We start from the raw sequence: 55,472 nt of genomic DNA, 5'->3' as shown, positions 1-55,472 counted from the left end.
GTGGCTGGCGCTGCCGTCGACGATCCCCAGCAGTTGCTCGCAGACGCTGGCGGTCAGTTGGTTGAAATCACGGTCCCAGGAGCCCCAGTCCATTAGCATGGCTTGTCGGGTGCGCAGGGAGGTGGTCAGTGGGCCGGGGGTCAGCAGGATCGGGGCGTTGCTCATTGCGTGGTTCCTCACAAGCTGCAGGTGGTCAGCCGAAAAAGCTGGCGCTGAAACTACGGGGGCTAGGTTGCAATTGACCAAGCTATCAATCAAATTGTTTGTTGTTATGCCAGCCATAAGTCAGGCCGATAAATATGAACCTGTTCCAGCTTCGCGCTTTCGACGCCGTCGCCCGTGAGGGCAGTTTCACCCGTGCCGCTGCGCGCTTGTTCATCAGCCAGCCGGCGGTGACTGGGCACGTCAAGGCGCTGGAAGAGCACTACCAGATCACCCTGTTACGGCGCACGGCGCGGCGGGTCGAGCTGACCGAGGAGGGTACCCGCCTGGCTGCCATCACCCGGGCGATGTTCGGCCTGGCCGAAGAGGCGCAGGCGATGCTCGAGGCCAATCGCCAACTGCTCACTGGCCGCCTGGAGGTGGCCGCAGATGGGCCGCACCGGGTCATGCCGATGCTGGCGCTATTGCGTGAACGCTACCCGGGCATCACCGTCAACCTGCGCCTGGGCAATGCTCAGGAGACCTTGGCCGCCTTGTTGTCAGAGCATGCCGACGTGGCCGTATTGACCGAAATCGAACCGCGCAAGGGCCTTTACTTGCAAAACCTCTGCGAGTCGCATTTATGCGCACTGCTGCCGGCAGGCCATGCCTGGGCCAGCGGGCAGGGTGACTTGCCACTGGCTGCTTTGCATGAGCAGATCATGGTGCTGCGCGAACCCAGTTCGACCACCCGGCGTACCTTCGACAAGGCGTGTGACCAGGCGTCGGTCAGGCCCAGGGTGTTGCTGGAGCTGGACAGCCGTGAGGCAGTCACCGAGGCAGTGGCGTCGGAGCTTGGGATTGGTGTCGTTTCCTCGACCGAGGTGGCCAATGACCCACGTGTGGTGGCGCGGCCGCTGGCCGGGCACGGTTTGCGCAACCAGCACCTGGTGGGGTGCCTGGAGCGGCGCCGCGAGCTGCGGCTGATCCAGGCGTTCCTGGCCCTGGCTGCCAGCCTGTAATCCAAGGCTGGTGTTTTTTCCATGCGGGCCTAACATGGGCGGCACGCAACAGCCAGGAGGGCCGATGAGCGAGAAAGACACCATCTCCATGCAACTGGTGCGCGAAGCCCTGTTGCAGACCTGCCCGGCGGGTGAGCCGGATGCCGGCCTGCTGGCGCAGGCCGGCATCGACATCGGTCAACTCGACCAGGCTGATGCGCGCGTCAGCGCCGAGGCCTACTCCCGGCTCTGGCGCTTGCTGGCGCAACGCTGCAACGATGAATTCTTCGCCATGGACCCGCGTGGGCTGCGTACCGGAAGCCTGGCATTCCTGTGCCGGGCGAGCATGGCCCAGCCCACCCTGCAGGCTGGCGTGGAAACGGCGTTGGTGTTTCTTTCGCTGATGCTGCAGGACCTGCAACCGGTACTGGTGCGCCAGAAAAGCCTGGCCGAAATCGTCATCGTTGAACCCAATGCTCAGCCTCGGCGTGCGTTCACCTATTTCACCTTCTGGATGATCGTCCACGGCGTCGCCTGCTGGTTGGCAGGGCGGCGTATTCCGATCCTTGCGATTGACTTGCGGTGCGCCGAGCCGCCTTTCTGTGATGACTACCGGGTGATGTTCTCGGAAAACCTGCAGTTCGAACGCCCCTTGACCCGCATGATCATTGCCGGGGACTGCCTTGACATGCCGATGCGCCGCAGCGAGGACGAGCTTCAGCGTTTTTTGGCAGAGGCACCTGGCAACATCCTGGTGAAGTATCGCGACCCTAACAGCCTGGCCCGCCGTATCCGCCAGACGCTGAGCCAGCAAACCCCCAGCCAGTGGCCTGCCGCCGAGCAACTGGCGGCAACGTTGTGCATGTCGGCGTCAACCTTGCGGCGCCGTTTGAGCGAGGAGGGCCAAAACTACCAGGCGCTCAAAGACAGCATTCGCCGCGAGTTGGCGATTGCCTGGCTGGCGCAGCCGCAGCTTGGGCTTGGCGAAATCGCCGAGAGGCTGGGCTTTGCCGACAGCAGTTCGTTCTACAAGGCGTTTCGCAAATGGTTCGGGTGCAATCCGGGGCATTACCGCAGTGTCTTCCTGCAGGTGTAAACCGGCCCTGCACCAGCAATGCTCCGGCGGGCGCTTGGCGCATCGCGAAGGCTGAGAAGCCACGCGGCCAAAACGCTCATTCAGATTGACAGCTTTGGCCATTGCCCAGGTAGGCAGGCGGCGCGAACATCGTCAGACCGATGGTGCACTCCAACAATAAGAACCCAGGAGTCTGACGATGCGCGAGTATGGCGACGCCGTCCTTTCATTCAATCATGCCGAGGCCGCAATGGGCCTGCACGGCAGTCTTGCAGCCCTCAATGCCTGCGTCGAATGCTGTGACCGCCATGTGGCCCAAGGTGGTATCGCCCTGGTCTACGAGGACCGCGAGGGCAATGGCAGGCTCTACACATTCGGGCAGATGCAAGCCATGGCGTCCCGCTTTGCCAATGTCCTGAGGGCCCAAGGCGTGCAGGCCGGTGACCGGGTAGCAGGGCTGATGCCACGCACCCCCGAGTTGCTGGTGACCATCCTCGCCACCTGGCGCCTGGGCGCTGTTTACCAGCCGTTGTTCACTGCCTTTGGCCCCAAAGCTATCGAGCACCGCCTGGAGCAGTCGCATGCCAAGGTGGTGGTCACCGACCGTGGCAACCGCGCCAAGCTGGACGATCTGGCCGTGTGCCCCGTGCCGATCATCGTCGGCGCTGAGGAGGGTGAACTGGACTTCCAGCGCCTGCTCGATGCCGCCCCTGCCGATTGCGAGCCAGTCATGCGCTCGGGCGACGATCCCTTCCTGCTGATGTTCACCTCGGGCACCACTGGCCCTGCCAAACCCCTGGAAGTGCCGCTACGCGCGATCGTCGCGTTCCAGGGCTACATGCGCGATGCCATTGGCCTGCAGCCACAAGACAACTTTTGGAACCTGGCCGACCCAGGGTGGGCCTATGGCCTTTACTACGCGGTCACCGGGCCGTTGTCGCTGGGCCACGCCACCACCTTCTACGATGGCCCGTTCAGTGTCGAAAGCTGCGCGCGGGTGATCGACAAGCTGGGCATCACCAACCTGGCAGGTTCGCCCACCGCATATCGCTTGCTGATCGCCGCTGGCAAGGCGTTCTCAACGCCGGTCCAGGGCCGCCTGCGGGTCGTCAGCAGTGCCGGTGAACCGCTCAACCCCGAGGTGATCCGCTGGTTCGCCGATGAGTTGGGCGTGACCATCCATGACCACTACGGGCAGACCGAGCTGGGCATGGTGCTGTGCAACCACCACGGCCTTGAGCATCCCGTGCGGGCAGGGTCTGCCGGCTTCGCCATCCCAGGTCACCGCATCGTGGTGCTGGACGAGCAGGGCGCCGAATTGCCCGCCGGGCAGCCTGGCATTCTGGCAGTGGATCGGGAGCAGTCGCCGCTTTGCTGGTTCGGTGGCTATCACGGCCTGCCCACCAAGGCCTTCGTCGGCAAGTATTACCTGAGCGGCGATACCGTCGAGTTGAACACCGACGGCAGCATCAGCTTCGTCGGCCGCAGCGACGACGTGATCACCACCTCTGGCTACCGCGTCGGGCCGTTCGATGTGGAGAGCGCACTGATCGAGCACCCGGCGGTGATCGAAGCCGCAGTGATCGGCAAACCGGACCCGGAGCGCACCGAACTGATCAAGGCCTTTGTGGTGCTGGCCAGCGGTGTGCACGGTAGTGTCGAGCTGGAAGAGACCCTGCGCCAGCACGTTCGCCAGCGGTTGTATGCCCACGCCTATCCCAGGGAAATCGAATTCGTCAGCGAGCTGCCCAAGACCCCGAGCGGCAAGCTGCAACGCTTCATCCTGCGCAATCAGGAAGTTGCCAAACAACAAGCGCAACAGGCCACCCCTGCCCGCGCCTGAAAGGAACCCGATCATGCACATCGCCAACAAACACTTTATCGTCAGCGGCGCAGCTTCCGGGCTGGGGGCTGCCACCGCGCAGATGCTGGTCGAGGCCGGCGCCAAGGTCATGCTGGTTGACCTCAATGCCCAGGCCGTCGAGGCCAAGGCCCGCGAGCTGGGTGACAACGCCCGCTTTGCGGTCGCCGACATCAGCGACGAGCAAGCGGCCCAGGCCGCCGTCGATGCCGCTGTAACGGCTTTTGGCAGCCTGCACGGGCTGGTCAATTGTGCGGGCATCGTCGGTGCCGAAAAAGTGCTGGGCAAACAAGGGCCACACGGCCTGGCCAGTTTCGCCAAGGTCATCAACGTCAATCTGGTCGGTAGCTTCAACCTGCTGCGCCTGGCCGCTGCTGCCATGGCCGAAGGCGTTGCCGACGAAAGCGGCGAGCGCGGGGTGATCATCAATACCGCCTCGATCGCCGCCTATGACGGTCAGATAGGCCAGGCTGCCTACGCCGCCTCCAAGGGCGCCATCGCCAGCCTGACATTGCCGGTTGCCCGCGAGCTGGCGCGTTACGGCATTCGTGTGATGACCATCGCCCCGGGTATTTTCGAAACCCCGATGATGGCCGGCATGACCCAGGAAGTGCGCGACTCCCTGGCCGCCGGGGTGCCGTTCCCGCCGCGCCTGGGGCGGCCAGGCGAATACGCGGCGCTGGCCCGCCACATCATCGAGAACAGCATGCTCAACGGCGAGGTGATCCGCCTCGACGGTGCACTGCGCATGGCTGCCAAGTAAGGAGAAACCCTAATGACCCTCGCCAATGATCCGATTGTCATCGTCAGCGCCGTGCGCACGCCCATGGGCGGCCTGCAAGGCGACCTGAAAAGCCTTACCGCGCCGCAATTGGGCGCTGCTGCGATTCGCGCTGCAGTCGAGCGTGCCGGGCTGGATGCCGCCAGTGTCGAGCAGGTGCTGTTCGGCTGTGTGTTGCCGGCAGGCCTGGGCCAGGCCCCCGCGCGCCAGGCTGCGCTGGGCGCCGGCCTGGGCAAGCACACCACGTGCACGACCCTCAACAAGATGTGCGGCTCTGGCATGCAGGCCGCGATCATGGCGCATGACCTGCTGCTGGCCGGTACCGCCGATGTGGTCGTGGCGGGCGGGATGGAGAGCATGTCCAACGCGCCCTACCTGCTGGACAAAGCCCGTGGCGGCTACCGCATGGGCCACGGCAGGATCATCGACCACATGTTCATGGACGGCTTGGAAGATGCCTACGACAAGGGCCGCCTGATGGGCACCTTTGCCGAGGATTGCGCCCAGGCCGGCGGGTTCAGCCGCCAAGCCCAGGACCAGTTCGCCATCGCCTCGTTGACCCGCGCCCAAGAGGCGATCAGCAAAGGCCGCTTCAGCGCCGAGATCGTTCCGGTACAGGTCAGCGAAGGCAAGGAACAGCGCCTGGTCAAGGACGACGAGCAGCCTCCCAAGGCGCGCCTGGACAAGATCCCGCAACTCAAGCCGGCGTTCCGAGAGGGCGGCACCGTCACTGCCGCCAACGCCAGTTCGATCTCCGACGGCGCTGCGGCACTGGTGCTCATGCGCCGCTCCCAGGCGCAGCAACGCGGCCTGACGCCCTTGGCTGTGATCCATGGGCACGCTGCCTTCGCCGACGCGCCGGCACTGTTCCCCACGGCGCCTATCGGCGCTATCGACAAACTGATGAAGCGCACTGGCTGGAATCTGGCCGAGGTCGACCTGTTCGAGATCAACGAAGCCTTTGCCGTGGTCACCTTGGCCGCCATGAAGCAACTCGACCTGCCTCACGAGAAGGTCAACATTCATGGCGGTGCCTGCGCCCTGGGGCACCCGATCGGCGCGTCGGGCGCGCGGATCCTGGTAACCCTGCTGTCGGCCCTTCGCCAGAACAACCTACGCCGCGGCGTTGCGGCCATCTGCATCGGCGGTGGCGAGGCCACGGCCATGGCTGTCGAATGTCTGTATTGAGGTGAACCATGCTGGTAACTGACGAGCAACAACAGATCGTCGATGCGGTCCGGGCTTTTGCCCAGGAACGCCTCAAGCCTTTTGCCGAACAATGGGACAAGGAACACCGCTTCCCCTGGGAAGCGATCCAGGAGATGGCCGAACTCGGCCTGTTCGGCATGCTGGTACCCGAGCAGTATGGTGGCAGTGACACCGGCTACGTGGCCTATGCCATGGCCCTGGAAGAAATCGCTGCTGGCGATGGCGCCTGCTCGACCATCATGAGTGTGCACAATTCGGTAGGGTGCGTGCCCATCCTCAAGTTCGGCAGCGAGCTGCAAAAGCAGCAGTACCTTGCACCGCTGGCCAGCGGGTCGATGATCGGTGCCTTCGCCCTCACCGAGCCCCAGGCCGGTTCCGATGCCAGCAGCCTGAAAACCCGTGCGCGGCTGGATGGCGACCACTATGTGCTCAACGGCAGCAAACAGTTCATTACCTCCGGGCAGAACGCCGGTGTGGTGATCGTTTTCGCTGTCACCGACCCAGAGGCAGGCAAGCGTGGTATCAGCGCCTTCATCGTGCCCACCGACTTGCCGGGTTACCAGGTGGCGCGGGTCGAAGACAAGCTCGGCCAGCACGCATCCGACACCTGCCAGATCGTTTTCGACAATGTGCGCGTTCCAGTTGCCAATCGTCTGGGCGAGGAGGGGCAGGGTTACAAGATCGCCCTGGCCAACCTTGAGGGCGGGCGTATCGGCATTGCCTCGCAGTCGGTGGGCATGGCCCGTGCTGCGTTCGAAGTGGCCCGTGATTACGCCAAGGAACGTTGCAGTTTCGGTAAACCCTTGATCGAGCACCAGGCGGTAGCCTTCCGCTTGGCGGACATGGCCACCAGAATCGCCGTGGCACGGCAGATGGTGCTGCACGCCGCAGCACTGCGCGATGCCGGGCGCCCTGCGCTGGTGGAAGCGTCGATGGCCAAGCTGTTCGCCTCGGAAATGGCCGAAAAGGTCTGTTCGGATGCCTTGCAGACATTAGGCGGTTATGGCTATCTGAGTGACTTCCCGCTGGAGCGGATCTACCGCGACGTGCGGGTTTGCCAGATCTACGAAGGCACCAGCGACATTCAGCGCATGGTCATTGCGCGCAATCTTTGAAGGAGCAGTCTGCATGGCATTCGAAACCATCCTGTTGGATATCCACGGCAAGGTCGGCCTGATTACCCTTAATCGGCCCCAGGCGCTCAATGCGCTCAACGCGCAGATCGTCAGTGAGATCAACCAGGCCCTGGACCAGCTCGAGCGTGACCCGAATATCGGCTGCGTGGTGCTGACCGGTTCTGCCAAAGCCTTTGCCGCCGGTGCCGATATCAAGGAAATGGCCGAGCTCAAATACCCGCAGATCTACGTCGATGACCTGTTCAGTGATGCCGATCGTATTGCCAATCGCCGCAAGCCGATCATCGCTGCGGTATCGGGTTTTGCGTTGGGCGGTGGTTGTGAGCTGGCGATGATGTGCGACTTCATTCTGGCGGCCGACAACGCAAAGTTCGGGCAGCCGGAAATCAATCTGGGCGTACTGCCGGGCATGGGTGGTACCCAGCGCCTTACCCGGGCCGTAGGCAAGGCCAAGGCCATGGAGCTGTGCCTGACGGGGCGGCTGATGGGGGCTGAGGAGGCGGAGCGTGCAGGCTTGGTTGCGCGCGTGGTGCCACAGGCCGAACTGGTCGAGGAGGCATTGAAGGTGGCTGCCACCATTGCTGGCAAGTCGATCCCGGTGAGCATGATGGTCAAGGAAAGCGTCAACCGGGCCTTTGAAGTCACTCTCAGTGAAGGCGTGCGCTTCGAACGTCGGGTGTTTCATGCGGCGTTTGCAACTCAAGACCAGAAGGAAGGTATGTCTGCCTTCATTGCCAAGCGTGATGCGCAGTTCAAGGACTGCTGACCAGTGCCGGCAGGTGCAGCGAAACTGCCCCTGCCGGAGATCACGGCTAATGGTTGAAGAAGTACTGCTTGGCCGCAGCCAGGTCGATCGGGCTGCGGTACACCTCGACCGCAGGCCCGGACGCGTCCTTTATGAGGCGGCCCTGTGCATAGCGCTGTTCTGCCGCTTTCAGATGCCCGGCGGTGTAGGCGGTTCGCTCCGCATCAATGTCCGGATAATGGAAATGTGCGAACCAGAGGTCAGTGCCATCATGGCTGATGGCGTATTCTTGCAGGTAATCAGCAGGCCGCCCTGCAACCTTTGCCAGTTGCCGCCTAGGTCCAGTGCTACGGATTAGTACCTGATGATGTTCGAGCAAAAAGCTTAGCTCACCCATCCGTGGCTTTTGCAAAAGCGCTACACGTGTTCGCTGCTCGACCGCCTGCTTCGTCAGCGTAGCCGACACGTCTTCGATGTCTTTTATGATCAGTGCGGCATCTTCACCGTGAGTGCTTTCGTCAGTCTGGTTGTCGCGGGTCAAGCGCAGCTCGATCGCCGCGCGTTGACGGTCAAGTTCATCGCGATGCTGCAGTAGTATCTCCTCGATCTCCACTGGCAGGCAGGTGTCGGCCCTGATGCCTTGCATGACGGCCAGGCTCTTTCTGGCGCTGGCCAGGCGCTTGTTGCTTTCCTTGAACAGTGTTTTGAGCTTCCTGGGGGGCTGAGGCCCCGGCCTGTGCTGCTCTGCAGGAGTAGGCAGCCATTGCTCATTCTCTCGCTTGTAACTGCGTACAACCGCGCCGTCATCGCTGCCAGGAATATCGATGATGGTGTTGTCGTCGGTACGCGGTTGGCCCAGCAGCAACCCATCATCGCGGGTTTCGATAAGGCCGGGCAAATGCTGGCTGAGCTGCCTTACGGAGCTACTTTGGGGCAGCTCGGGGTATTCTGCGAGCTCGCTGACCGTGTTTGTGGTCAACTCCCTGATATCACTACGTAAAGTAATCAAGGCCGGGGGGATCGCAGGCTCGTCGAACTGACTTTGCAGGTTCAGCCCCTGGCGTTTGGCACTTTGCAGATGCTGTACGATATTTTCCAGCAAGCGACGCTTGGCTTCGTCACTGGCGTTGATCCGTTTGTTCAACTGCAACTGCTGGCCGATGGCCAACTCCAGGTTGCCCCATGTACGGTTGAGCCAGTATTGGCCCGCATCGTCCAGTGGCTCCAGCGCCAAGCGGTTGATACAGTTTTCGATGCGCATCAGGCGCCAGTGCAAGGGCGACGATCTGCCTTGCGGGGTTTGCTTCAACTGCTGCAGTTTTTCCACCATCTTCATTGCACTGGGTAGCGAAGGGCTGGCCAGCTGCCGTAGCTGTTCCAGGGTCAGATTGAACGCGGTGGCGTTGTCGAACAGGCTATCGATCAGTGGTGCCAAGTTACCCAGCCGCGTTGCAAGAATGGCCTGGTCCTGCGGTGTCTCCTTGCTTTTGTGCTCGATCATGTCCAACAGATGAGCTCGCTCGGGGTTGTATAGGCGCATTAGCACATCACTGACTTGCAGTTGGCAATTGAGGTGATGATAGAGCGTGCCGGCGCGCTTGGACTTGTAGTCGGCCACAGGCGCCAGTTCATTCAGTTGCTCAAAGCGCTGAATATGTTCATTTACCAACGTTTCAAAGGCCTGCAATTTGGCGAGGCAGTTTTGTAGCACCCTCCGTTCATCTGAACGCTTTGCCAGATCGCGCAATTTGTCCAGATAAGGCAATTGGTCTGCGATGCTCTTAGAGTCGTTCGCCACGCGTTCGATCATCTCCTGAGTCTTCTGTTTACGCGCTTCCCGAAGCTGGGCGATCCGCTTGGAAGGCGGCATGCCGCCACGCAGACGCAGGCGCAGGTCCAGTTGCCAGCGCCCCGCCTCGTCGCGTCTTAGCAATGGTCCTGGTTTCTCATCCTTCTCGCCGCCAACAATACGCAACTGGTCAAGCGTCGTGTCCAACTGAACCTTGAACACCGCGGCCTCGATCTGCACCAGGAGGTGACCGCCATGCACGTACAAGCCACGCATCGGTCCACTCGGAGTCGGCGAGCCGAGCGCCGTTGGTGATACATCTGAACGCAGGGCGGCAAGCGCTCGGGCCTGGTTGTTGTCAAGCCTGAGCGTGGGCTGAGCCCAACTGAAGTCGAGTTGTGCCGGAGTCGGGCGGGTAAGCACCACAGGAGCCGATACTGATACATCAGGTTGGCCAGGCGCATGAAGTGCGTCCAGCGGGTGATCCAGTTCCTGCCGCTTCATGGTATGGGTGAAGATCAGAAAAGCAACATTGACCAACAGTTGGATCCAGTCGCCCGTGTGGTTATCTGCCCCGGCTTGATCACTGGCAACAAACAGGCGAGCGAATGCAGTTTCCATCTGAGCCAGCCAGGCTGCTTCGGCCAGCGGCCCTTCGACAAACGGTAATACGGTGTTGAGCAGCAACCAGCCCAGTTCCTCCCAGCGCTGCCAGCGGGATTGCGCGCTGCTTGCCGATTGCGCCTTGAAGTTGCTCAGGGTCTCCAGCACGCAGGCCTGGTAAATGACACGCGCAGGATTGGCTATGGCGGCTTCGCGCGACAAGGTAACGGGTGCTGGCTTGCCCCACGGTACCGCCCAGTCATCGTCCAGAGGGTGGAACAGGTGTGGTTCCCTGAAGCCACCGTGGGCATAGATGCGCTGGTCCAGCTCAGGCAGGCGATGAAGCACATCATCCTGCAGCTCGCCGGCCTCCCCGATAGCCACCAGTAATGCGGTGCGGTCGGCGTATTCCACTACTGGCTCGCTGTGCAGGGGGCGGTACAGCAGGCAACGTGTGCATTTCAGGGAGTCATCCTCGATGAGCCAGGTGTTGAGCGGATGATCGGCGGCCGCGTCCATCGTTCGCAGCAGACCCAAGGGCCGCAATACCCACGTGCTGTGCTCGTTGGGCAGGGGCGCGAAGACCTGCTCCGTTGCCAGCACTGCCGTCGGCGTGGGCCGACCATGCTCAAGGTAACTGCTCATGATCTTTGTTGGCAGTTGTGTGCTCAGCTGTTTTGCGAACAGTCTTTCGCGGCTGGCGCGCGTCTTCACGTCATCGAGCAGCAGCGCGCGTAACCGCGCAGGGTAGGTGGCACCAATGTCCGCCTCGGTTATCAGGGCGCGCAGTGCCAGCGTGTCGAGCCAGCCAGGTATGGCTTGACCGTCTGTGGTTTCCAATGTGACTTCGCCAGGTCGGAGCAGCCCTAGATTGGCGATGGCCAGCTGTGCCAGGGTAAAGCTGACAGGTTTGATGGCCCCACCGTTGGATATTTCGCCAGGAAGCGGGATCCCGGTCGAGGTAACCTGATGATTGATCACGCGCACAGCTGCTGGAACCAAGGTGGACTCCGGGTGATCACGGCGGATCAGTTCGGCCAGGCGCTCGCAGGCAAACGCCTGTGCGTTTGGCACGCCGCTCAACCAAGTCCTGCCCTCGGCCTGGAAGGTGTTACGAGCGACATCCCTAAGCATCGAGCTATAAACGATCAAGGCCAGGGGCGCTGCATTCTGTATCCAGCGTGGCAACTGGTTGGCTAGCGCTTCCTGGCGGGCCTGGTCTTTGATGCTGCATATATGCGCCATGGAGGTGAGGCGATCCAGGGCGTCGGCAAGCTGCTGCGCGCTGCTTTGGTCATTGAAGGCAGAGGCGGCCAGGTCCATGCCTTCCAGTTGTTGCTGCAGCAGGTTTGCGGCTTGGGCGTGGAACAACTGCCCCTCGGGAGTGCCCAGGTGCACGGTTGGCGGCGACTTGGCCAAGACTGTTGGCCAGTGCCGAGCGATGCCCTCCAGCAACTGTGCGCGCGAAGAAAACGACAGTAGCCGCCCCACTGGGGTAAACAACAGGGTAAAGGGCTGTTGGCCAGGTGCCTCGGCACGTTCGATCAGCAGAGCGCTGGCGAGGAAGGGGTCTTGCTGCCAGTCGGCGGAAAAGTTGCATGCCAGTGTCTTGATGGAAATGCCTTGGCTGCTGGAAAGGGTGAGCAGGTCGGCAGGCCCGGCCGCTCCTTTGGACAAGGACTTGAGTGCTGGTTCTGCAGCGACCAGCCGGTCCTCGGCGCTGGCTTGTTCGGCGGCACTGCGCAGCAGCCCCTGCAGGTGCCGGGCGAGCCACAACCAAGGGGTTTCCCCTTGGTTGTCTGCGTCGCACCAGTAGTCAATGATCGCGCTGCGGTAGGTATCCAGTAGGATGGGCCCGCAGTCGTTCAAGAGCTTTTCGAGCGCATGTAGGTCAACCGGAACGGGGTGAGACGGGTCGACCATATGGTTGCGACAGAGTACGTCCTGCTTTGCAGTCAGGTTGAGTGTTTCGCGCCGGCAATAGCGCTCTACCAGCACCTGGTACAAAGGGCGTATGTAGGCTGTATCCTCCACCTGCCCGAAACTGGCCAATTGCAGGGACAATGGGTCGAGGCGGGTATCCAGGCCATAGTCATGCCAGTGCTCGACCAACAGTCGTGCAGCCACTTCGAACAGAGTGGGGCGGCTTGCGAACCTGTCGGCAACGGCGCAAGGCAATGTGGGGCTGCGTGGGAGTCTGATAGAGGGCGTCATGGCTGGGATCTTTGTGTGAGAAGGGCGCCATGAAACCGTCTGAGGGATGGGTCGGGGCTATACAGATGTACTGCCAGCAGTACCGCGAATCGGCAAACCGCCCCCGTCAGGCGCAAACCACGTCATTTCGCTCAATTACCCCGTCATTGGTGTTGCCCCTTGCGACGAGGGGCCTTAGACTGCCGCCCCCTGCAAAAGAGTGCCGATTGGCGCTTGAAGAATTCTGGTGCCGATGCCCAGGTGTCGGCGACACACGAATCGCCCAAATGCACATTTTTTCATAGAGAAATCGATGACCAAGGAACAGTTGCTGGCCATGTCGGCCGATGACTACATGAACGCTGAACAACTGGCCTTCTTCACTGGCCTGTTGCAGGCGATGAAAGTAGAAACCCATGAACGCATCGAGCTGAGCCGTGCCACTATCGAAAGCCTGGATACCCCGTCGGATCCTGCCGACGTGGCCTCGGTCGAAGAAGAACGTCACTGGCTGGTAAATGCCATCGAGCGTGACCAGCGCCTGCTACCGCAGTTGGAAATGGCCTTGGGCCGTATCGCTGACGAAAGCTTCGGCTGGTGTGACGACAGTGGTGAGCCGATCGGCCTGCAGCGCCTGCTGATCAGCCCGACCACCAAGTACTGCATCGAAGCCCAGGAGCGCCACGAGCAGCTCGATCGCCACCAGCGCCAGATCTGACCGAGCGTTGTGTGCCAGGCCCCACGGAGCGATCCTTGGGGCTTTTTGCGCTTGCTACCTTGTACCGGCCACTTTGTTGCTGCTGGCGCAATACTGCTGTACCAATGTTGGCTTTCTCCGGCGTGTTGGCGGGCGTATCATGGCTCTATCGTTAGGTTGCTAAGTAAATTCCGGAGGGAATGATGAATAGCCGAGTCGATGTGGCCGTGATGATTGGCTCAGGTGTGCCCGCTACCCTGCAGGCGCTGGGCCGCCGAGTATGTTGGGTGGTGCTGGTGAATGGCGAGCGTCGCGGCACTGCGTATGCAACACGTGGTGAGGCGCTGGAGTGTCAGGCGGCCTGGCTTAAACAGCTGGAGAAAGGCCGCGCTGCCTGACTGTGGTTCAGTTTTCGAGGCTACGGGCCAGTTCGCAGGCTTCATGGTGACGACGTCGAAACCCCTTTACTCTGCCGGTAGCGCTTTCAGTGACGTGGAAGAACTCGATGCCGGCAGGTATGACGACGTAACGCGGTATGGAGCGAGAATAAATGCGCTTTGCCTCTCGACGTGTTTCTGTGTTTTCGTGCATATTTCTTTCCCAGTAATGCGCTGATGGATTGCAGAGCCCGTTCTGCCGAAGGGCCTGGCGTTATCTATCGCATCTTTTCTGACGGAATAGTTGTAGGGCATTACGCTTCCCGGTTGGGGAATGTGCCTAAACCCGCCATTTGGGCAAAGTCTGGCAAGCAGGAGTAAAGTTTCCTCCATGCTGTATAGCCAGAAGGCACAGACGTTATGCACATCGCTTCATTACTCTTTTCGCCTATCGAAATGAAAGGGCCGTGCCTCACCGGTGGTGAGTGGGGGCGGATGTTACCGGTTTGAGGATTACTTCATTGGCAGTCAGTACTCTGGATACCCACGCTTTGTTCGCCCTTGGCGATTTGCGCGGTAAGTTGGCCAAGCTGTTTCAGGGCCGCTTCGTTTATGTCACCGAGCAGAACCCTGAAGGCCTCTATATGGCCGAAATCGACACCGAGAGTGCGTTGGTGGTCGATGACAAGCAGCGTTTGGAATTGAAGGTGGGTGACCACTTTCGTGCTGCCGTATTGCCCAGTCGTGAAGGCGGCAAGTTGGAAATGCGCTTTCGTGAGATCAAACTGAACGTCTACGGCGTGGGGGACTATGCCTTTGTCTCGGTGCCGGAGGGTGAAGGTATCGTGTTCCGTGAAGGCCAAGGCGTAATGCTGGTGTTCGCGGCTCAACAGCAAGTCCAAGAGGGCCTTGGCAAGCTGCTCAAGGCCGTGACCGGTAAGGTCGCAAAATGGCGCAAGGGCGAGTTGACCACGTTCAAGGCGAGTGAATGAACGAGGGGCAGGAGGCGGATGGCAGCCGTGCCGCGTTCCATCGACAACATAAGGCCATGGCCGTGGCTCAGGCAGAACGTTTGCTGGCGCGGCGCGATGAGATGCAGGCCGCCTGGTTGACTTGGGTGGCGGCCCAGCTCTATCAATCAGGCCCGCCTCCCTACGTCGCCATGGTGCGCCGGGAGTTGCAGCGGATCACCCAGGAATGAGCGTGCCGCACATCAATTGCCCCCCGCTTGGCCGCTACTGACTTCTTCGGGTACTGCTTCCCCGGACATGCGTTTGCGAAACAGTGCCGCCCTGGCCAATAGTAGCGTAGTGACCGGTAATGTGATCGACAGTAGAACTGGGATCAACCAAGCGTGCAGTACAGGGCCTTGCTTGAGCCATGAGAAGTAGATGATCGAAGCCAAGGCAACGCACCAGGCCCCGATGGTCGAGGCCAGTGCTGGTGGGTGCATGCGCTGGAAATAATCCTTGAGGCGCAGCAGGCCAATGGCCCCGATCAACGCGAACAGGCTGCCGAGCAGCAGCAGGGCAGCGGTAACTAGCTCGAGCCAGAGCGGTAGTTCAAGAACTTCGGTCATTCTATTACCTCACCACGCAGCAAGAACTTGGCCAGGGCAAACGAGCCGACAAAGCCGAAAAGCGCAATCAGCAGAGCACCTTCAAAGTAGGTATCGCTGGCATAGCGGATTCCCAATACCAGCATCATGAGCATGGCCAGGATGTACAGGTAGTCCAGTGCCAGTACCCGGTCCTGGGCGGAGGGGCCGCGAAACAACCGGATCAGCGTCAGGCCCATGGCCAAGGCGAAGATGAACAAGCTGGCGAGCACTGCATAGGCTAGCAGGCCTGTCATTGGAAAATCTCCATCAGCGGTCGTTCATAGGTGTGTTTGAAGTGCTCGATAAAAGCGTTCTCATCCTTGAGGTCGAACACGTGCAGCAACAGGACGCTGCGGTCCAGGGCCAGTTCTGACCAGACGGTACCGGGCACTACGGTAGTGATCATCGATAGTGCCGCCAGGCCGTGGGCGTCGCGCAGGTCCAGCGGGATATGGACAAAGGCAGAGCGAGGCGGATGTTGCCCGGCGCGCAGCACGCGCAGGGCTACTTGCAGGTTGGACTGGATGACATCGATACCCACCCGGCCAATCAGGCTCGCTATCACCAGCGGCCTGCGCACATGGGCGTGCTGGGGGCGCAACGGTGCCATCAGCAGTGGCGCCAGAAAGCCAAGCGCGGCTGCGAGCAGCAGATTACCCGGGCTGACCGAGAGGTTCAGCAGCAACCACAGTATGAACAGTGCTACAGACAACAGCGGTGCGGGGAAAAGTCGGCTCATGGCTGCACCTGTGCGTCGAGCGTGGTCGGGCCAGGGATAGGCTGTACAGCCATTACGGCCCTGATGTAGGTGTCAGGGGTCTGCAGGCTGGCTGCAGTGTCCTGGGTGTAACGTAGCAGCGGCTCGGCTCTGAAGCTGAGCATGATGCACAGGCCCAGCAAAATGACGATCGGCAGGCATTCGTAGTGTCGCAGCGCGGGGGAGGGCCGCTCTTCAGGCTTCCAGAAGCGCTGGATGCCCACGCGGCCGAAAGCGATCAACGAGGCCATGCCGGACAGGATGAGCAGGGCTACCAGCGCCCAGCCGGCTGCTGACAGTGGTTGCTCGGCCGGCACGCCCAACCCCAGTGGGTTGAACAGCGCGCTGATCAAGCTGAGTTTGCCGACGAAGCCGGAGAGCGGTGGCATGCCGATGATCAGCAACGCACAGGCAATGAAGCTCAGGCCCAGGAACGCCATGGTCCAGGGAATGATCTGGCCTATGACTGCCTTCTGCTCATCGTCGAGGTTTATGCCTTTAGGTGGGTGCAACGACTCGAGTGGCGAGGGCATGCTGCCTTCTTCGTCCTCCAGTGGTGGCTCATTGGCCGAGCGAGAGCGCTCCACCAGCTCGGCGAGCAGGAACAATGCACACAGTGCCAGGGTTGAATTGACCAGATAGAACAACGCTGCTCCGGTCAGGGCTGGCTGAGCAAAGCCGATCGCGCCAAGCAGGGTGCCTGCCGAAACCAGTATGCTCAGTGCTGCCATGCGCTCCAGGCGTTGTGCGGCAAGTATCGACACGGCTGCGATGGCAAGCGTGACCAAGCCCCCATAGATCAGCCATTGCCCGCCGAAATGCGCCGATGCACCGGCTTGACCCGAGAACAACAGGGACCAGAGCCGTAACACAGCGTACAGGCCAACCTTGGTCATGATGGCGAACAATGCGGCTACGGGTGCGCTGGCCGAGGCATAGGCCGGAACCAGCCAGAAATTCAGCGGCCAGATGCCGGCCTTTGCCAGGAAGGCTATGGCCAGGATTGCCGCGCCCGCGTGCAGCAAACCACGGTCGGCTTCGGGCACCAACGGTACTTTCAGCGCGAGGTCGGCCATGTTGAGGGTGCCGGTTACGCCGTAAAGCATCGCGGCGCCAATCAGAAACAGCGAAGAAGCGAACAGGTTGATGGCAATGTAGTGCAGGCCGGCCCGCACCCGCGCTCGCCCCGATCCGTGCAGCAGCAGGCCATAAGAGGCCGCTAGCAGCACTTCGAAAAAGACGAACAGGTTGAACAGATCGGCTGTCAGGAAGGCACCATACAGGCCCATCAGCTGGATCTGGAACAGTGCGTGGAAGCTGGCGCCGGCGCTGTCCCAGCGGGCGCGAGCGAACAGCAGGGCGCTGATGCCGATGACCCCGGTCAAAGTCAGCAGCAGCGCCGACAGGTGATCAACCACCAGCACGATGCCGAAAGGCGCGGGCCAGTTGCCCGGCAGGTACACACCGATCGATTCCGCCTGGCCCTGGACGCGCACCCACAGCAGCAGGCTGACGGCGATGACCAGGCCGCTGAAGGTGGACAGCAGGTTGAGGCGCGCCTTGAGCAGGCGGTGCTTCTCGCCCAGTATCAGCATCACTGCTGCGGTCAGCAACGGCAGCAGGATGGGGGCGATGATCAGTCGGCTCATCTCACTCATTCATCACGCTCCCGGCCATCCACGTGGTCGGTGCCGGTCAGGCCGCGAGATGCCAGCAGCACCACCAGAAACAGGGCGGTCATGGCAAAGCTGATGACGATGGCCGTCAGAACCAGCGCCTGGGGCAGTGGGTCGGTGTAGTGCAGCAGGTCCTGTGTCACGCCTTCCTTGATGATCGGCTCCTTGCCGATGAACAGGCTGCCCATACTGAAGATGAACAGGTTGACGCCATACGACAGCAGGCACAGGCCCATGATCACCTGATAGGTCCGTGGGCGCAGGATAAGCCACACGCCCGATGCTGCCAGTACGCCGATGGCGACTGCGATGACTTCTTCCATCAGGCGGCTCCTGCTTGGCTGGGTTTGGACGGATTACCCGGGCGGTAGGCTCGCACCGACTGGTGTGCCAGGGCTGTGAGGATCAGCAGGGTCGAGCCGACCACAACGGTGTACACGCCCACGTCGAAGAACAGCGCGCTGGCCACATGCACATCGCCCAGCACTGGCAGGTGCAGGTGGGCGGTATGCGTGGTCAGGAACGGGTAGCCCAGCAGCATGGCGCCGACCCCTGTCAGTGTTGCGCACAATAGCCCGGTGCCCATCCAGCGCAGTGGGCGCAGGCTCATCTGGGCTTCGACCCATTGGGTCCCTGCGACCATGTACTGGAGGATGAATGCCACCGACATCACCAGGCCAGCGACAAAGCCACCGCCAGGCTGGTTGTGGCCCCGCATGAACAGGTACATCGAGATCAGCAGGGCGATCGGCAGCAGCAGTCGTACCAGCACCGCAGGCACCATCATGAAGCCCAAAGCTGTGTCGGTGGCATGGCGCGGGTTGATCAGGTCGGTGACCACGTCGGGTGCAAGCTGGCGCTGCTGAGCTGGCAGTTGCATGCTCTCCTTGGGTGGGCGGAAGCGGCGCAGCAGGGCGAATACGGTCAGGGCGACGGCCACCAGCACGGTGATCTCGCCCAGGGTGTCGAAGCCGCGGAAGTCAACCAGCATCACGTTGACCACGTTGGTACCGCCACCTTGTGGCAAGGCTCGGCTCAGGTAGAACGAGGAAATGTCGTTCGGCGTTGGTCGTGTCAGCATGGCGTAGGACAGCAGCGCCATGCCGCCGCCGACCAGGATTGCCAGCAGCAGGTCGCGCACGCGCCGCATGCGGGCACGGTCGAGGCTGCCGGGCAGCGGTGAGACGCCCTCGATACGCCGCGGCAGCCAGCGCAGGCCGAGCAGGATCAGTACCGTCGTGACAACCTCGACGACCAGTTGGGTCAGCGCCAGGTCAGGTGCGGAGAACCATACGAAGGTGATGCAGGTCATGAGGCCGCAGACGCCAACCATGATCAAGGCGGCCAAACGGTGATACTTGGCTTGGTAGGCGGCGCCAATGGCGCAGGCGATAGCGATCAGCCAAAGGGCGACGAACACACCTGAGCCCGGGATTTTAGGGCGCTCGCCCCAACTCAGGCCGCTGTACAGCATTGGTGTGAGCCCCGCGAGGAAGGCGGCAAGCACCAGCATGAACAGTTGCGCCTGCAGGCGGCGAGTGGTCAGCAGCCCCTCGATGCGCCGTGCCAGTAACATCAGGTGCACCTGGCCGTGCTCGAACAGGCGCTTGCCATTGAAATGCTCAAGCAGGGGTGGATACGGGAAGCGCCCTCGGCGCAACTGGTTGCGCAGCAGCAGGTAGAGCACGATGCCGCCGCTCATGGCCACCAGGCTCATGATCAGCGGGGCATTCCAGCCGTGCCAGATGGCCAGGCTGTACTCCGGCAGAGTACCACCCACCACTGGAAGGGCTGCAGCGGCCAGTAACGGGCCGACCGACTGGGCAGGGAAAATACCCACCACCAGGCAGGTAAGCACCAGCAGTTCGACTGGCGCGCGCATCCAGCGTGGTGGTTCGTGAGGTGTGTGAGGCAGGTCTTGGGCGGCAGGGCCAAAGAACACGTCAACGGTGAAGCGCAAAGCGTAGGCAACGCTGAAAGTGCCGGCCAAGGTGGCTATTACCGGCAGCGCGGCCTCGACCCAAGCGGTGGAGCTGATGAACACGGTTTCGGCGAAGAACATTTCCTTGGACAGGAAACCGTTCATCAATGGCACGCCGGCCATCGAGGCGCTCGCCACCATCGCCAGGGTCGCGGTGTAGGGCACCAGACGGATCAGCCCGCTGAGGCGGCGGATGTCACGGGTGCCGCTTTCGTGGTCAATGATGCCGGCGGCCATGAACAGCGAGGCCTTGAAAGTGGCATGGTTGAGTATGTGAAACACGGCGGCCACTGCGGCGAGTGGGCTATTCAAACCCAATAGAAGCGTGATCAGGCCCAGGTGGCTGATGGTCGAGTAAGCCAGCAGGCCCTTGAGATCATTCTGGAACATCGCTGCGAAGGCCCCCAGCAGCAGGGTTATGGCCCCCGCGCCACCGACGATCCAGAACCACTCCTCGCTGCCCGAAAGCACCGGCCACAACCGGGCCAGTAAAAACACCCCGGCCTTCACCATGGTTGCCGAGTGCAGATAAGCTGAAACCGGGGTCGGTGCTGCCATGGCATGAGGTAGCCAGAACTGGAAGGGGAACTGCGCGCTCTTGCTCAATGCTCCGACCAGGATCAGGGGCAGCAGCACTGGATACAGCGCGTGCTGGCGAATGGTCTCGCCGGCAGCCAGCACTTTGTCCAGGTCATAGCTGCCCACTACATGGCCAAGCAACAGGGCGCCGACCAACAGGCACAGGCCGCCGGCGCCGGTAACCATCAACGCCATGTAGGCGCCGCGTCGGGCGTCGGCGCGGTGGTGCCAGTAGCCGATCAGCAGGAACGAGAACAGGCTGGTCAGCTCCCAGAAAAACACCAGCTGGATCAGGTTGCCCGAGATCACCAGGCCGAGCATGGCGCCCATGAACGCCAGAAAGAAGGCAAAGAAGCGTGGTACCGGGTCCTGTGGCGACATGTAGTAGCGCGCGTACAGCGACACCAGGGTGCCTATGCCCAGTACCAGCAGCGAGAACAGCCAGGCGAAGCCGTCCATGCGCAGGACCAGGTTCAGGCCCAGGCTGGGCAGCCAGAGAAACTCCTCGCGGATGACACCGCCGTGGGCAACCTGGGGGTACAGCAGTGCTACCTGGACGGTGCCGACCAGGGCCACGAGCCCAGCCAGGATGGACTCGGCGTTACGTGCGTTGTGCGGCAGCACAGCTGCCAGGCAACTGCCCAAGAACGGCAGAAGCAGTAGCACTATCAAGGACATAGCGTTCTATTCTGGAAAGGTTTGCCAAGGATCATACGTGCCGTGCAGTTGATCACCAACACGCAAGCTGTCGCAGAATCATACAAACAGGGTGTGACAAGCTGTTTTTTTATAACAGTTTTTTACAGAGCATAGCTGCCGTTCACTACTTTACAGCCCGCCTTCGCGTTCGCCCTCTACCTCAAGCTCTTCGCTTTCATTGCGCAGGCGTCGAACTTTAAGTTCGCTGACCACCACGGCGATGACGATCATCAGGCCGCCTATGAGTGCCACACCGGGCAGACGCTCGCCTGCGATATGGCCGACGATGCCAGCCCACACCGGCTCGCCGGCGTAGATGAGTGTGGCGCGGGTTGGCGATACCGATTTCTGCGCCCAGTTCATCGCCACCTGGATCACTGCGCTCATGGCACCCAAGCCCAGTGCACTTAGCAACAATAGCCAGGAGAAGTCGGGGATGCGCTCCTGAGTCGGTACGATCATCAGGAACGACAGCAGCGAGGCGGTGGCCAGTTGCACTACGGTGACGCGGCGCACATCGACCTGCCCGGCATACCGGCTGATCAGAATGATCTCGGCCGCAATGGCCACGGCGCTTACCAGGGTCACGATTTCGCCTTCGCTGAAACGCAGGGTACCGCCCTCGGGGCCAGCGAGCAGCATCAGGCCGAGGAACGCCAGGCAGATTCCCAGGCTTGGCATCAGCCCTGGCCGACGGCCAAGCACCAGCCACTGCAACAGCGGTACGAAGGGCACATACAGTGCAGTAATAAAGGCCGACTGGCTGCTGCTGATGGTTTGCAGGCCCATGGTTTGCAAACCATAACCGAGCATGATGGTCGCACCAATCAGCGCGCCGGCCTTCAATTCGGTGAATGTCAGCCCGGGCAGCGCGCGTATCGAGACCAGGCCGACGAACAAGGCGGCTGCAGCAAACCTCAGGCCGACGAAGAACATCGGGCCACTCACGGTCATGACGTTGTGCACCAGCAGGAATGTGCCGCCCCACAGCATGGTGATGAACACCAGTAGCACCTCGGCCTTGCTCAGGCGCAAGGATACGGTGGTCTGCTGGCGGTTGATCGGTTGGCTCATGGTCTTGCTTACTCGGAAGTGGCAGCGCACAATCGCCGCAAAGTGGGCAGTATACTGCGCAACCTTTAAAAGTGAGCAATATAGTGCACAAAGATTCCGCGCACCGTGCTTCGGTGCTCCAGCATGTGAGCCTCAACGTTCGTGGTCTGCGCAATGCGGTGGGGATGAGCCAGAGTGCCTTGGCCGAGCGCTCAGGTGTCAGCCGGCGCATGCTGGTGGCGATCGAGGCTGGTGAGAAGAACGTCAGCCTGACTACGCTCGACCTGATAGCTGAAGCGTTGGGGGTTGCCTTCAGCCGGCTGATCCAGGCGCCCGACCAGCGCGATACCAGCCGCATCGACGAACTGGCCTGGGCCGGTGAGCATCCCCAGAGCAAGGCGGTGCTGCTGGCCAGCAGCACCGCTCGGCGAGAGGTGGAGATCTGGGAGTGGACCCTGGCGCCGGGAGAGTGCTACACCAGTGAAGCCGATGCCGAGGGCTGGAGCGAGCAGATCTATGTGGCTGAAGGGCAACTGACGCTGATCATCGAGCAGATCGAGCACTGTCTGCACGTCGGTCAGTTCCATGTATTTCCCAGTAACTGCCGCTATGCCTACCGCAACGATGGTGCCGTGCCGACGCGCTTCGTACGCAACGTGGTAATTTGAACGGTCAGTTTTTCAGAAGCTCATCGGTCTTCACCACTTTGGCGTACGCAAACGCGAGTGCAGCCATCACCGAATCGTGCACCTGGGCTGCCGGTATTTGCTTGCCATTGAACTCAAGAGGCAGGGTGGCGCAGGCATCGTGCGCCACCGTGACATCGTAGCCAAAGTCAGCTGCTGCTCGCGTGGCGGCATCGACGCACATGTGGCTCATGCTGCCGACTATGGTGAGTGTTTTTACACCTTGGTCATCGAGCGTGCGCTTGAGATCGGTATCAAGAAATGCATTCACCTTGTGCTTGAGCACGACGGGCTCGTCTTCCAGCGGCTGGACTTTTGCGTGAATCGCAGCGCCTTGGGTGTCGGGAGCGAAGAACGGCGCGTCTTCGCTTTCGAACTCATGCCGCACATGCACCACAAGGTCGCCTCGCTGGCGTGCCGCGGCCAGCAGCTTTGCCGCATTGTCGGCCGCCGGGTTGGCGCCTTCCAGGGGCCACTTGCCTCCGGGGAAATAGTCGTTCTGGATGTCGATGATGATCAGCGCCTGCTTGCTCATGTTGCCTCCTGGGTCAGTAGCATCGGGTGCCATTAGTTATAGGCGGTGCGCGGGATGAATGCGTAGTTCAGGGCAGATGCGGCCCGGGCCCCTCGCCGGCGAGGTGATCCTGGCGGTTGCGAAGCGGGCAGTCCTTCAGCGACATGCAACCGCAGCCGATGCAGCCGTCAAGTTGATCGCGCAACAGGATCATTTCGCCAATGCGCCGATCGAGGTCTTCGCGCCAGCCTTCGGACAATCGTCGCCAGTCCTCGGCGGTAGGAATGTGATCATTTGGTAGCGTCGCCAGGGCCCTGGCGATGTTGGCCAGCGGGATGCCCAAGCGCTGAGCCATCTTGATCACCGCCACGCGGCGCAGCATCGCCCGCGGGTAACGGCGCTGGTTGCCGGCGTTGCGGGAACTCTGGATCAGGCCTTTGGTTTCATAAAAGTGCAGAGCGGTTACCGCCACACCGCTGCGCGCGGCCAGTTGGCCGACACTGAGCAGCTTTTCGTGGGTGGTCGGCGTATGTCTGGGCATGCGAAAAAGCTCTTGACCTTGAGTTAACTGGAGGTTTTACCCTGCCGATCATCGCGCTGCAAGCGTCCGGAGCAAGGAGACTGCCCATGTTGGCCATGCCGCAACCGCTGTGGTTCACCCAGATGATCGAATATGAAGTGCCTGCCACCCGCCAGGAGGCACTTGCCCACGCATTGGTAATTCGCGCTGAGGAGCTGGCCTCGCGTTTTGAGGGACTGCAAGAAGTCAGCATCCAGGCCAGCGATGACGGTAGCCGCGTATTGCAGTGTCTACAGTGGCAATCACGACAGGCTTGGGTAGCGGCAACTGCGTCTTTTGTCGAAGAGCCCTTCCTCGAAATCGTGCGTCGACATCAGGCGCGCAGCGTCAACTTTGCCGCTTATCAGGCGTTACGAAGCCTGGCGCGGGGTGTCGACGGTGGCCTGCACTGCCAGGTCGGCGCGCCTCAGGCATACCAAGGGGCATAGTGGGGATAGCGGTCCAGGCGCGCGCCTATCACCATCTCGCTGATCCACGATGCGAGGATCGAACTGTAGGCTTTCTGGCTTTGCTCGCTCGATAGTGCGTGGTCGGCGCCGTCGACGATGCGGTGGGTAAGCGAGTGGGCGCTGACGAAAGCCGAACGGTAGCTCATCAGCGTGGTGTGCGGCACATAGTCGTCCTGTTCCGACTCGACCAGCAGCACATCGCCAGCGAACCCCGCGCAGGCAGCCAGGGCGCGATTGTCACCTGGGCCAAGCAGGCGCTGGCGGTAGGCTTTCAGGCGCTGACGGTCCAGGGTCTGTTTGGGCTTGTCCCATTCGTCGTCCCAGTACATCGCAGGTACGCGCAGAGCCAGCCACTTCACTGGGCGGTGCAGGGTCAGCAAGGTGGCTAGGTAGCCGCCATAGCTGCTGCCGATGATGGCGATCGCACTGTTGTCCACCGCGGGGTGGCTGACCAGGCGGTCATAAGCAGCCAGCAAATCTTTGAGGTTCTGCTCGCGTGTAACCGTAAGGCGCTGGCTTTCGGTTTTTTCGTGGCCCCGCAGGTCAAAGGTCATGCACACGCAACCGAGCCCTGTGATATGCCGGGCCCGTGCAAGGTCGCGTTGCTGGCTACCGCCCCAGCCATGTACGAAAAGGATCCCGGGCATCTTGCTTCCGGGGCTGACCAAGGTACCGGCGATGCTGTCGTCGTCGACCTGCAGTTCGACGGTTTCACTCTGAATGGCCATACTCGCGAATCCGCGCGTACTTGCAGAATTGTCCGAGTTCACTGTCGTTTCCTTGATAGAAGAGGGTGGCGTCAGTGGGAAGGTTGGGTGTACCGAATATTTCATGGGTGGAGGCTCGCACCCGTTGCAGTGCCGGGTCATCGGCAAAGGCCTGCAGGGCCAGCAGCTCAGCGCTGCTGGCCCCACCCAAACGCCAGGATTGTTCAAGTACGCCACTGCGCAGGTGGCCCTCAGGGTTTTTGCCGCGGGCGATGTCGTAGTTGCGCCGGGAGGCGATGAAGCCTGGGAAGTGCTGCTCGGCTGCATGCTCATAGGTCAGGGCCTGGTTGATGGCAAGGCGCAGGTGGTCCTCCAGTGGCAGTTGCAACAAGGCCTGGTAGTCGCCGCGCACCACCAGCAGGTCGGAGCCTCCGTATACCTCGGTACCTTGGTGGTCCTGGGTCAACTGCTGGGTGCCGAGGTAGCTGCAGGTCAGGCCGGCGACACGCACTTGGCCAACGCTGAAGGTTTCCACTTCACTGAGGTCCTCCTCCAGCACCAGCCCCCACAAGGCCAGGCCCTGATCATCAATGTTGGCCAACAATGGTTCCAGTTCATCCAGTTGAACGATCACCTGTTGCCCACGCCCCGCGCATGCCAGCACCGGCTTGAGCCGTACTGCGCCATCGCGCAGCAGTAACTGCGCGGCCCGCCGGGCATCGGCTTTGCTGAATACGGTGTAACCGCACAGCAGGGCATCGCTGGCCTGGCGGGCGAAGTCGTCAGTCCAGCCTGGGGGGAAGGTGGCATTGGCAGGCAGCGGGTGGGAGATCGCTTTGGTTGCCATATAAGGATGACTGACCAAGCCCCCGAACAGGTCATGTTCCGTTCGGATGCCGAGGTGGGCATAACGTTGCGGGTCGATGAGGGTTTCAGTGGGTAGGTAGTAATAGTGGTCGGCGGCTTTGGGTGGCAGATCAGGGGTTGCTCGCGCGCACCCTAGAAGCTCGGCCAGGCCATCAGCCAGCTTCAGGTGCACTGCGTGTTCGTGCTCAGGGGTGTGATCGCGAGCATCGAGGAGGACGACCCCCGCTTTTGATTCGCAGGTGCTGGGCATGGGCATCAGCCTGTCTGCAATGAATGTACTGATTGTGAAGCCCATGGTTTGGGGAAGTTCAGGTGGAAGCGATCGATGGTTCGTAGTGGCAGGAACCGCTGTTCCTTTGCACGCGCAACGATGGCTTGCAGGCCGCGAGTCAGTCGTCGCGATTGCAGGGTGAGGTTGGCTGTTCCATTATCGTGCATCTGGATCAACCAAGATGTTACCGCAGGAGTGCGAATGAACGTTCATACCACCCGTGAGCAGAGGGTTCCCGAGCGCCTGATGCGTGTGCGCGAGGTAATGGCCAGGGAGGGGGTCGATGCCCTGCTGGTGCCCTCAGCCGACCCTCATCTTTCTGAGTACCTGCCGGGCTATTGGCAGGGGCGGCGGTGGCTGTCGGGCTTCGATGGTTCGGTGGGTACGTTGGTGGTCACTGCAAATTTTGCAGGGGTGTGGGCCGATAGCCGTTACTGGGAGCAAGCTATCAAGGAGTTGGCGGGTAGCGGCATCGAACTCATGAAGCTGCAGCCGGGTAAGCCGGGTGCGCTGGAATGGCTGGGCGACAATGTCCCGGCCAAAGGAACAGTGGCCGTGGATGGGGCGGTCATGGCGCTGGCGTCTGCGCGCCAGCTCGAGGAGCGCCTCAGGGGGCGCGGCATTCGCTTGGTAACCAGCCAGGATTTGCTTGCCGAGGTTTGGGAAGAGCGCCCTGCGCTGCCGAGTAACCCTGTGTATCAGCACCTGCCGCCTCACGCCACAGTCAGTCGGTCGGAAAAGCTTGCCCAGTTGCGCCGCACCATGGAAGAGAAGGGCGCAGACTGGCACTTCATTGCGACCCTGGATGACATCGCCTGGCTGTTCAATTTGCGCGGTAGTGATGTCTCCTACAACCCGGTATTCGTTTCCTTTGCGTTGATCAGCCAGCAGCGCGCCGCTTTATTCGTTGGCGCTGGAAAGCTTGACGCGCATTTGCGCCATGTACTGGAAGCCGATGGTATCGAGGTGCGTGATTATTCGGAGATCGGCGAAGCGCTGTCACAGGTACCTGCCGGCGGCCGGCTTTTGGTCGATCCTGCGCGCGTGACCTGTGGCCTGCTCAAGAACCTAGGCCCCCAGGTTTCGCTGATTGAAGGGCCGAACCCGACCACATTGAGCAAATCACGCAAGGGTGAAGATGAGCTGGTCCATATACGCCACACCATGGAGCAGGATGGCGCAGCGCTGTGTGAGTTCTTCGCCTGGTTTGAGGCGAGTCAAGGTAAGGAACCCATCACCGAACTGACCATCGATGAACAACTGAGTGCTGCGCGTGCACGGCGCCCCGGCTTCGTCTCGCTGAGTTTCTCGACCATTGCAGCTTTCAATGCCAATGGTGCAATGCCCCATTACCGTGCCACCGAGCAATCTCACGCGGTCATTGAAGGCAATGGCTTGCTGCTTATCGACTCGGGAGGGCAGTATCTGGGCGGAACCACCGACATCACGCGGATGGTTCCGGTGGGCACTCCGACGTTTGAGCAGAAGCAGGATTGCACTCGGGTGCTCAAGGGTATGATCGCTCTGTCACGCGCCACATTCCCGCGCGGTATTCTTTCGCCCTTGCTCGATGCTATCGCGAGGGCGCCGATTTGGGCGGATCAGGTCGACTATGGCCATGGTACCGGGCACGGTGTCGGCTATTTCATGAATGTGCATGAAGGGCCGCAGGTCATTGCCTATCAGGCTGCTACCGCGCCGCAGACCGCTATGCAGGAAGGGATGATCAGTTCCATCGAGCCAGGGACCTATCGCCCTGGCGCTTGGGGGGTGCGCATCGAGAACCTGGTGGTCAACCGGGCATCGGGCAAAAGTGAGTTCGGTGATTTCCTCGATTTCGAGACCCTGACGTTATGCCCTATCGATGCACGCTGCCTGCTCACCGAGTGCCTCACCAAGGATGAACTGGCGTGGCTCAACGGCTACCACGCGACGGTTCGCGAGCGCCTTGCTCCCCTGCTGTCAGGCGACGCATCGGCTTGGCTTGAAGCTCGCACAGCAGCATTGTGAGCAGCCGCGGTGGGCAGTAGATAAAAGAAGGGCAGCTCACGAGCTGCCCTTTCTGTTTACTTGCAGATGACGATCATGCTGCGGCTGGTATACCCGGCTGGGTTGATGCCGAAGAGGTAATCACCCGGCTCTTCGTCGGTGTCTCCAGAACGGGCGATGACCTTGTAACCGCGTGTGCTGCAGGCCGTGGCGGCCTTGCTGTAGCACTTGTCCCAGGATGAGGAGAGGCCGGAGCAGTTGATGTGCAGGCCCTTCTTCCCTTTTTTGACCTCAGTCTTGGCCGTTGCGGCACATCCGGCAATGGCCAAGACGGCCAGGATGAGCAAAATACGTTTCATTCCTGTCCTTAAATGCAGGGTTGATCAGTTGTCTGACCCTGTCGTTATCGCTTCGGTTCTTCCTGAATAGCCTTTGACATCCGTGTGCATGCAAGTAGATAGCGTAAAGATTATGGTTTTGTGACAGCTTAATCAGCAGGACTGCGCGCTACAATGGCCAATTCCGGGTCAAATGAAAATATTTCTCAAATCAGTCGGCTGCAACAGGGGGCTTCGCGTCGCGGCGCATGGACAGCGTGGCACCCACTGATGCGGCAATGATGGCGAGAATGGCCAGCCACTGGGTTACGCTCAGCAACTCGCCCAGGAACAATAAACCGGAAAGGGCACCAATGGCCGGTTCTATGCTCATCAGAGTGCCGAATGTGCGGGCTGGCATGCGGGTCAGGGCGACCATTTCCAGGCTATAGGGCAGGGCGGTCGAGAGTATTGCGACCCCTAGGGCCAGTGGTATGAGCGCAGGTGTCAACAGTGCGGTGCCGGCATGAACGATACCGATCGGCGCAACAAATATCGCCGCGACCACTACACCCAGTGCTGCGCTCTGAATCCCGTGTTCTGCTCCGGCGCGTTGGCCAAAGAGGATATACAGGGCCCAGCACACGCCGGCACCCAGTGCATAGGCGGCGCCCGTGAGGTCGAGGGGCTGGCCGCCATGGCCGACCGGGATCAGCAGCAGCAGGCCGCTGACTGCCAGTGCAATCCACAGGAAGTCAATGGCGCGCCGCGACGCGAAAAGCGCTACGGCCAATGGGCCGGTGAACTCGAGGGCTACGGCGATGCCCAGTGGTGTTGTCTGCAGTGCCATATAAAAGAGGAAATTCATCCCGCCCAGGGCCATGCCGTAGATGATCACATTGCGCAGCGTCTTGGTGGTCATCCGTACGCGCCAGGGGCGCAGAATTAGAAGCATGATGATGCTGGCGAAGATCAGGCGCAGGGTTGTGGTGCCTTGTGCGCCGATGATCGGGAACATGCTTTTGGCCAGGGAGGCACCGGACTGTATCGATGCCATGGCGATAAGCAGCAGGCCTATAGGAAACAGCATGGTGGCCAAGCTGCGGGGCTGGGTGTTCATTTGTGCGCGGCAATCCTTTTAATGATGGGTGTGGGTGTGCAATATAGTGCGCAATTGCAAGGGTGAGGTGCAAGGTGCCCGCCAAAACACCTACTTGCATGTATGTTCAGTGATTTGAAATAAAGCCTTGACGCCCTCTTGAATCCCCTTATAATGCGCCCCACTTCCAGCGTAGTCGGAATGAGAAACTCCTTGAAATTCAAAGAGTTGCTTAATCCAGGTAGTACTGGTGGTGCTTCGATCGCCTGATCGATAGCGGTTGAAATGGTGGTTGACAGCGCTTCTAAGTGCTGTATGATTCGCCTCCCGCTACGAGAGATCGCAGCGAGCCAAGTGTTTGAAGTTGAACGAGTTTCTCGCAAAAAACTTCAAAATAAACGCTTGACAGGCTCTGAGGAAAGCGTAGAATGCGCGCCTCGGTTGAGACGAAAAGCTCTTAACCAAACGCTCTTTAACAAATCGAATCAAGCAATTCGTGTGGGTGCTTGTGAGTACGGACTGATAGTCAGAAAGATTATCAGCATCACAAGTGACCATGCGAGAAATCACATAGTCATTTGAGATTGCTGAGCCAAGTTTAGGGTTTCTTAAAAACCCAAGCAGTATTGAACTGAAGAGTTTGATCATGGCTCAGATTGAACGCTGGCGGCAGGCCTAACACATGCAAGTCGAGCGGATGACGGGAGCTTGCTCCTTGATTCAGCGGCGGACGGGTGAGTAATGCCTAGGAATCTGCCTGGTAGTGGGGGACAACGTTTCGAAAGGAACGCTAATACCGCATACGTCCTACGGGAGAAAGCAGGGGACCTTCGGGCCTTGCGCTATCAGATGAGCCTAGGTCGGATTAGCTAGTTGGTGGGGTAATGGCTCACCAAGGCGACGATCCGTAACTGGTCTGAGAGGATGATCAGTCACACTGGAACTGAGACACGGTCCAGACTCCTACGGGAGGCAGCAGTGGGGAATATTGGACAATGGGCGAAAGCCTGATCCAGCCATGCCGCGTGTGTGAAGAAGGTCTTCGGATTGTAAAGCACTTTAAGTTGGGAGGAAGGGCATTAACCTAATACGTTAGTGTTTTGACGTTACCGACAGAATAAGCACCGGCTAACTCTGTGCCAGCAGCCGCGGTAATACAGAGGGTGCAAGCGTTAATCGGAATTACTGGGCGTAAAGCGCGCGTAGGTGGTTTGTTAAGTTGGATGTGAAAGCCCCGGGCTCAACCTGGGAACTGCATCCAAAACTGGCAAGCTAGAGTACGGTAGAGGGTGGTGGAATTTCCTGTGTAGCGGTGAAATGCGTAGATATAGGAAGGAACACCAGTGGCGAAGGCGACCACCTGGACTGATACTGACACTGAGGTGCGAAAGCGTGGGGAGCAAACAGGATTAGATACCCTGGTAGTCCACGCCGTAAACGATGTCAACTAGCCGTTGGAATCCTTGAGATTTTAGTGGCGCAGCTAACGCATTAAGTTGACCGCCTGGGGAGTACGGCCGCAAGGTTAAAACTCAAATGAATTGACGGGGGCCCGCACAAGCGGTGGAGCATGTGGTTTAATTCGAAGCAACGCGAAGAACCTTACCAGGCCTTGACATGCAGAGAACTTTCCAGAGATGGATTGGTGCCTTCGGGAACTCTGACACAGGTGCTGCATGGCTGTCGTCAGCTCGTGTCGTGAGATGTTGGGTTAAGTCCCGTAACGAGCGCAACCCTTGTCCTTAGTTACCAGCACGTTATGGTGGGCACTCTAAGGAGACTGCCGGTGACAAACCGGAGGAAGGTGGGGATGACGTCAAGTCATCATGGCCCTTACGGCCTGGGCTACACACGTGCTACAATGGTCGGTACAGAGGGTTGCCAAGCCGCGAGGTGGAGCTAATCTCACAAAACCGATCGTAGTCCGGATCGCAGTCTGCAACTCGACTGCGTGAAGTCGGAATCGCTAGTAATCGCGAATCAGAATGTCGCGGTGAATACGTTCCCGGGCCTTGTACACACCGCCCGTCACACCATGGGAGTGGGTTGCACCAGAAGTAGCTAGTCTAACCTTCGGGAGGACGGTTACCACGGTGTGATTCATGACTGGGGTGAAGTCGTAACAAGGTAGCCGTAGGGGAACCTGCGGCTGGATCACCTCCTTAATCGACGACATCAGCCTGCTGATGAGCTCCCACACGAATTGCTTGATTCTTTGTATAAAGACGATGCTGTAACGCGACCCTGTTATAGGTCTGTAGCTCAGTTGGTTAGAGCGCACCCCTGATAAGGGTGAGGTCGGCAGTTCAAATCTGCCCAGACCTACCATTACATGGTTCAGCCGTAGAATACGGGGCCATAGCTCAGCTGGGAGAGCGCCTGCCTTGCACGCAGGAGGTCAGCGGTTCGATCCCGCTTGGCTCCACCACTTTTGCAGTAACTTGTCAGAACTTAGAAATGAACATTCGGCTTGAATGTTGATTTCTGGCTTTTGTCAGATCGTTCTTTAAAAATTCGGATATGTGATAGAAATAGACTGAACACCAGTTTCACTGCTGGTGGATCAGGCTAAGGTAAAATTTGTGAGTTCTGCTCGAAAGAGCAACATGCGAATTTTCGGCGAATGTCGTCTTCACAGTATAACCAGATTGCTTGGGGTTATATGGTCAAGTGAAGAAGCGCATACGGTGGATGCCTTGGCAGTCAGAGGCGATGAAAGACGTGGTAGCCTGCGATAAGCTTTGGGGAGTCGGCAAACAGACTGTGATCCAGAGATCTCTGAATGGGGGAACCCACTCAGCATAAGCTGAGTATCTTGTACTGAATACATAGGTGCAAGAGGCGAACCAGGGGAACTGAAACATCTAAGTACCCTGAGGAAAAGAAATCAACCGAGATTCCCTTAGTAGTGGCGAGCGAACGGGGACCAGCCCTTAAGTTGGTTTGAGATTAGTGGAACGCTCTGGAAAGTGCGGCCATAGTGGGTGATAGCCCCGTACACGAAAATCTCTTATCAATGAAATCGAGTAGGACGGAGCACGAGAAACTTTGTCTGAACATGGGGGGACCATCCTCCAAGGCTAAATACTACTGACTGACCGATAGTGAACCAGTACCGTGAGGGAAAGGCGAAAAGAACCCCGGAGAGGGGAGTGAAATAGATCCTGAAACCGTATGCGTACAAGCAGTGGGAGCCTACTTTGTTAGGTGACTGCGTACCTTTTGTATAATGGGTCAGCGACTTATATTCAGTGGCGAGCTTAACCGAATAGGGGAGGCGTAGCGAAAGCGAGTCTTAATAGGGCGTTTAGTCGCTGGGTATAGACCCGAAACCGGGCGATCTATCCATGGGCAGGTTGAAGGTTAGGTAACACTGACTGGAGGACCGAACCGACTACCGTTGAAAAGTTAGCGGATGACCTGTGGATCGGAGTGAAAGGCTAATCAAGCTCGGAGATAGCTGGTTCTCCTCGAAAGCTATTTAGGTAGCGCCTCATGTATCACTGTAGGGGGTAGAGCACTGTTTCGGCTAGGGGGTCATCCCGACTTACCAAACCGATGCAAACTCCGAATACCTACAAGTGCCGAGCATGGGAGACACACGGCGGGTGCTAACGTCCGTCGTGAAAAGGGAAACAACCCAGACCGTCAGCTAAGGTCCCAAAGTCATGGTTAAGTGGGAAACGATGTGGGAAGGCTTAGACAGCTAGGAGGTTGGCTTAGAAGCAGCCACCCTTTAAAGAAAGCGTAATAGCTCACTAGTCGAGTCGGCCTGCGCGGAAGATGTAACGGGGCTCAAACCATGCACCGAAGCTACGGGTATCACCTTTGGTGATGCGGTAGAGGAGCGTTCTGTAAGCCTGTGAAGGTGAGTTGAGAAGCTTGCTGGAGGTATCAGAAGTGCGAATGCTGACATGAGTAACGACAATGCGAGTGAAAAACTCGCACGCCGAAAGACCAAGGTTTCCTGCGCAACGTTAATCGACGCAGGGTTAGTCGGTCCCTAAGGCGAGGCTGAAAAGCGTAGTCGATGGAAAACAGGTTAATATTCCTGTACTTCCAGTTATTGCGATGGAGGGACGGAGAAGGCTAGGCCAGCTTGGCGTTGGTTGTCCAAGTTTAAGGTGGTAGGCTGAGATCTTAGGCAAATCCGGGATCTCAAAGCCGAGAGCTGATGACGAGTTGCCTTTAGGCGACGAAGTGGTTGATGCCATGCTTCCAAGAAAAGCTCCTAAGCTTCAGATAACTGGGAACCGTACCCCAAACCGACACAGGTGGTTAGGTAGAGAATACCAAGGCGCTTGAGAGAACTCGGGTGAAGGAACTAGGCAAAATGGCACCGTAACTTCGGGAGAAGGTGCGCCGGTGAGGGTGAAGGACTTGCTCCGTAAGCTCATGCCGGTCGAAGATACCAGGCCGCTGCGACTGTTTATTAAAAACACAGCACTCTGCAAACACGAAAGTGGACGTATAGGGTGTGACGCCTGCCCGGTGCCGGAAGGTTAATTGATGGGGTTAGCGCAAGCGAAGCTCTTGATCGAAGCCCCGGTAAACGGCGGCCGTAACTATAACGGTCCTAAGGTAGCGAAATTCCTTGTCGGGTAAGTTCCGACCTGCACGAATGGCGTAACGATGGCGGCGCTGTCTCCACCCGAGACTCAGTGAAATTGAAATCGCTGTGAAGATGCAGTGTATCCGCGGCTAGACGGAAAGACCCCGTGAACCTTTACTATAGCTTTGCACTGGACTTTGAATTTGCTTGTGTAGGATAGGTGGGAGGCTTTGAAGTGGGGACGCCAGTTCTCATGGAGCCATCCTTGAAATACCACCCTGGCAACTTTGAGGTTCTAACTCAGGTCCGTTATCCGGATCGAGGACAGTGTATGGTGGGTAGTTTGACTGGGGCGGTCTCCTCCCAAAGAGTAACGGAGGAGTACGAAGGTGCGCTCAGACCGGTCGGAAATCGGTCGTAGAGTATAAAGGCAAAAGCGCGCTTGACTGCGAGACAAACACGTCGAGCAGGTACGAAAGTAGGTCTTAGTGATCCGGTGGTTCTGTATGGAAGGGCCATCGCTCAACGGATAAAAGGTACTCCGGGGATAACAGGCTGATACCGCCCAAGAGTTCATATCGACGGCGGTGTTTGGCACCTCGATGTCGGCTCATCACATCCTGGGGCTGAAGCCGGTCCCAAGGGTATGGCTGTTCGCCATTTAAAGTGGTACGCGAGCTGGGTTTAGAACGTCGTGAGACAGTTCGGTCCCTATCTGCCGTGGACGTTTGAGATTTGAGAGGGGCTGCTCCTAGTACGAGAGGACCGGAGTGGACGAACCTCTGGTGTTCCGGTTGTCACGCCAGTGGCATTGCCGGGTAGCTATGTTCGGAAGAGATAACCGCTGAAAGCATCTAAGCGGGAAACTTGCCTCAAGATGAGATCTCACTGGGATCTTGAATCCCCTAAAGGGCCGTCGAAGACTACGACGTTGATAGGTTGGGTGTGTAAGCGCTGTGAGGCGTTGAGCTAACCAATACTAATTGCCCGTGAGGCTTGACCATATAACACCCAAGCAATTTGCTTCTGCAGATTGTGGTGGTGAAGACGAAAGAACCGAAAGTTCGCAACATCACAACTATCGCATATCCGAATTCGCTGGGCTGTCCATCTGGACATTCTGGCTACAGAATTTCTTGACGACCATAGAGCATTGGAACCACCTGATCCCATCCCGAACTCAGTAGTGAAACGATGCATCGCCGATGGTAGTGTGGGGTTTCCCCATGTGAGAGTAGGTCATCGTCAAGATTCATTTCGCAAAACCCCTATCTGCGCAAGCAGGTAGGGGTTTTGTCTTTGTGCGCAAAAATTTCTAGCCTCGGGCCAATTCAGCCAGGTGCGCGATCCCCTCTTCACTTTTAAGTACCAGCACATCACCTACCAGCGTATCGAGCACGACTTCAGAGGTATTGCCAATCAAGGCACCTGAGATGCCCGTGCGCGCGACAGTGCCAATGACCGTGACCACTGCATCGAGCTTCTGCTCGGTATGAGGTATCAGCACATCTGCAGGGCCTTCTGCTACATGCAGGCGATCTTCGCTGATATCGTATTCGGCCTGGAAAGCACTGCACGCCTCTCGGTAGCGTTTTTCGATGGTTTCACTGAGTTGATAGACCGGATCGGATGCCGCCAGCATGGGGGAGGGATGCGCACTGATCACGTGCAGTTCACCTTTTGCCAGGCTGGCAATGTCATAGCCATGGTCGATGATGCTGGTATGCAGCCGCCGATGATCTTCGTCATCGTTACCGACATCCACTGCTGCCAAAATCTTGCCTCCCGTCCAGGGCCGCTCGCTCTTGACCATCAACACGGCGCAAGGGCACTGGCGCAGAAGTTTCCAGTCACTTGGCGTCAGCAATGCCTTGCGCAGGGGGTTGTCCGGCCGGTGTTCCTTGATCACCAGGTCACAGCCTTCAGCCTGCTGAACGGCGATGATCGACTCGTGCAGGGTCTCGTTCCAGTTCTGTTCATGAGAGACGTTATCGTAGCCATCGTCGTGTAGCTGACTGCCAAGCAGGCTGAGTAGTGCACTGTGATCCTGTTTTTTGTCGCACATGAGCAGGTGCAGGCGCGCACCGGTTACGCCGGCTATAAGCTTGGCACGGGTCAACGCACGGCTATGGGCATGATCGGGATCGAGTACCACTAGAATGCTACGGACAGCTTGCATGGGCATGAACTCCCCTCAAAAGATGGTGGCCTATGCCTGACTATAGTAGGCGAGCCTTGCGTCGCCGCTTGATGTACATCAAGCATAGCTACTGGCGCTCATGATTGGCGCCGGTATAATCGCCCGTCCTGCCTGCTGTGTGTGGTTGTACGTTATGTCCCTGATCCCCGAAATCGATGCCTTCCTAGGTTGCAAGACTCCAGACGCCTGGATCGAAGCGGCCATCGCCGACCAGGAAACCTTGCTGATCGACCACAAGAACTGTGAGTTCAAAGCTGCCAGCACTGCGCTGAGCCTGATCGCCAAGTACAACACCCACCTGGACCTGATCAACATGATGTCGCGCCTGGCCCGAGAGGAACTGGTACATCATGAGCAGGTTTTGCGCTTGATGAAGCGCCGTGGTGTGCCTTTGCGGCCAGTGTCGGCAGGGCGCTACGCCTCTGGCTTGCGTCGCGTGGTACGTGCCCATGAGCCAGTCAAGCTGGTGGATACGCTAGTGGTAGGGGCATTTATCGAAGCACGCAGCTGCGAACGCTTTGCAGCATTGGTCCCGCACCTTGATGAAGAGCTCGGCACTTTCTATCACGGCTTGCTGAAAAGCGAAGCGCGTCACTACCAGGGCTACCTGAAACTCGCCCATCAGTATGGTGATGAAGCAGATATAGCCCAGCGGGTTCAGCAGGTGCGCGATGCGGAAGCGGAGTTGATCCTGTCTGCTGACCAGGAATTGCGTTTCCACAGTGGTATTCCGATGGCGCAGGCCGCCTGATTTGAAGCAGCCGGCACTACGCCTGGGGAACGGTTTAGTGACGGCGGCCTAGCAGCAGGCCAATTACCAGGCCAAACCCGGCAGAAACCGCAACGGTCTGCCATGGGTGGCCGCCGATATAGTCTTGGGTTGCGTCTACTACCGGTTGTGCCTTGGCGCGCACCTGCCCGGCCGCCTCTCGAGCCTGGCGAAGTTTCAGGCTGACCTGCGCGCGCAGCGTGTCGGCTTCTTCACCTACCAGAGAGGCGCTGTCGTTGAGCAGCTTCTCCGACTCTTCGATCAATGCCTGCAGCTCACTGAACACCTGATCCTTGATCTGCTCGCTGTTAGCTGCAATGGCTGATTTTCGGGCCATGAACATGTCCTCGTCGATAGGGGGGTAAGCAATGGATGCCGGTGCGCCGGGAAAGTTGCGCCGGCTTAGCGATGAAGCAGCACTACGGTGTAAGATAGCGGCCATTTCAACTGGCAGGTACTTTCATGAGTTTCAATCTGGCCAACAGGAGCTTCGAGGAACGGGCACAGATCGAGGCAGAAAAGGCGCGGCTGTTCGAATTGTGGCAGAACAACCTGGGCAAGGCGAAGGGCGACGCAGCTCGGCTGATTTCGGAAAAGCCGCGCCGCAAGGGCAAATGGGCCGAATGGGTACGTGCCGAACTGGACGGCATGTCGCCGCCTGAATACGCCAGCATGGTACGCAGCGAGGTCAACAAGATGATGGCCGCCGCCAGCACCAACCGTTGATGATCCGCAGCCTGTCACCAATACAGGTTGCCCCCTTTGGGCAGGTCCAGCTTGCCCTCATCGGTGAAGCGCACGGTGCCCAGGGGGCCGCCAGCCAGTTTCCCGCGCAGTACATAAGGCATCCCTTGTAGCGAGTCGAGCCTGCTCAGACCATAGGCCTGGCGCAGGAATGCAAAAGCCGTGACGCTCACCGGTACCACCACCACCGCTTCACTGTAACGGCCAATATGCCCCTGCTGGTCGCTAACCCCAGAGGCCAGTGCCTGGCCATTGACCTCCAGATTCAGCGCGATGCCGTTGTAGTCGACTGGGGCCTCGTTAGGATTTTGTACACGCATCTTTACCGCCATGCGCATCTCCAGCTCTTGCCCCGCCAGTGGTTCGATGCCGATCACGCTGATGTTCAGCGGGTCGCGCGCCTGCAACAAAGCGCAGGCGTTTAACACGCCAGCCAGCAGCAAGACCAGCGATAGTCGGGCGTAGCGTTGCAAAGCGGCAGTCATGCAAATGGACCTTGCCAATGGAAACTGGCCTTAAGTGTGGCAAATGTAAGTCAGTGTTGAAAGCAGCGGTTCTACTTCTGAGGATGCCGCAATCTCACCCTTCGAGCATCGAAGGCCCATGCCTGGCATAGTCTGCAAGGCGAGCAGGGCTGCCTGAGGTTCATACTGAAACATCACGAATCGCATTCACCCTTTTTCTGCGAACGCCTCGCGCCTTACGCTATCAAACGCATGAGGCGCACCTTTTCGTACACGAGGTGGAGTATGAATCTTATATTGCCAGCCCTGGCCGTCGGCTTGTTGCTGGGCTTGTCTGCACAGGCGGCGCCCGTGCAGCCCTTGCTGCTCGCTGCCAGTAACAACAACCCCTACAACAGCCCGATCCAGCGCGCCAACCCCAACAGCCGCCAAGGCAGCCAACCTGTCACACCACCCGTGCGCGGCCCTTCTACCCAGCCCATCCAGCGCACACCTTCCCTGGACAACCGCGGCATCGGTAATGGTGAAAACCTGCGCCGCCAGCAGCAGACGCCGAATCTGGAACCCACCCGCCCACCGCGTGACACCCGGCGCGCGCCCTGAGTACCACTGAAAGGAATCCTGCATGATCAAAGCTACCTGGCTGACCACGCTTACCGCTGCCACACTGCTGCCACTGCTCGCGCACGCCGCCGCCGAGGAGCACTTCCCCAGCGAGGAGGGGCAGGTAACCGTCAGCACCGTGGCCGACGGCTTGCGCAACCCTTGGGCGCTCGCGTTCCTGCCAGGCGGCAAGGATATGCTGGTGACTGAACGCTCCGGTAACCTGCGTGTGGTCAATGCCGAAGGCAAGGTCGGCCCCCCCATAAGCGGGGTGCCCAAGGTCTGGGCAGAGGGCCAGGGCGGTCTGCTCGATGTGGTGTTGTCACCCGAGTTTGCCCAGGACCGTACCGTTTACCTGTCGTATGCCGAAGAGGGCAGTGATGGCAAGGCCGGCACTGCCGTTGGTCGTGGCCAACTGTCCGAAGATCGCGCACGCTTGGAGAACTTCGACGTGATCTTCCGTCAGCAACCGAAGCTTTCGGTGGGCAATCACTTCGGCTCGCGCTTGGTGTTCGATCGCCACGGCTACCTGTTCATTGCGCTGGGCGAGAACAACCAGCGCCCCACGGCGCAGGACCTGGACAAGCTGCAGGGCAAAATCGTGCGCATCCTGCCCGATGGTGAAGTGCCCAAAGACAACCCCTTCGTCGGGAAAAAAGCAGTTCGCGCCGAGATCTGGTCATTCGGCCACCGTAATCAGCAGGGGGCGGCCCTCAATCCTTGGACCGGTAAGCTCTGGACCCACGAACATGGCCCCCGCGGCGGTGACGAGATCAATATCCCGCAGGCGGGGAAGAACTACGGTTGGCCGATCGCCACCCACGGCATCAACTACTCGCTGATGCCGATCCCTGAGGCCAAGGGCGAACATGTCGACGGTATGGTCGACCCGCATCATGTTTGGGAAAAGTCCCCAGGCATCAGTGGCATGGCTTTTTATGACAGCTCCACGTTCAAGGCCTGGGACCACAATCTGTTCATCGGTGCGCTGGCTACCCAAGAGCTGATTCGCCTGCAGCTAGAGGGCGACAAGATCGTCCATGAGGAGCGCTTGCTAGGGGATTTGAAGGCGCGAATCCGCGATGTGCGGGTTGGGCCGGATGGATACCTGTATGTGCTCATCGATGAAAAGGACGGGTCGCTGCTCAAAGTGGGTCTGAGCGAGGGCTGAAAGCTATTCCGGGCTTTACCGGCCCTATCGCTGGCAAGCTGCCTCGCTAATTGCAAGCGCGGTGATGCATGAGTGGGCGCAGGCTTGCCGACGATGGGGCCCTTCAACATAATGCTGCATGGCATTTGACCCCAAAACGCTCTATCAGCAGGCCCTTGCCGATCAAGGCTACGTCCCCGACCCGCAGCAAGCGCAGGCCGTCAATGCCTTGCAAGCCTGTTTCGAAGCCCTCGAGCGGGGCAGTCCCGCCCAGGGGCTTTACCTGTGGGGGCCGGTCGGCCGCGGCAAGACCTGGCTCATGGACCTGTTCCACCGCGGCCTGAGCATTGCCGCCCGGCGTCAGCACTTTCACCATTTCATGGCATGGGTCCATCAGCGGCTGTTCCAGCTCAACGGCACCGCGGATCCGTTGCAGGCTCTTGCCCGAGAGCTGGCAGGGCAAATCCGCGTGCTGTGCTTCGACGAACTTTTTGTCAGCGACATCGCAGATGCAATCATTCTCGGCCGCCTGTTCCAGGTGTTGTTCGATCATGGCGTGGTGGTGGTTGCCACCTCCAACCAGCCGCCGCATCTGCTGTACCAGGACGGTTTCAACCGCGATCGTTTTCTGCCGGCCATCACCGCCATCGAACGGCACATGCAGGTCCTGGCGGTGGCAGGCGAGCAAGACCATCGTCTTCACCCTGGGGCCGCACACCAGCGCTACTGGGTGGCTGAAGCTGGTAAGGCAAAGGCGCTCGAGGCGGTTTTCAAGCAGCTCAGCCCCGACGATCCGGGCAGTGCGCAGCCGTTCGCAGTGGGTTCACGGCAAATCCAAGTGATCCGGCGTAGCAGCCAAGCGATCTGGTGTCGCTTCGCCGACCTGTGCGAGCAACCACTGGCGGCGATGGAGTTCATGGCGCTGTGCGATCAGTTCTCGGCAATCCTGGTCGAAGGCATTCCAGCCCTGAGCGGCGAGCAGCGGGCCGGGCGTATTGCCCGTGGTACCGAGGATGGAGTCGCGCGGGTAGAGGCGGGGGATCGGCAACTGCCAGCGCTGGCTGCCAAGGATGACGCCGTCCGCCGCTTCATTGCCCTGGTCGACGAATGTTACGACCGTAGGGTGGCGCTGTACCTTGAGGCGCAGGTTCCGCTCGAAGCGCTCTACACTCAAGGGTATCTGGCGTTCCCGTACCAAAGGACCCTGAGCCGGCTACGGGAGATGCAACTGCAACGCTTCGCCTGAAGGAGCCGAACCATGGAGCCGCTGTCGCATCATCTGCTGACCCAGGCCTACAACAATGGCTGGGCCAATCACCGCCTGTACAAGGCCTGCCTGCAACTGACCCAGGACGAGTTCGTCGCGCCTCGGTGCAGCTTCTTCCCATCGATCAAGGCCACCCTCAACCATTTGCTGACGGTGGACTGGTTCTACCTGCACATGCTCGAGTGCGAGCAGCGTGGCGAGGCGCCTGAGCCCGACGGCGAACGCTTCTTCGAGCCGGAGCAACCTTTTGCCACATGCACCGACCTGCACGCCGAACAGGCCCAGGCTGACCACCGGCTGATCGCCTACTGCAGTGTGCTGAGCGACGACCAGCTATCGCGCTACGTGAGTATCGTAAGGCCCGACCGTGTGCAGCGTGAACAGCGGTTGCGCTTGCTTGCCCACCTGTTCGAGCACCAGATCCATCACCGTGGGCAGGTCCATGCCATGCTCAGCGATACAGCGGTGCGACCGCCCCAGCTGGATGAGTTCTTCTGTGAGGAAGAGGCCGGTTTGCGGGCGCATGATTTTGCCGAGCTTGGCTGGAGCGAGGATCGCGTCTGGAGGTGATGCCGTGCTGTTGTGGATGGCTATTCAGTTGGGGGCCTTGCGCCGAGGCTGCCGTGCCTTGCTGCCCATGGCCTTGGCGCCGTTAGCTGCAGGCTTGCCTTTGCCCCCGCTCCTGCGCTTTTTCTTCCACGGCGCCGCCTTGCCCACCGCTGGCCCGTTTATTGTCATGCGCATGCCGCTGCAGCGCTCGACCAGCTTGCCCATCCATGCCGACTGCCGCGCCACGAAGTCCTCCAGGCTCATTTCACCACTTTGCACCATGTCCAGCGCCTGCTCCCAGATTGCCGTGGTACCTGGGTCGGCGATGGCGCGTGGCACTGCGTCGATAAGGCTGAAAGCCGCTGGGGTGGCGGCCAGTGCCTTGCCGTTCTTGACCAGGTAGCCGCGGTCGAGCAGGCCCTGGATGATGCTGGCACGGGTCGCCTCGGTGCCGATGCCGGTGGTTTCCTTGAGCTTCTGTTTCAGCCGCGGGTCGTCCACCAGTTTGGCGACGTTCTTCATGGCCTTGATCAGGTCGCCTTCGGTGAAGGGTTTGGGCGGTTGGGTCCACAGGTCTTTCAACTGCAGGCCCTGCACCGAGCAGTCCTGGCCCTCACGCAACGTTGGCAGGACTTGCGCCGGCGGCGCTTCGCGGCCTTTGGCCGGGGCCAACGCTTCTGGTAATGCGCGACGCCAGCCCGGCTCCGCGATCTGCTTGCCCACGGCGCGCAGTGCATGGCCTGCACAGTCGAACTCGGCTTGGGTTCGATCGTACTCGTGGTTGGGTAGGAACTGGGCCAGGTAACGGGCGCGGATCAGGGTATAGACCGCCTTGTGCTTGGCCGGCAAGCGTGACGGGTCGCTGGCGGCCGCAGTAGGGATGATGCCGTGGTGCGCGGTGACCTTGGAATCGTTCCAGGCCCGCGAGCGGCGGTGCGGCTCAAGGTGCGCTTGCAGCGGCGCCAGGCTGCTATCGGCGCGCTGTAATGCAGTGAGGATTGCCGGCGCTTCGCTGTGTTGGCTGACCGGCAGGTAACCGCAGTCGCTTCGTGGGTAAGTGATCAGCTTGTGGGTTTCGTACAGGGCCTGGGCAATGTCGAGGGTTTCCTGGGCGCCAAGGCCGAACTTCTTTGAGCACAATTCCTGCAGGGTGCCGAGGTCGAAGGGCAGGGGTGCTGCCTCGCGTACGCGTTCGGTGGCCACCTTGAGCACCCGTGCGGTGCGGGCGTTGCCGATATCTGTTGCGGCCTGTTGGGCCAGCGCCTGGTTAAGGCAGCGCCCATGGTCGTCGCAGGTATCTTGCGGTGCTCGCCATTGGGCGTTGAAGCCAATGTTGGCATGCTCGAGTTGCACGTCGATGGCCCAGAACGGTAGCGGTACGAAATCAGCGATGCTACGGTCGCGGTCCACCACCAGGCGCAGGGTGGGTGTTTGTACCCGGCCAACGGGTAGTACACCCTGATAGCCGGACTGGCGGCCCAACAAGGTGAAAAGCCGGCTCATGTTCATGCCGATGAGCCAGTCGGCGCGTGAGCGGCCCAGCGCCGAGTGATAGAGGTTGAAGGTATCCTGCCCCGGCAGTAGGCGTGCCAGCGCCTTGCGAATCGAGGCATCGTCCAGAGCGGACAACCACAGGCGCTGAATGGGCCCACGGTAGCGACAATGCTCGACTAGCTCGCGGGCGATCATTTCGCCTTCGCGGTCGGCATCGGTGGCGATTACCAGTTCGCGTGCTTCGCCGAGCAGGCGCTTGACGGCCTTGAACTGGCTGGCAGTCTTGGGCTTGACCAGCATCTTCCACTTTTCCGGAATGATCGGCAGGTCGGCGAGGTTCCAGCGCTTGTAGCGTTCGTCGTAGCTGTCGGGCGGAGCGGTTTCCAACAGGTGGCCGATGCACCAGGTGACGCAGACGTCGGTGCCTTGCCAGCAGCCGTCGCCCCTGCGGTTGGCGCCAAGGATCTTGGCGATGTCTTTTGCCTGGGAGGGTTTTTCGCAGAGGAACAGGCGCATGGCCGGGACGCTTTATCGAGGGTGATAGGCAGTAGGATGCGCAAGCGGGGGCGCGGTGGCAAGTTTTATCTGGATGGATGTACAGGTTTGTTATTGCATGGTTTACCCAAACAACGCAGTTGCCGTAGGAGCGGCCTTGCGTCGCGAAAGGGCTGCGAAGCAGCCCCGACGTTACAGACAGCGCTGCAATAAGCCCGGGGCCGCTGTGCGGCCCTTTCGCGACACAAGGCCGCTCCTACACGGGTTTAGCGCAAGTTTGAAGCTTCAGGCGATCTCGCGGGAGTCGCGCACCATGTCCACATGCGGGATGCCGGCTTCGAGGAATTCCTCGCTGACCACGCGAAAGCCCAGCCGCTCATAGAACGGCGTGGCATGCACCTGAGCACTCAGCATCTGCTGCTTGAGGTCGCGGTTCTGCGCCTCAAGGATTACCGCATTGACCAGCGCGTCGCCAACCTTCAGCCCGCGCCAGTCCTTGAGCACCGAGATGCGCCCGATGGTGCCGTCCGCCAGCAGGCGGGCCGTGCCAATAGGGTAATCACCTTCCAGCGCCAGAAAGTGCAGCGCGTCCTGGTCTTCCGAATCGAACTCCAGCTCCGGCGGAATGTGCTGTTCGGCGACGAACACCGCTTCACGGATACGACGGATATCGGCGTTGTCTTTCTGCCAGTCGGCGAGGCGCACACGAATCTTATTCATTGGCGAATCCCAAGCTTCCTTGTTTGATCAATTGCTGTACCAGCATAAGGCCATCTTCATCCTCCAGCCACTGTGCAAGGTTGTCGATGTGTAACGCGTCGGCGGCACAAACCAGCTTCAGCAGCTCGCGCAGTTTGGCTGGCAACGGGCAACTGCGGCCGCTGGCGAACAGCATCAGGTCGTCGCCAAGCTCCGACCAGGCCATGCGTGCGCTTGGGTTGCGGATCAGGATGGCGCCATCTTCGAGCGCTTCGATCAGCTCCTGCTCGTCCAGTTCTTCACCGACGACCTGCTCGGGGTAGCGCGGCTCGGTCATGAACTGGCCGAACCAGGTCAGCAGCAGGTCCTTGTCGTTCATGTGCTTGTCGAGCAGGCCCTTGAGGCGGTCGAGGGCGTCGTGCTGGATCTGGTGTGGGTCGCTGGCAGGCTCGGCGTCGGCGTCGCTGTAGCGCTCCTCGTCCGGCAGGAACTGGCCGAGGAAGTCGGTGAAGTGGGTCAGCACTTCGGCGGCACTTGGGGCGCGGAAGCCGACCGAGTAGGTCAGGCAGTCGTCCACGGCTACGCCGTAGTGGGCCAGGCGCGGTGGCAGGTAGAGCATGTCGCCTGGCTCCAGGGTCCATTCGCCGCTCTGTTCGAATTCGGCGAGGATGCGCAGGTCGGCATGGTCCAGCAGCGGGCTGTCGCTGTTGCACATCTGGCCGATCTTCCAGTTGCGCTGGCCGTGGCCTTGCAGCAGGAACACGTCGTAATTGTCGAAGTGCGGGCCTACGCTGCCACCGGGGGTGGCGAAGCTGATCATCACGTCGTCGATGCGCCAGCTTGGCAGGAAGCGGAAGTGCTCCAGCAGTTCGGCCACTTCCGGTACGAACTGGTCGACGGCCTGAACCAGCAGGGTCCAGTCCTTTTCAGGCAGGTCGGCGAAGGTGTCTTCGTTGAACGGGCCGCGGCGCAGCTCCCACGGGTGGGCGCCGTGCTCGAGCACGATGCGCGACTCGACTTCCTCTTCCAGGGCCAGGCCGGCCAGCTCGTCGGGGTCGATCGGGCTTTCGAAGTCCGGGAATGCCTGGCGCACCAGCAGCGGCTTCTTCTGCCAGTAGTCGCGCATGAATTCGCGGGCCGAGATGCCGCCGAGCAACTGCAGTGGAGTATCAGGATTCATGTTCAACCTATTGAAAAAACGTAATTTTCGTCCGGGAATAAAAACGCCCGGCCAGGCCGGGCGTTGAAGGCGACGCTCAGCTTAGATGCGTTTGGCCTGCGCTGCGGCGTTACCGATGTAGCTGGCAGGGGTCAATTGCTTGAGCTCGGCCTTGGCTTCGGCTGGCATGTCCAGGCCGTCGATGAAGGTCAGCAGCGCTTCTGGGGTGATGCCCTTGCCACGGGTCAGCTCTTTGAGCTTCTCGTAGGGGTTCTCGATGTTGAAGCGGCGCATCACGGTCTGGATTGGCTCGGCGAGGACTTCCCAGCAGGCGTCCAGGTCGGCGGCGATACGCGCGGCGTTGACTTCCAGCTTGCCGATGCCTTTCAGGCTGGCTTCATAGGCGATGACGCTGTGGGCGAAGCCCACACCCAGGTTGCGCAGCACGGTGGAGTCGGTCAGGTCACGCTGCCAGCGCGAGATCGGCAGCTTGCTGGCCAGGTGCTGGAACAGGGCGTTGGCGATACCCAGGTTGCCTTCGGAGTTCTCGAAGTCGATCGGGTTGACCTTGTGCGGCATGGTCGACGAGCCAATTTCGCCAGCGACGGTCTTCTGCTTGAAGTAGCCCAGCGAGATGTAGCCCCATACGTCGCGGTCGAAGTCGATGAGGATGGTGTTGAAGCGGGCGATGGCGTCGAACAGCTCGGCGATGTAGTCGTGCGGTTCGATCTGGGTGGTGTACGGGTTGAACACCAGGCCCAGTTCGTCTTCGATGAAGGCGCGGGCGTTTTCTTCCCAGTCGATCTGCGAGTAGGCCGAGAGGTGGGCGTTGTAGTTGCCCACGGCGCCGTTGATCTTGCCCAGCAGCGGCACGGCGGCCACTTGAGCGATCTGGCGCTCCAGGCGGTAGACGACGTTGGCCAGCTCTTTGCCCAGGGTGGTCGGCGAAGCCGGCTGGCCGTGGGTGCGCGACAGCATCGGCACGTCGGCGTGGGCATGGGCCAGGGCACGAATGGCTTCGGCGATCTGACGCATCAGCGGCAGCAGCACGTCGTCGCGGCCAGCACGCAGCATCAGCGCGTGGGACAGGTTGTTGATGTCCTCACTGGTGCAGGCGAAGTGGATGAATTCGCTGACCTTTGCCAGCTCAGGCAGTTGCGCAGCCTGCTCCTTGAGGAGGTATTCGATCGCCTTGACGTCATGGTTGGTGGTGCGCTCGATTTCCTTGACGCGTTCAGCGTGCTCGAGCTTGAAGTCGGTGGCCAGGCCGTCCAGCAGGGCGTTGGCTTCAGCGGAGAACGCCGGCACTTCGCCAATTTGCGGGTGAGCGGCCAGGCGCTGCAGCCAGCGCACTTCGACCAGGGCGCGGAAACGGATCAGGCCGAATTCGCTGAAAATGGGGCGCAAGGCCTGGGTTTTGCCGGCATAACGGCCGTCTACAGGGGAAACCGCAGTGAGCGAAGAAAGCTGCATGGGGTGTTCTCGGACAGTCAGGCTTTTGGAAGGGCGCATATGATACATGAAAAATGCCTGTAGGAGCGGCCTTGCGTCGCGAAAGGGCTGCGCAGCGGCCCCCAAATCGCCGCCCCAGCATAGATTGCCGGGGCTGCTGCGCAGCCCTTTCGCGACGCAAGGCCGCTCCTACCGAGGGTTCAGCGCCGCCTTCAGGAAGGTGTGCGCATCATATCGTACAGTTCGTTGAGCAACTTGCGCCGGCTGAACACCAGCTGCCAGCGATGCCCGCCCAGCTGGCGCCACAGGCGTGCGGCGCGGATGCCTGCCAGCAGCAGGGCGCGGATCTTCGACGCGTTGCTGGCCTGCTGCAGGAAACGCATGTCGCCATGCACCTGAATGCGCTGGCGCAGTGTGCTCAAGGTGTCCTGATACAAGGCGCCGCTGGAGGCGATGACGTTTTCGTGAACCAGGCCGAAATGGTCGGCCTGTGACTGGATTTGCGGCAGGCGGTTGCCGATGGTGTCGAGCAGGTCGCCACGCTTGTTCAGCTGGCGTTCCAGCCCGAGCATCGACAGCGCATAACGCAGCGGTTCGCGCTGTAGGCTGCTGGGGTCGCGTTCCAGGGCGCCGACCAGGGCGCGGTAACCGTCGCGCAGGTTGAGGTCGTCGCCACCGAATACCTCCAGGGTGTCCTTGGGGTCGCGCACCAGCAGGCTGCCCAGCATGCAGCCGATATCGGCCTCGCTGGCCTGGCCGGTGCGGGCGATGCGGTCGACCAGCACGGCGGCCTGAAACACCCCACCCAGGGCAATCAATTGCTCCTGCAGTTTGTTCATGCGCGCGGGCTCCACGGCTCGGCCGTCTCGATCACGCCGCCGCCCAGGCACACCTCGCCGTCGTAGAACACTACCGACTGGCCAGGGGTAACGGCGCGCTGCGGCTCGTCGAACACAGCGCGGTAGCCGCTTTCGGTCAGCTCCAGGGTGCAGCGCTGGTCGCTCTGACGGTAGCGCACCTTGGCAGTGAGCGTACGCGGGCTGCTGAGGTCGATCGGGTTGACCCAGAAGATCTCCGAGGCGAGCAGGGCGCGGGAGAACAACCAAGGGTGTTCGTTGCCCTGGCCGACCACCAGCACATTGCGGGTCAGGTCTTTGTGCAGCACGTACCACGGCTCGTCGCCGGCGTCTTTCAAGCCCCCGATGCCCAAGCCCTGGCGCTGGCCGATGGTGTGGTACATCAGGCCGTGGTGGCGGCCGATGACTTCGCCTTCGGTGGTCTGTATCTCACCTGGCTGGGCCGGCAGGTACTGCTTGAGGAAGTCGCTGAAGCGGCGCTCACCGATGAAGCAGATACCGGTGGAGTCCTTTTTCTTGGCAGTGGCCAGACCGTGCTTTTCGGCGATGGCGCGAACCTCGGGCTTTTCCAGTTCGCCGACCGGGAACAGGGTGCGGGCGATTTCCTTGCCGCCGACGGCATGCAGGAAGTAGCTCTGGTCCTTGTTCGGGTCCAGGCCCTTGAGCAGTTCGGTGATCGCGCCGGTGTCGCGGCGGCGCACGTAATGGCCAGTGGCGATCAGGTCTGCACCCAGCGACAGCGCGTAGTCGAGGAACGCCTTGAACTTGATTTCGCGGTTGCAGAGGATGTCCGGGTTGGGTGTACGGCCGGCCTTGTACTCTTCGAGGAAGTGCTCGAAAACGTTGTCCCAGTATTCGGCAGCGAAGTTGGCGGTGTGCAGTTTGATGCCGATGCGGTCGCACACGGCCTGGGCGTCTGCCAAGTCTTCACGGGCAGTGCAGTATTCGGTGCCGTCGTCCTCTTCCCAGTTCTTCATGAACAGACCTTCCACCTGGTAGCCCTGCTCCATGAGCAGAAGGGCGGAGACGGAAGAGTCCACGCCGCCGGACATGCCGACGATGACGCGGGTCTTGGCGGGGTCTTTGAGTGCTGGGCTGGTCATGGCTACCGATGTGTATCAAGGGGGAAAAGCGCCGAGTCTACCAAACCCGAGGCTGCGCGTCAGTCGCGCAGCAAATCAAGGCTATGCAGCGGGCCTGCAAGGTAGTCATCCAGGCAGCGTGGTACCAGCTCGCTGCGCCAGCGGTCGGGGGCAGCCAACAGTTCCTCGCGGGTGAGCCAGACGGCACGGACGATGTCGCTGTCCAGCGCAAGGTCGGCGTGGTGGTGCACGGGGCGTGCGGCAAAGCAGATGCGCTGGTAGGTCACGCCGTTGCTGGGTGCGGTGTACAGGTAGATGCCGACCACGCCGGTAAGCTCGACTTCCCAGGCGGTTTCCTCCAGGGTTTCGCGCAGGGCGGCCTGGGGCAGTGTTTCGTTTGGCTCCAGGTGGCCGGCGGGCTGGTTGAACACGTGCTGGCCGGCTTTGAACTCTTCGACGAAGAGAAATTTGCCTGCGTGCTCGACGATGGTGGCGACGGTGATGTGGGGTTGCCAGGACATGGGCATTTCCTATGGTTGGCGCGGGCCGCTCCTACACAGCTGGCGCGTCTGTGCTTCAGAAAGCACAAACCCCGGTGCGTGGCCGGGGTTTGTGCTGTTACCTCAAGCGAGCCTTACAGGGCGGCAATGGCGCTGTTCAGGGTCTGGCTTGGGCGCATCACCTTGGCGGTCAGCTCGGCATCCGGAGCGTAGTAGCCACCGATGTCGGCCGGCTTGCCCTGCACGGCGTTGAGCTCGGCGACGATGGTCGCTTCGTTCTCGGCCAGGGTTTTTGCCAGTGGTGCGAAGCGCGCCTGCAGGGCGGCGTCGTCAGTCTGGGCGGCCAGCGCTTCTGCCCAGTACAGGGTCAGGTAGAAGTGGCTGCCACGGTTGTCGATACCACCGACTTTGCGCGAAGGCGACTTGTTGGTGTCGAGGAACTTGCCGGTGGCCTGGTCCAGGGTGTTGGCCAGGACCTTGGCGCGCGGGTTGTCGTAGGTGTTGCCCAGGTGCTCCAGGGAAGCGGCCAGGGCCAGGAATTCACCCAGCGAGTCCCAACGCAGGAAGTTTTCTTCAACCAACTGCTGCACGTGCTTGGGTGCCGAACCGCCAGCGCCGGTTTCGAACAGGCCGCCGCCGTTCATCAGCGGCACGATCGACAGCATCTTGGCGCTGGTGCCCAGCTCCATGATCGGGAACAGGTCGGTCAGGTAGTCGCGCAGCACGTTGCCGGTCACCGAGATGGTGTCCTTGCCTTCGCGGATGCGGGCGAGCGAGAACTTGATGGCGTCGACCGGCGCCAGAACGCGGATGTCCAAGCCTGCAGTGTCGTGATCCTTCAGGTACTTCTGCACCTTCTCGATCATCACGCCGTCGTGGGCGCGGGCTGGGTCCAGCCAGAACACCGCCGGGGTGTCGCTCAGGCGGGCGCGGTTGACGGCCAGCTTGACCCAGTCCTGGATCGGCGCGTCTTTGGTCTGGCACATGCGGAAGATGTCACCGGCTTCGACGTTCTGCTCCAGAACGACCTTGCCCTTGCCATCGACCACGCGCACGACGCCGTCAGCCTTGACCTGGAAGGTCTTGTCGTGGGAGCCGTACTCTTCGGCCTTCTGTGCCATCAGGCCGACGTTCGGTACGCTGCCCATGGTGGTCGGGTCGAACGCGCCGTTGGCCTTGCAGTCTTCGATGGTGGCCTGGTAGATGCCGGCGTAGCAGCGGTCCGGGATGATCGCCTTGGCATCCTGCAGCTCGCCAGCGGTGTTCCACATCTTGCCCGAGTCACGGATCATGGCCGGCATCGAGGCGTCGACGATCACGTCGCTCGGCACGTGCAGGTTGGTGATGCCTTTGTCGGAGTTGACCATGGCCAGGGCCGGGCGCTCGGCGTACAGGGCCTGGATGTCGGCTTCGATCTCGGCCTGCTTGTCGGCTGGCAGATCCTTGATGCGGGCATACAGGTCACCGATGCCGTTGTTGGCATTGAAGCCCACTTCGGCCAGCGCGGCAGCGTGCTTGGCCAGCACTTCGCCGTAGAAGGCTTCGACGATGACGCCGAACATGATCGGGTCCGAAACCTTCATCATGGTGGCTTTCAGGTGCACCGACAGCAGCACGCCAGAGGCCTTGGCATCGGCGATCTGCTCGGCGATGAAGGCTTTCAGTGCCTTGCGGCTCATGGTTGCGCAGTCGATGATTTCGGCGGCTTTGACGGCGGTCTTTTCTTTCAGCACGGTGGTGCTGCCGTCTTTGGCGACCAGCTCGATGCGCAGGCTGTCGTCAGCCTCGATCAGTGCGGCCTTTTCGCTGCCGTAGAAGTCGCCTTGGGTCATGTGGGCAACGTGCGACTTGGAGTCGGCGGCCCAGGCACCCATCTTGTGCGGGTGCTTGCGCGCGTAGTTCTTGACCGACAGCGGTGCGCGGCGGTCGGAGTTGCCTTCGCGCAGTACCGGGTTCACGGCGCTGCCCTTGATGCGGTCGTAGCGCGCGCGGGATTCTTTTTCTTCCGCGGTGGCCGGCTCGTCGGCGTAGTCCGGGATATTGAAGCCCTTGCCTTGCAGTTCCTTGATCGCGGCCTTGAGCTGCGGTACCGAGGCGCTGATGTTCGGCAGCTTGATGATGTTGGCTTCGGGTGTGGTAGCCAGTTGGCCCAGTTCCGCCAGGTGATCGCCTACCTGCTTCTCGGTGCCCAGTTGCTCCGGGAATGCCGCGAGGATGCGGCCAGCCAGGGAAATGTCGCGAGTTTCGACGGCGATGTCAGCCGAAGCGGTGAAAGCTTCGACGATCGGCAGCAGCGAGTAGGTGGCGAGGGCGGGGGCTTCGTCGGTGAAGGTATAGATGATCTTGGAACGGGTGGGCATGCGGGTTAACTCTCTATGTGCTGAGCGTACTCGAGTCTCGAGGTGCGCAGGGTAGGCGCTTCGCCCTGGCGACGCCATGAGCGGAAAGTCGAGAGGCTGCGAGCGGTGATGGTGGATGCATCAGTCGAGCGTCAAGTGCTGAACTGCGGTAACAGCCCAGGCTTTTTGGCCAGTTACTGGCCGAGGGCGAGCCGCATTTTCCTGGGATTCGCCCCGATGACCCTTCGGTCGCGGCGCAGTATATCAAACCAATCGGGCTATTCAGCAAGGCGAAGTGACATCGGCGCCATTTATAAGACCAAAGACGTAGCGGCAATGTGGCGTGATGTCGCAGCGCTTGCAGGTCGGCAGATGTGGTTTAGGCTCAGTGGGATCGCATGATGTCCAATCACACCCGAAAGCGGAGTAGTGCAAGCATGGGATACCAGAAAATCAAGGTTCCGACCGACGGCGCCAAGATCACCGTCAATGCAGACCATTCGCTCAACGTGCCCGACAACCCCATCATTCCCTATATCGAAGGCGACGGCATTGGCGTCGATGTCTCACCGGTGATGATCAAGGTGGTGGACGCTGCCGTGCAGAAGGCCTACGGCGGCAAGCGCAAGATCGCCTGGATGGAAGTATACGCCGGGGAGAAGGCCACCCAGGTCTATGACCAGGACACCTGGCTGCCCCAGGAGACCCTGGACGCGGTGCGCGACTATGTCGTATCGATCAAGGGGCCGCTGACCACTCCGGTCGGCGGGGGCATCCGTTCGTTGAATGTGGCGCTGCGCCAGCAACTTGACCTCTATGTGTGCCTGCGGCCGGTGCTGTGGTTCGAGGGCGTGCCTAGCCCGGTCAAGAAGCCCGGCGATGTCGACATGGTGATTTTCCGCGAGAATTCCGAGGACATCTACGCCGGTATCGAATGGAAAGCCGGCTCGCCCGAAGCGAACAAGGTCATCAAGTTCCTCAAGGAGGAAATGGGCGTCACCAAGATCCGTTTCGACCAGGACTGCGGCATCGGCGTCAAGCCGGTTTCCCGCGAGGGCACCAAGCGCCTGGTGCGCAAGGCCCTGCAATACGTGGTGGACAACGACCGTGAGTCGCTGACCCTGGTGCACAAGGGCAACATCATGAAGTTCACCGAAGGTGCCTTCAAGGACTGGGGTTACGAGGTGGCCAAGGATGAGTTTGGCGCCGAGCTGCTCGATGGTGGCCCTTGGATGAAGTTCAAGAACCCCAAGACCGGCCGCGAGGTCATCGTCAAGGACGCCATTGCCGACGCCATGCTTCAGCAGATCCTGCTGCGCCCGGCCGAGTATGACGTGATTGCCACCCTCAACCTCAACGGCGACTACCTGTCCGATGCACTGGCGGCGGAAGTGGGTGGGATCGGTATCGCGCCAGGCGCCAACCTGTCCGACACCGTGGCCATGTTCGAGGCCACCCACGGCACGGCGCCCAAGTATGCCGGCCAGGACAAGGTCAACCCGGGCTCGGTGATCCTCTCTGCAGAGATGATGCTGCGCCACATGGGCTGGACCGAGGCGGCCGACCTGATCATCAAAGGCACCAATGGCGCGATTGGGGCCAAAACGGTTACCTACGACTTCGAGCGGCTGATGGAAGGCGCGAAGCTGGTGGGTAGCTCAGGCTTCGGGGACGAAATGATCAAGCATATGTGAAACAATTGAAAACCGGCCGCCCCTGTTGAGTGGGGTGGCCGGTTTTTTCGTATGCCGACGCAAAGCAGGGATCAGGCTTCAGCGGTCGATGATTGCGAGGCCCCCGTTGAGGTGCTGGCAATAGCGTTGGCGATTTCGGTCGCATGCAGGCCCTTGGGGCCCTGAACGATCTCGAAAGTCACGGCTTGTCCGGCCTTGAGGGTTTTGTAACCGTCCATCTTGATCGCCGAATAATGGGCGAACAGGTCGTCGGTTTTGCCGTCTTCATTGATGAATCCGTAGCCCTTGGCATTGTTGAACCACTTGACTTTACCGCTTGCCATCCCTATGTCCCTCTGCAAAGGACTCCATCACTGGAGTATCATCCACTTCATCCGCATACGAACCTTGCGAAAAATCTGGTTGACTGCGCGGATCTTTATCGACCACGGTGGGTTCTTATTGGTTGTAACACCGTTTTGCCGATAGTCAAGGTCGCCCCGTCTTTGCGCGGGCTGCGGCTTGAGCGGTCAACTCACAACCTTAACCTGTCGATCATGATGAAATTCTTTCCATGCATGCACGTAGCGAGATTCGACTAACATTCAATCAGGATCGCCCGCAATCGAATGAGGACGACGGCTCAGGGCTTGCGGTACAGGAAGCCAAGCCGATCCTGCAGGCGCCACCGATGTACAAGGTGGTTTTGTTCAACGATGACTACACGCCGATGGATTTCGTCGTCGAAGTGCTCGAAACGTTCTTCAGTCTGAACCGCGAGCTGGCGACCAAGATCATGCTGACCGTCCATACCGAAGGGCGGGCAGTGTGCGGATTGTTTACCCGGGACATCGCCGAAACAAAGGCCATGCAGGTCAACCAATACGCCAGGGAAAGCCAGCATCCGCTACTCTGTGAAATCGAGAAGGACGGTTAATCGCCGACCACTTGGGTATGAGGTGAAGCTATGTTAAACCGCGAGCTCGAAGTCACCCTCAATCTTGCCTTCAAGGAGGCTCGTTCGAAGCGTCATGAGTTCATGACCGTCGAGCATCTGCTGCTGGCACTCCTTGACAATGAGGCTGCTGCGACCGTTCTGCGCGCCTGTGGCGCCAATCTCGACAAACTCAAGCACGACCTGCAAGAGTTCATCGATTCCACCACTCCCCTGATTCCCGTCAACGACGAGGATCGCGAAACCCAACCGACCCTGGGCTTCCAGCGTGTGCTGCAGCGTGCCGTGTTCCACGTGCAAAGCTCTGGCAAGCGCGAAGTCACCGGCGCCAATGTGCTGGTGGCGATCTTCAGCGAACAGGAAAGCCAGGCCGTGTTCCTGCTCAAGCAGCAGAGCGTGGCCCGTATCGACGTGGTCAACTACATTGCCCACGGCATTTCCAAGGTGCCGGGCCACGGCTCACACAGCGACAGCGACCAGGAAATGCAGGACGAGGAGGGCGGCGAGACGTCGTCCTCGAGCAACCCGCTGGATGCTTACGCCAGCAACCTGAATGAACTGGCCCGCGCTGGGCGGATCGACCCGCTGGTAGGTCGCGAGCAGGAAGTCGAGCGCGTGGCGCAGATCCTTGCCCGTCGACGCAAGAACAACCCGCTGCTGGTCGGTGAGGCAGGGGTGGGCAAGACTGCCATCGCCGAAGGCCTGGCCAAGCGCATCGTCGATGGCCAGGTGCCCGACCTGCTGTCGCAGAGCGTGGTGTATTCGCTCGACCTTGGCGCACTGCTGGCGGGTACCAAGTACCGCGGCGACTTCGAGAAGCGCTTCAAGGCGTTGCTCGGTGAGTTGCGCAAACGCCCACAGGCCATCCTGTTCATTGACGAAATCCACACCATCATTGGTGCCGGTGCTGCGTCGGGCGGCGTGATGGACGCGTCCAACCTGCTCAAGCCGCTGCTGTCTTCCGGCGAGATCCGCTGCATTGGTTCGACGACCTTCCAAGAGTTTCGCGGCATCTTCGAGAAGGACCGTGCCTTGGC

General features: G+C 60.3%; 51 protein-coding genes, 2 tRNA genes and 3 rRNA genes (2 of these 56 only partly in view). 28 read left to right on the top strand and 28 right to left on the bottom strand.

Annotation, left to right across the window (positions count from 1 at the left end):
* Positions 1-165: the beginning of a 2-aminoethylphosphonate--pyruvate transaminase gene (locus NGJ21_RS00550; RefSeq protein WP_119687467.1), read on the bottom strand. It extends 942 nt beyond the left edge of the window; only the first 165 of its 1,107 coding nucleotides appear in the window; the start codon lies at positions 163-165; its stop codon lies off the left edge, out of view.
* Between the two features lie 134 nt (positions 166-299).
* On the opposite strand from NGJ21_RS00550, the gene NGJ21_RS00545 reads away from it, so the two are divergent.
* From NGJ21_RS00545 to NGJ21_RS00515, 7 genes are all read left to right on the top strand, one after another.
* Positions 300-1,163, top strand: coding sequence for a LysR substrate-binding domain-containing protein (locus tag NGJ21_RS00545; RefSeq protein ID WP_115274309.1), 864 nt, complete (start codon positions 300-302; stop codon positions 1,161-1,163).
* A 64-nt stretch (positions 1,164-1,227) separates the two neighbouring features.
* Positions 1,228-2,238: an AraC family transcriptional regulator gene (locus NGJ21_RS00540; protein ID WP_174142520.1), complete on the top strand. Its 1,011-nt coding sequence runs from the start codon at positions 1,228-1,230 to the stop codon at positions 2,236-2,238.
* A 178-nt stretch (positions 2,239-2,416) separates the two neighbouring features.
* Positions 2,417-4,060, top strand: coding sequence for an AMP-binding protein (locus NGJ21_RS00535; RefSeq protein WP_115274311.1), 1,644 nt, complete (start codon positions 2,417-2,419; stop codon positions 4,058-4,060).
* Positions 4,061-4,073: 13 nt separating this feature from the next.
* A complete protein-coding gene (locus tag NGJ21_RS00530; RefSeq protein WP_115274312.1) occupies positions 4,074-4,841 on the top strand; it encodes an SDR family NAD(P)-dependent oxidoreductase in 768 nt (255 codons plus the stop codon).
* A gap of 12 nt (positions 4,842-4,853) precedes the next feature.
* Positions 4,854-6,047: an acetyl-CoA C-acyltransferase gene (locus NGJ21_RS00525; RefSeq protein ID WP_046785204.1), complete on the top strand. Its 1,194-nt coding sequence runs from the start codon at positions 4,854-4,856 to the stop codon at positions 6,045-6,047.
* 8 nt (positions 6,048-6,055) lie between these two features.
* The gene (locus NGJ21_RS00520) at positions 6,056-7,183 is read left to right on the top strand and encodes an acyl-CoA dehydrogenase (protein WP_119687463.1); all 1,128 of its coding nucleotides are present in this window, start codon (positions 6,056-6,058) and stop codon (positions 7,181-7,183) included.
* Between the two features lie 13 nt (positions 7,184-7,196).
* Positions 7,197-7,970: an enoyl-CoA hydratase gene (locus tag NGJ21_RS00515; protein WP_115274315.1), complete on the top strand. Its 774-nt coding sequence runs from the start codon at positions 7,197-7,199 to the stop codon at positions 7,968-7,970.
* A gap of 46 nt (positions 7,971-8,016) precedes the next feature.
* Here the strand turns inward: NGJ21_RS00515 and NGJ21_RS00510 are convergent, their stop codons facing one another.
* Positions 8,017-11,664: a dermonecrotic toxin domain-containing protein gene (locus tag NGJ21_RS00510; RefSeq protein ID WP_251961680.1), complete on the bottom strand. Its 3,648-nt coding sequence runs from the start codon at positions 11,662-11,664 to the stop codon at positions 8,017-8,019.
* Positions 11,665-12,847: 1,183 nt separating this feature from the next.
* On the opposite strand from NGJ21_RS00510, the gene NGJ21_RS00505 reads away from it, so the two are divergent.
* Entirely contained in the window at positions 12,848-13,252 is a 405-nt protein-coding gene (locus tag NGJ21_RS00505; RefSeq protein ID WP_043213866.1) for a TraR/DksA family transcriptional regulator, read from the top strand.
* Positions 13,253-13,434: 182 nt separating this feature from the next.
* Positions 13,435-13,629: a hypothetical protein gene (locus NGJ21_RS00500; protein WP_046785199.1), complete on the top strand. Its 195-nt coding sequence runs from the start codon at positions 13,435-13,437 to the stop codon at positions 13,627-13,629.
* Between the two features lie 7 nt (positions 13,630-13,636).
* Here NGJ21_RS00500 and NGJ21_RS25985 read toward each other — a convergent pair whose 3' ends face one another.
* Complete coding sequence (locus NGJ21_RS25985) at positions 13,637-13,822, bottom strand: hypothetical protein (protein WP_080952080.1); 186 nt, start codon at positions 13,820-13,822, stop codon at positions 13,637-13,639.
* A gap of 307 nt (positions 13,823-14,129) precedes the next feature.
* Here NGJ21_RS25985 and NGJ21_RS00495 point away from each other — a divergent pair, with 307 nt between their 5' ends.
* Positions 14,130-14,600, top strand: a complete 471-nt coding sequence (locus NGJ21_RS00495) for a hypothetical protein (protein WP_039602828.1) — start codon at positions 14,130-14,132, stop codon at positions 14,598-14,600.
* Positions 14,597-14,809 (top strand): hypothetical protein, encoded by a 213-nt coding sequence (locus tag NGJ21_RS00490; protein WP_115274318.1) that lies wholly within the window; start codon positions 14,597-14,599, stop codon positions 14,807-14,809. The genes NGJ21_RS00495 and NGJ21_RS00490 overlap by 4 nt, the downstream gene beginning before the upstream one ends.
* Before the next feature lie 12 nt (positions 14,810-14,821).
* Here NGJ21_RS00490 and NGJ21_RS00485 read toward each other — a convergent pair whose 3' ends face one another.
* The 7 genes from NGJ21_RS00485 to NGJ21_RS00455 all read right to left on the bottom strand — a co-directional run bounded on the left by NGJ21_RS00485 (position 14,822) and on the right by NGJ21_RS00455 (position 21,974).
* Positions 14,822-15,187 (bottom strand): Na+/H+ antiporter subunit G, encoded by a 366-nt coding sequence (locus NGJ21_RS00485; RefSeq protein ID WP_046785197.1) that lies wholly within the window; start codon positions 15,185-15,187, stop codon positions 14,822-14,824.
* Positions 15,184-15,462 (bottom strand): K+/H+ antiporter subunit F, encoded by a 279-nt coding sequence (locus tag NGJ21_RS00480; RefSeq protein ID WP_012315284.1) that lies wholly within the window; start codon positions 15,460-15,462, stop codon positions 15,184-15,186. Before NGJ21_RS00480 ends, NGJ21_RS00485 begins: the two co-directional genes overlap by 4 nt.
* A complete protein-coding gene (locus tag NGJ21_RS00475; protein WP_046785196.1) occupies positions 15,459-15,947 on the bottom strand; it encodes a Na+/H+ antiporter subunit E in 489 nt (162 codons plus the stop codon). The genes NGJ21_RS00480 and NGJ21_RS00475 overlap by 4 nt, the downstream gene beginning before the upstream one ends.
* On the bottom strand, positions 15,944-17,623 hold the full coding sequence (locus tag NGJ21_RS00470; protein WP_115274319.1) for a monovalent cation/H+ antiporter subunit D: 1,680 nt from the start codon (positions 17,621-17,623) through the stop codon (positions 15,944-15,946). The genes NGJ21_RS00475 and NGJ21_RS00470 overlap by 4 nt, the downstream gene beginning before the upstream one ends.
* The gene (locus NGJ21_RS00465) at positions 17,620-17,964 is read right to left on the bottom strand and encodes a Na+/H+ antiporter subunit C (protein ID WP_012315281.1); all 345 of its coding nucleotides are present in this window, start codon (positions 17,962-17,964) and stop codon (positions 17,620-17,622) included. The genes NGJ21_RS00470 and NGJ21_RS00465 overlap by 4 nt, the downstream gene beginning before the upstream one ends.
* On the bottom strand, positions 17,964-20,879 hold the full coding sequence (locus NGJ21_RS00460) for a monovalent cation/H+ antiporter subunit A (protein WP_115274320.1): 2,916 nt from the start codon (positions 20,877-20,879) through the stop codon (positions 17,964-17,966). The genes NGJ21_RS00465 and NGJ21_RS00460 overlap by 1 nt, the downstream gene beginning before the upstream one ends.
* A gap of 150 nt (positions 20,880-21,029) precedes the next feature.
* Positions 21,030-21,974 carry a DMT family transporter gene (locus NGJ21_RS00455; protein ID WP_251961679.1) on the bottom strand — a complete coding sequence of 315 codons (945 nt, stop codon included), beginning with the start codon at positions 21,972-21,974 and terminating at the stop codon, positions 21,030-21,032.
* An 83-nt stretch (positions 21,975-22,057) separates the two neighbouring features.
* Between NGJ21_RS00455 and NGJ21_RS00450 the strand changes: the two genes are divergently transcribed.
* Entirely contained in the window at positions 22,058-22,621 is a 564-nt protein-coding gene (locus tag NGJ21_RS00450) for a helix-turn-helix domain-containing protein (protein ID WP_046785192.1), read from the top strand.
* Between the two features lie 4 nt (positions 22,622-22,625).
* Here NGJ21_RS00450 and NGJ21_RS00445 read toward each other — a convergent pair whose 3' ends face one another.
* Together NGJ21_RS00445 and soxR are read right to left on the bottom strand one after the other, a co-directional pair.
* Complete coding sequence (locus NGJ21_RS00445; RefSeq protein ID WP_115274322.1) at positions 22,626-23,174, bottom strand: cysteine hydrolase family protein; 549 nt, start codon at positions 23,172-23,174, stop codon at positions 22,626-22,628.
* A 67-nt stretch (positions 23,175-23,241) separates the two neighbouring features.
* The gene (gene soxR / locus NGJ21_RS00440; protein ID WP_046785190.1) at positions 23,242-23,694 is read right to left on the bottom strand and encodes a redox-sensitive transcriptional activator SoxR; all 453 of its coding nucleotides are present in this window, start codon (positions 23,692-23,694) and stop codon (positions 23,242-23,244) included.
* 86 nt (positions 23,695-23,780) lie between these two features.
* Between soxR and NGJ21_RS00435 the strand changes: the two genes are divergently transcribed.
* Positions 23,781-24,161, top strand: a complete 381-nt coding sequence (locus tag NGJ21_RS00435) for an antibiotic biosynthesis monooxygenase (protein WP_115274323.1) — start codon at positions 23,781-23,783, stop codon at positions 24,159-24,161.
* On the opposite strand, the gene NGJ21_RS00430 is transcribed toward NGJ21_RS00435, so the two are convergent.
* Together NGJ21_RS00430 and NGJ21_RS00425 are read right to left on the bottom strand one after the other, a co-directional pair.
* Positions 24,140-24,910 carry an alpha/beta hydrolase family protein gene (locus NGJ21_RS00430; RefSeq protein ID WP_115274324.1) on the bottom strand — a complete coding sequence of 257 codons (771 nt, stop codon included), beginning with the start codon at positions 24,908-24,910 and terminating at the stop codon, positions 24,140-24,142. The genes NGJ21_RS00435 and NGJ21_RS00430 overlap by 22 nt on opposite strands.
* A complete protein-coding gene (locus NGJ21_RS00425; RefSeq protein ID WP_115275506.1) occupies positions 24,894-26,012 on the bottom strand; it encodes a DUF3182 family protein in 1,119 nt (372 codons plus the stop codon). Before NGJ21_RS00425 ends, NGJ21_RS00430 begins: the two co-directional genes overlap by 17 nt.
* A gap of 216 nt (positions 26,013-26,228) precedes the next feature.
* Here NGJ21_RS00425 and NGJ21_RS00420 point away from each other — a divergent pair, with 216 nt between their 5' ends.
* Positions 26,229-28,037: an aminopeptidase P family protein gene (locus NGJ21_RS00420; RefSeq protein WP_174142528.1), complete on the top strand. Its 1,809-nt coding sequence runs from the start codon at positions 26,229-26,231 to the stop codon at positions 28,035-28,037.
* A 56-nt stretch (positions 28,038-28,093) separates the two neighbouring features.
* Here NGJ21_RS00420 and NGJ21_RS00415 read toward each other — a convergent pair whose 3' ends face one another.
* Together NGJ21_RS00415 and rhtA are read right to left on the bottom strand one after the other, a co-directional pair.
* Positions 28,094-28,375: a hypothetical protein gene (locus NGJ21_RS00415; protein WP_039602547.1), complete on the bottom strand. Its 282-nt coding sequence runs from the start codon at positions 28,373-28,375 to the stop codon at positions 28,094-28,096.
* Between the two features lie 190 nt (positions 28,376-28,565).
* On the bottom strand, positions 28,566-29,453 hold the full coding sequence (gene rhtA, locus NGJ21_RS00410) for a threonine/homoserine exporter RhtA (protein WP_046785186.1): 888 nt from the start codon (positions 29,451-29,453) through the stop codon (positions 28,566-28,568).
* 607 nt (positions 29,454-30,060) lie between these two features.
* Between rhtA and NGJ21_RS00405 the strand changes: the two genes are divergently transcribed.
* From NGJ21_RS00405 to rrf, 5 genes are all read left to right on the top strand, one after another.
* Positions 30,061-31,597 (top strand): 16S ribosomal RNA (locus tag NGJ21_RS00405).
* Between the two features lie 86 nt (positions 31,598-31,683).
* A tRNA-Ile gene (locus NGJ21_RS00400) sits at positions 31,684-31,760 on the top strand.
* A 24-nt stretch (positions 31,761-31,784) separates the two neighbouring features.
* Positions 31,785-31,860 (top strand) — tRNA-Ala (locus NGJ21_RS00395).
* 236 nt (positions 31,861-32,096) lie between these two features.
* A 23S ribosomal RNA gene (locus tag NGJ21_RS00390) occupies positions 32,097-34,988 on the top strand.
* 131 nt (positions 34,989-35,119) lie between these two features.
* Positions 35,120-35,235, top strand: a 5S ribosomal RNA gene (gene rrf, locus NGJ21_RS00385).
* The 16S, 23S and 5S rRNA genes sit together here with 2 tRNA genes alongside, the layout of an rRNA operon.
* Positions 35,236-35,299: 64 nt before the next feature.
* Here rrf and NGJ21_RS00380 read toward each other — a convergent pair.
* Positions 35,300-36,163 carry a universal stress protein gene (locus tag NGJ21_RS00380; RefSeq protein ID WP_115275507.1) on the bottom strand — a complete coding sequence of 288 codons (864 nt, stop codon included), beginning with the start codon at positions 36,161-36,163 and terminating at the stop codon, positions 35,300-35,302.
* Positions 36,164-36,317: 154 nt separating this feature from the next.
* Here NGJ21_RS00380 and NGJ21_RS00375 point away from each other — a divergent pair, with 154 nt between their 5' ends.
* Entirely contained in the window at positions 36,318-36,935 is a 618-nt protein-coding gene (locus NGJ21_RS00375) for a MiaE family protein (RefSeq protein ID WP_115274326.1), read from the top strand.
* 34 nt (positions 36,936-36,969) lie between these two features.
* Here the strand turns inward: NGJ21_RS00375 and NGJ21_RS00370 are convergent, their stop codons facing one another.
* Positions 36,970-37,290: an ElaB/YgaM/YqjD family protein gene (locus NGJ21_RS00370; RefSeq protein WP_115274327.1), complete on the bottom strand. Its 321-nt coding sequence runs from the start codon at positions 37,288-37,290 to the stop codon at positions 36,970-36,972.
* A gap of 125 nt (positions 37,291-37,415) precedes the next feature.
* Between NGJ21_RS00370 and NGJ21_RS00365 the strand changes: the two genes are divergently transcribed.
* Positions 37,416-37,679: a hypothetical protein gene (locus NGJ21_RS00365; RefSeq protein WP_012315267.1), complete on the top strand. Its 264-nt coding sequence runs from the start codon at positions 37,416-37,418 to the stop codon at positions 37,677-37,679.
* A gap of 14 nt (positions 37,680-37,693) precedes the next feature.
* On the opposite strand, the gene NGJ21_RS00360 is transcribed toward NGJ21_RS00365, so the two are convergent.
* Positions 37,694-38,182 (bottom strand): LEA/WHy family protein, encoded by a 489-nt coding sequence (locus tag NGJ21_RS00360; protein WP_046788278.1) that lies wholly within the window; start codon positions 38,180-38,182, stop codon positions 37,694-37,696.
* 264 nt (positions 38,183-38,446) lie between these two features.
* On the opposite strand from NGJ21_RS00360, the gene NGJ21_RS00355 reads away from it, so the two are divergent.
* The 4 genes from NGJ21_RS00355 (at position 38,447) to NGJ21_RS00340 (ending at position 41,751) form a co-directional block, all read left to right on the top strand.
* The gene (locus tag NGJ21_RS00355; protein WP_196996753.1) at positions 38,447-38,764 is read left to right on the top strand and encodes a hypothetical protein; all 318 of its coding nucleotides are present in this window, start codon (positions 38,447-38,449) and stop codon (positions 38,762-38,764) included.
* Between the two features lie 22 nt (positions 38,765-38,786).
* Positions 38,787-39,935: a PQQ-dependent sugar dehydrogenase gene (locus NGJ21_RS00350; RefSeq protein ID WP_115274328.1), complete on the top strand. Its 1,149-nt coding sequence runs from the start codon at positions 38,787-38,789 to the stop codon at positions 39,933-39,935.
* Positions 39,936-40,053: 118 nt separating this feature from the next.
* A complete protein-coding gene (gene zapE, locus NGJ21_RS00345; protein ID WP_115274329.1) occupies positions 40,054-41,160 on the top strand; it encodes a cell division protein ZapE in 1,107 nt (368 codons plus the stop codon).
* A 12-nt stretch (positions 41,161-41,172) separates the two neighbouring features.
* Positions 41,173-41,751 (top strand): DinB family protein, encoded by a 579-nt coding sequence (locus NGJ21_RS00340; RefSeq protein WP_115274330.1) that lies wholly within the window; start codon positions 41,173-41,175, stop codon positions 41,749-41,751.
* Positions 41,752-41,775: 24 nt separating this feature from the next.
* Here the strand turns inward: NGJ21_RS00340 and NGJ21_RS00335 are convergent, their stop codons facing one another.
* From NGJ21_RS00335 to NGJ21_RS00300, 8 genes are all read right to left on the bottom strand, one after another.
* Complete coding sequence (locus NGJ21_RS00335; RefSeq protein ID WP_115274331.1) at positions 41,776-43,740, bottom strand: DNA topoisomerase III; 1,965 nt, start codon at positions 43,738-43,740, stop codon at positions 41,776-41,778.
* Between the two features lie 264 nt (positions 43,741-44,004).
* Positions 44,005-44,439: a GNAT family N-acetyltransferase gene (locus tag NGJ21_RS00330; RefSeq protein ID WP_012315260.1), complete on the bottom strand. Its 435-nt coding sequence runs from the start codon at positions 44,437-44,439 to the stop codon at positions 44,005-44,007.
* Complete coding sequence (locus tag NGJ21_RS00325) at positions 44,432-45,598, bottom strand: ribosomal protein uL16 3-hydroxylase (RefSeq protein ID WP_039604938.1); 1,167 nt, start codon at positions 45,596-45,598, stop codon at positions 44,432-44,434. Before NGJ21_RS00325 ends, NGJ21_RS00330 begins: the two co-directional genes overlap by 8 nt.
* 81 nt (positions 45,599-45,679) lie before the next feature.
* Positions 45,680-47,050, bottom strand: coding sequence for an adenylosuccinate lyase (gene purB / locus NGJ21_RS00320; RefSeq protein ID WP_046788271.1), 1,371 nt, complete (start codon positions 47,048-47,050; stop codon positions 45,680-45,682).
* Positions 47,051-47,241: 191 nt separating this feature from the next.
* Positions 47,242-47,868: a high frequency lysogenization protein HflD gene (gene hflD, locus NGJ21_RS00315; protein ID WP_012315257.1), complete on the bottom strand. Its 627-nt coding sequence runs from the start codon at positions 47,866-47,868 to the stop codon at positions 47,242-47,244.
* Positions 47,865-48,989, bottom strand: a complete 1,125-nt coding sequence (mnmA, locus tag NGJ21_RS00310) for a tRNA 2-thiouridine(34) synthase MnmA (protein ID WP_046788269.1) — start codon at positions 48,987-48,989, stop codon at positions 47,865-47,867. The genes hflD and mnmA overlap by 4 nt, the downstream gene beginning before the upstream one ends.
* A 59-nt stretch (positions 48,990-49,048) precedes the next feature.
* Positions 49,049-49,489, bottom strand: a complete 441-nt coding sequence (locus NGJ21_RS00305) for an NUDIX hydrolase (RefSeq protein WP_046788268.1) — start codon at positions 49,487-49,489, stop codon at positions 49,049-49,051.
* 113 nt (positions 49,490-49,602) lie between these two features.
* Positions 49,603-51,828 (bottom strand): NADP-dependent isocitrate dehydrogenase, encoded by a 2,226-nt coding sequence (locus tag NGJ21_RS00300; protein WP_115274333.1) that lies wholly within the window; start codon positions 51,826-51,828, stop codon positions 49,603-49,605.
* A gap of 416 nt (positions 51,829-52,244) precedes the next feature.
* On the opposite strand from NGJ21_RS00300, the gene icd reads away from it, so the two are divergent.
* On the top strand, positions 52,245-53,501 hold the full coding sequence (gene icd, locus NGJ21_RS00295; protein WP_012315253.1) for an NADP-dependent isocitrate dehydrogenase: 1,257 nt from the start codon (positions 52,245-52,247) through the stop codon (positions 53,499-53,501).
* A 71-nt stretch (positions 53,502-53,572) separates the two neighbouring features.
* On the opposite strand, the gene cspD is transcribed toward icd, so the two are convergent.
* Positions 53,573-53,824: a cold shock domain-containing protein CspD gene (cspD, locus tag NGJ21_RS00290; protein WP_012315252.1), complete on the bottom strand. Its 252-nt coding sequence runs from the start codon at positions 53,822-53,824 to the stop codon at positions 53,573-53,575.
* Positions 53,825-54,054: 230 nt separating this feature from the next.
* On the opposite strand from cspD, the gene clpS reads away from it, so the two are divergent.
* Both clpS and clpA read left to right on the top strand, forming a co-directional pair.
* Positions 54,055-54,417 carry an ATP-dependent Clp protease adapter ClpS gene (gene clpS, locus NGJ21_RS00285; protein WP_012315251.1) on the top strand — a complete coding sequence of 121 codons (363 nt, stop codon included), beginning with the start codon at positions 54,055-54,057 and terminating at the stop codon, positions 54,415-54,417.
* Positions 54,418-54,447: 30 nt separating this feature from the next.
* A protein-coding gene (gene clpA, locus NGJ21_RS00280) for an ATP-dependent Clp protease ATP-binding subunit ClpA (protein WP_039601928.1) crosses the window boundary here: on the top strand, positions 54,448-55,472 show its start. It continues 1,246 nt past the right edge of the window; 1,025 of the gene's 2,271 nt are visible here — the first part of the coding sequence; its start codon is at positions 54,448-54,450; its stop codon lies beyond the right edge, outside the window.

It is taken from the genome of Pseudomonas sp. Marseille-Q5299 (assembly GCF_943737035.1).
GTDB lineage: Bacteria > Pseudomonadota > Gammaproteobacteria > Pseudomonadales > Pseudomonadaceae > Aquipseudomonas > Aquipseudomonas putida_E.
The sequence above is the reverse complement of the archived record's forward strand: the minus strand, read 5'-3'. Positions and strand labels throughout refer to the sequence as shown.

Excerpts from the sequence above, each read along its gene's own strand:
- NGJ21_RS00510 (WP_251961680.1), bottom strand. The coding sequence starts at position 11,664 with ATGGACCTGGCCGCCTCTGCCTTCAATGACCAAAGCAGCGCGCAGCAG.
- NGJ21_RS00445 (WP_115274322.1), bottom strand. The coding sequence starts at position 23,174 with ATGAGCAAGCAGGCGCTGATCATCATCGACATCCAGAACGACTATTTC.
- NGJ21_RS00520 (WP_119687463.1), top strand. The coding sequence starts at position 6,056 with ATGCTGGTAACTGACGAGCAACAACAGATCGTCGATGCGGTCCGGGCT.
- NGJ21_RS00530 (WP_115274312.1), top strand. The coding sequence starts at position 4,074 with ATGCACATCGCCAACAAACACTTTATCGTCAGCGGCGCAGCTTCCGGG.
- mnmA (WP_046788269.1), bottom strand. The coding sequence starts at position 48,989 with ATGACCAGCCCAGCACTCAAAGACCCCGCCAAGACCCGCGTCATCGTC.
- NGJ21_RS00380 (WP_115275507.1), bottom strand. The coding sequence starts at position 36,163 with ATGCAAGCTGTCCGTAGCATTCTAGTGGTACTCGATCCCGATCATGCC.
- NGJ21_RS25985 (WP_080952080.1), bottom strand. The coding sequence starts at position 13,822 with ATGCACGAAAACACAGAAACACGTCGAGAGGCAAAGCGCATTTATTCT.
- cspD (WP_012315252.1), bottom strand. The coding sequence starts at position 53,824 with ATGGCAAGCGGTAAAGTCAAGTGGTTCAACAATGCCAAGGGCTACGGA.
- NGJ21_RS00420 (WP_174142528.1), top strand. The coding sequence starts at position 26,229 with ATGAACGTTCATACCACCCGTGAGCAGAGGGTTCCCGAGCGCCTGATG.
- NGJ21_RS00370 (WP_115274327.1), bottom strand. The coding sequence starts at position 37,290 with ATGGCCCGAAAATCAGCCATTGCAGCTAACAGCGAGCAGATCAAGGAT.
- NGJ21_RS00305 (WP_046788268.1), bottom strand. The coding sequence starts at position 49,489 with ATGTCCTGGCAACCCCACATCACCGTCGCCACCATCGTCGAGCACGCA.
- NGJ21_RS00365 (WP_012315267.1), top strand. The coding sequence starts at position 37,416 with ATGAGTTTCAATCTGGCCAACAGGAGCTTCGAGGAACGGGCACAGATC.
- NGJ21_RS00330 (WP_012315260.1), bottom strand. The coding sequence starts at position 44,439 with ATGAATAAGATTCGTGTGCGCCTCGCCGACTGGCAGAAAGACAACGCC.
- zapE (WP_115274329.1), top strand. The coding sequence starts at position 40,054 with ATGGCATTTGACCCCAAAACGCTCTATCAGCAGGCCCTTGCCGATCAA.
- NGJ21_RS00460 (WP_115274320.1), bottom strand. The coding sequence starts at position 20,879 with ATGTCCTTGATAGTGCTACTGCTTCTGCCGTTCTTGGGCAGTTGCCTG.
- NGJ21_RS00500 (WP_046785199.1), top strand. The coding sequence starts at position 13,435 with ATGAATAGCCGAGTCGATGTGGCCGTGATGATTGGCTCAGGTGTGCCC.
- NGJ21_RS00415 (WP_039602547.1), bottom strand. The coding sequence starts at position 28,375 with ATGAAACGTATTTTGCTCATCCTGGCCGTCTTGGCCATTGCCGGATGT.
- NGJ21_RS00355 (WP_196996753.1), top strand. The coding sequence starts at position 38,447 with ATGAATCTTATATTGCCAGCCCTGGCCGTCGGCTTGTTGCTGGGCTTG.
- hflD (WP_012315257.1), bottom strand. The coding sequence starts at position 47,868 with ATGAACAAACTGCAGGAGCAATTGATTGCCCTGGGTGGGGTGTTTCAG.
- NGJ21_RS00465 (WP_012315281.1), bottom strand. The coding sequence starts at position 17,964 with ATGGAAGAAGTCATCGCAGTCGCCATCGGCGTACTGGCAGCATCGGGC.
- icd (WP_012315253.1), top strand. The coding sequence starts at position 52,245 with ATGGGATACCAGAAAATCAAGGTTCCGACCGACGGCGCCAAGATCACC.
- NGJ21_RS00360 (WP_046788278.1), bottom strand. The coding sequence starts at position 38,182 with ATGACTGCCGCTTTGCAACGCTACGCCCGACTATCGCTGGTCTTGCTG.
- NGJ21_RS00475 (WP_046785196.1), bottom strand. The coding sequence starts at position 15,947 with ATGAGCCGACTTTTCCCCGCACCGCTGTTGTCTGTAGCACTGTTCATA.
- NGJ21_RS00470 (WP_115274319.1), bottom strand. The coding sequence starts at position 17,623 with ATGAGTGAGATGAGCCGACTGATCATCGCCCCCATCCTGCTGCCGTTG.
- NGJ21_RS00490 (WP_115274318.1), top strand. The coding sequence starts at position 14,597 with ATGAACGAGGGGCAGGAGGCGGATGGCAGCCGTGCCGCGTTCCATCGA.
- NGJ21_RS00335 (WP_115274331.1), bottom strand. The coding sequence starts at position 43,740 with ATGCGCCTGTTCCTCTGCGAAAAACCCTCCCAGGCAAAAGACATCGCC.
- NGJ21_RS00375 (WP_115274326.1), top strand. The coding sequence starts at position 36,318 with ATGTCCCTGATCCCCGAAATCGATGCCTTCCTAGGTTGCAAGACTCCA.
- NGJ21_RS00505 (WP_043213866.1), top strand. The coding sequence starts at position 12,848 with ATGACCAAGGAACAGTTGCTGGCCATGTCGGCCGATGACTACATGAAC.
- NGJ21_RS00485 (WP_046785197.1), bottom strand. The coding sequence starts at position 15,187 with ATGACCGAAGTTCTTGAACTACCGCTCTGGCTCGAGCTAGTTACCGCT.
- soxR (WP_046785190.1), bottom strand. The coding sequence starts at position 23,694 with ATGCCCAGACATACGCCGACCACCCACGAAAAGCTGCTCAGTGTCGGC.
- NGJ21_RS00325 (WP_039604938.1), bottom strand. The coding sequence starts at position 45,598 with ATGAATCCTGATACTCCACTGCAGTTGCTCGGCGGCATCTCGGCCCGC.
- clpS (WP_012315251.1), top strand. The coding sequence starts at position 54,055 with ATGCATGCACGTAGCGAGATTCGACTAACATTCAATCAGGATCGCCCG.
- NGJ21_RS00525 (WP_046785204.1), top strand. The coding sequence starts at position 4,854 with ATGACCCTCGCCAATGATCCGATTGTCATCGTCAGCGCCGTGCGCACG.
- NGJ21_RS00350 (WP_115274328.1), top strand. The coding sequence starts at position 38,787 with ATGATCAAAGCTACCTGGCTGACCACGCTTACCGCTGCCACACTGCTG.
- rhtA (WP_046785186.1), bottom strand. The coding sequence starts at position 29,453 with ATGAACACCCAGCCCCGCAGCTTGGCCACCATGCTGTTTCCTATAGGC.
- NGJ21_RS00340 (WP_115274330.1), top strand. The coding sequence starts at position 41,173 with ATGGAGCCGCTGTCGCATCATCTGCTGACCCAGGCCTACAACAATGGC.
- NGJ21_RS00455 (WP_251961679.1), bottom strand. The coding sequence starts at position 21,974 with ATGAGCCAACCGATCAACCGCCAGCAGACCACCGTATCCTTGCGCCTG.
- NGJ21_RS00435 (WP_115274323.1), top strand. The coding sequence starts at position 23,781 with ATGTTGGCCATGCCGCAACCGCTGTGGTTCACCCAGATGATCGAATAT.
- NGJ21_RS00515 (WP_115274315.1), top strand. The coding sequence starts at position 7,197 with ATGGCATTCGAAACCATCCTGTTGGATATCCACGGCAAGGTCGGCCTG.
- NGJ21_RS00545 (WP_115274309.1), top strand. The coding sequence starts at position 300 with ATGAACCTGTTCCAGCTTCGCGCTTTCGACGCCGTCGCCCGTGAGGGC.
- NGJ21_RS00480 (WP_012315284.1), bottom strand. The coding sequence starts at position 15,462 with ATGACAGGCCTGCTAGCCTATGCAGTGCTCGCCAGCTTGTTCATCTTC.
- NGJ21_RS00300 (WP_115274333.1), bottom strand. The coding sequence starts at position 51,828 with ATGCCCACCCGTTCCAAGATCATCTATACCTTCACCGACGAAGCCCCC.
- purB (WP_046788271.1), bottom strand. The coding sequence starts at position 47,050 with ATGCAGCTTTCTTCGCTCACTGCGGTTTCCCCTGTAGACGGCCGTTAT.
- NGJ21_RS00425 (WP_115275506.1), bottom strand. The coding sequence starts at position 26,012 with ATGCCCATGCCCAGCACCTGCGAATCAAAAGCGGGGGTCGTCCTCCTC.
- NGJ21_RS00535 (WP_115274311.1), top strand. The coding sequence starts at position 2,417 with ATGCGCGAGTATGGCGACGCCGTCCTTTCATTCAATCATGCCGAGGCC.
- NGJ21_RS00540 (WP_174142520.1), top strand. The coding sequence starts at position 1,228 with ATGAGCGAGAAAGACACCATCTCCATGCAACTGGTGCGCGAAGCCCTG.
- NGJ21_RS00430 (WP_115274324.1), bottom strand. The coding sequence starts at position 24,910 with ATGGCCATTCAGAGTGAAACCGTCGAACTGCAGGTCGACGACGACAGC.